This is a genomic window from Exiguobacterium sp. s143, assembly GCF_018618895.1.
GTDB classification, from domain to species: Bacteria; Bacillota; Bacilli; order Exiguobacteriales; family Exiguobacteriaceae; genus Exiguobacterium_A; species Exiguobacterium_A abrahamii.
In genome coordinates this window covers 230,562-288,232 of record NZ_JACSMX010000002.1, presented here as the reverse complement: position 1 = coordinate 288,232, position 57,671 = coordinate 230,562, and the positions used below count along the sequence as shown (strand labels likewise).

General features: G+C 48.7%; 57 protein-coding genes, 1 riboswitch and 2 other annotated features (1 of these 60 only partly in view). Of the genes, 14 read left to right on the top strand and 43 right to left on the bottom strand.

What is annotated here, in order from left to right:
* From KNQ03_RS09705 to KNQ03_RS09685, 5 genes are all read right to left on the bottom strand, one after another.
* Window positions 1–115, bottom strand: the 5' portion of a protein-coding gene (locus KNQ03_RS09705; RefSeq protein ID WP_041255311.1) for an amino acid ABC transporter ATP-binding protein. 608 nt of this gene lie to the left of the window's left edge; only the first 115 of its 723 coding nucleotides appear in the window; its start codon is at window positions 113–115; the stop codon falls past the left edge of the window.
* Between the two features lie 13 nt (window positions 116–128).
* Window positions 129–788: an amino acid ABC transporter permease gene (locus KNQ03_RS09700; RefSeq protein ID WP_041255309.1), complete on the bottom strand. Its 660-nt coding sequence runs from the start codon at window positions 786–788 to the stop codon at window positions 129–131.
* A gap of 57 nt (window positions 789–845) precedes the next feature.
* On the bottom strand, window positions 846–1,619 hold the full coding sequence (locus KNQ03_RS09695; protein ID WP_023467617.1) for a transporter substrate-binding domain-containing protein: 774 nt from the start codon (window positions 1,617–1,619) through the stop codon (window positions 846–848).
* A 287-nt stretch (window positions 1,620–1,906) separates the two neighbouring features.
* Window positions 1,907–2,332 (bottom strand): BrxA/BrxB family bacilliredoxin, encoded by a 426-nt coding sequence (locus tag KNQ03_RS09690; protein WP_023467616.1) that lies wholly within the window; start codon window positions 2,330–2,332, stop codon window positions 1,907–1,909.
* 30 nt (window positions 2,333–2,362) lie between these two features.
* Window positions 2,363–3,547 (bottom strand): class I SAM-dependent methyltransferase, encoded by a 1,185-nt coding sequence (locus KNQ03_RS09685; RefSeq protein WP_214724495.1) that lies wholly within the window; start codon window positions 3,545–3,547, stop codon window positions 2,363–2,365.
* A 110-nt stretch (window positions 3,548–3,657) separates the two neighbouring features.
* Between KNQ03_RS09685 and KNQ03_RS09680 the strand changes: the two genes are divergently transcribed.
* On the top strand, window positions 3,658–4,431 hold the full coding sequence (locus KNQ03_RS09680; RefSeq protein WP_058705388.1) for a sporulation protein: 774 nt from the start codon (window positions 3,658–3,660) through the stop codon (window positions 4,429–4,431).
* Between the two features lie 208 nt (window positions 4,432–4,639).
* Window positions 4,640–6,556, top strand: coding sequence for a glycoside hydrolase family 3 protein (locus tag KNQ03_RS09675; RefSeq protein ID WP_214724493.1), 1,917 nt, complete (start codon window positions 4,640–4,642; stop codon window positions 6,554–6,556).
* A 30-nt stretch (window positions 6,557–6,586) separates the two neighbouring features.
* Here the strand turns inward: KNQ03_RS09675 and KNQ03_RS09670 are convergent, their stop codons facing one another.
* Complete coding sequence (locus KNQ03_RS09670) at window positions 6,587–6,883, bottom strand: hypothetical protein (RefSeq protein ID WP_149426985.1); 297 nt, start codon at window positions 6,881–6,883, stop codon at window positions 6,587–6,589.
* Window positions 6,884–6,934: 51 nt separating this feature from the next.
* Window positions 6,935–7,630 (bottom strand): thiaminase II, encoded by a 696-nt coding sequence (gene tenA / locus KNQ03_RS09665; RefSeq protein ID WP_214724491.1) that lies wholly within the window; start codon window positions 7,628–7,630, stop codon window positions 6,935–6,937.
* 74 nt (window positions 7,631–7,704) lie between these two features.
* Window positions 7,705–7,811: riboswitch (TPP riboswitch) on the bottom strand.
* A gap of 193 nt (window positions 7,812–8,004) precedes the next feature.
* On the opposite strand from tenA, the gene KNQ03_RS09660 reads away from it, so the two are divergent.
* The 7 genes from KNQ03_RS09660 (at window position 8,005) to KNQ03_RS09630 (ending at window position 17,193) form a co-directional block, all read left to right on the top strand.
* Window positions 8,005–8,886 (top strand): DUF1002 domain-containing protein, encoded by an 882-nt coding sequence (locus KNQ03_RS09660; protein WP_023467610.1) that lies wholly within the window; start codon window positions 8,005–8,007, stop codon window positions 8,884–8,886.
* Window positions 8,887–9,162: 276 nt separating this feature from the next.
* The gene (abc-f, locus tag KNQ03_RS09655; protein ID WP_149426983.1) at window positions 9,163–10,962 is read left to right on the top strand and encodes a ribosomal protection-like ABC-F family protein; all 1,800 of its coding nucleotides are present in this window, start codon (window positions 9,163–9,165) and stop codon (window positions 10,960–10,962) included.
* Window positions 10,963–11,158: 196 nt separating this feature from the next.
* On the top strand, window positions 11,159–12,622 hold the full coding sequence (locus tag KNQ03_RS09650; RefSeq protein WP_214724489.1) for an alanine/glycine:cation symporter family protein: 1,464 nt from the start codon (window positions 11,159–11,161) through the stop codon (window positions 12,620–12,622).
* A gap of 137 nt (window positions 12,623–12,759) precedes the next feature.
* Complete coding sequence (locus KNQ03_RS09645) at window positions 12,760–13,653, top strand: diacylglycerol/lipid kinase family protein (protein WP_023467607.1); 894 nt, start codon at window positions 12,760–12,762, stop codon at window positions 13,651–13,653.
* Between the two features lie 246 nt (window positions 13,654–13,899).
* Window positions 13,900–14,616, top strand: a complete 717-nt coding sequence (locus KNQ03_RS09640) for a M23 family metallopeptidase (RefSeq protein ID WP_149426982.1) — start codon at window positions 13,900–13,902, stop codon at window positions 14,614–14,616.
* A gap of 116 nt (window positions 14,617–14,732) precedes the next feature.
* A complete protein-coding gene (locus KNQ03_RS09635) occupies window positions 14,733–16,706 on the top strand; it encodes a penicillin-binding transpeptidase domain-containing protein (RefSeq protein WP_214724486.1) in 1,974 nt (657 codons plus the stop codon).
* On the top strand, window positions 16,663–17,193 hold the full coding sequence (locus KNQ03_RS09630; RefSeq protein ID WP_251140279.1) for a GNAT family N-acetyltransferase: 531 nt from the start codon (window positions 16,663–16,665) through the stop codon (window positions 17,191–17,193). Before KNQ03_RS09635 ends, KNQ03_RS09630 begins: the two co-directional genes overlap by 44 nt.
* 261 nt (window positions 17,194–17,454) lie before the next feature.
* On the opposite strand, the gene trpA is transcribed toward KNQ03_RS09630, so the two are convergent.
* The 15 genes from trpA to KNQ03_RS09555 form a co-directional block, all read right to left on the bottom strand.
* Window positions 17,455–18,237 (bottom strand): tryptophan synthase subunit alpha, encoded by a 783-nt coding sequence (trpA, locus tag KNQ03_RS09625; RefSeq protein ID WP_047390833.1) that lies wholly within the window; start codon window positions 18,235–18,237, stop codon window positions 17,455–17,457.
* The gene (trpB, locus tag KNQ03_RS09620; RefSeq protein WP_023467602.1) at window positions 18,237–19,433 is read right to left on the bottom strand and encodes a tryptophan synthase subunit beta; all 1,197 of its coding nucleotides are present in this window, start codon (window positions 19,431–19,433) and stop codon (window positions 18,237–18,239) included. Before trpB ends, trpA begins: the two co-directional genes overlap by 1 nt.
* A complete protein-coding gene (locus KNQ03_RS09615) occupies window positions 19,430–19,999 on the bottom strand; it encodes a phosphoribosylanthranilate isomerase (protein WP_035398273.1) in 570 nt (189 codons plus the stop codon). The genes trpB and KNQ03_RS09615 overlap by 4 nt, the downstream gene beginning before the upstream one ends.
* Window positions 19,996–20,763 (bottom strand): indole-3-glycerol phosphate synthase TrpC, encoded by a 768-nt coding sequence (gene trpC / locus KNQ03_RS09610; RefSeq protein ID WP_058713633.1) that lies wholly within the window; start codon window positions 20,761–20,763, stop codon window positions 19,996–19,998. Before trpC ends, KNQ03_RS09615 begins: the two co-directional genes overlap by 4 nt.
* Window positions 20,760–21,776, bottom strand: coding sequence for an anthranilate phosphoribosyltransferase (gene trpD, locus KNQ03_RS09605; RefSeq protein ID WP_035398277.1), 1,017 nt, complete (start codon window positions 21,774–21,776; stop codon window positions 20,760–20,762). The genes trpC and trpD overlap by 4 nt, the downstream gene beginning before the upstream one ends.
* Window positions 21,777–21,782: 6 nt before the next feature.
* The gene (locus tag KNQ03_RS09600; protein ID WP_214724482.1) at window positions 21,783–22,349 is read right to left on the bottom strand and encodes an anthranilate synthase component II; all 567 of its coding nucleotides are present in this window, start codon (window positions 22,347–22,349) and stop codon (window positions 21,783–21,785) included.
* Entirely contained in the window at window positions 22,346–23,740 is a 1,395-nt protein-coding gene (gene trpE / locus KNQ03_RS09595) for an anthranilate synthase component I (protein WP_023467599.1), read from the bottom strand. The genes KNQ03_RS09600 and trpE overlap by 4 nt, the downstream gene beginning before the upstream one ends.
* Before the next feature lie 51 nt (window positions 23,741–23,791).
* Window positions 23,792–24,040, bottom strand: a binding site (T-box leader).
* Window positions 24,041–24,088: 48 nt separating this feature from the next.
* Window positions 24,089–24,340 (bottom strand) — a binding site (T-box leader).
* Between the two features lie 56 nt (window positions 24,341–24,396).
* The gene (locus tag KNQ03_RS09590) at window positions 24,397–25,665 is read right to left on the bottom strand and encodes a dihydrolipoamide acetyltransferase family protein (protein WP_075642029.1); all 1,269 of its coding nucleotides are present in this window, start codon (window positions 25,663–25,665) and stop codon (window positions 24,397–24,399) included.
* Between the two features lie 14 nt (window positions 25,666–25,679).
* Window positions 25,680–26,663 carry an alpha-ketoacid dehydrogenase subunit beta gene (locus tag KNQ03_RS09585; RefSeq protein ID WP_023467596.1) on the bottom strand — a complete coding sequence of 328 codons (984 nt, stop codon included), beginning with the start codon at window positions 26,661–26,663 and terminating at the stop codon, window positions 25,680–25,682.
* Complete coding sequence (locus KNQ03_RS09580) at window positions 26,660–27,673, bottom strand: thiamine pyrophosphate-dependent dehydrogenase E1 component subunit alpha (protein WP_023467595.1); 1,014 nt, start codon at window positions 27,671–27,673, stop codon at window positions 26,660–26,662. The genes KNQ03_RS09585 and KNQ03_RS09580 overlap by 4 nt, the downstream gene beginning before the upstream one ends.
* 13 nt (window positions 27,674–27,686) lie before the next feature.
* Window positions 27,687–29,108 carry a dihydrolipoyl dehydrogenase gene (lpdA, locus tag KNQ03_RS09575; RefSeq protein WP_214724480.1) on the bottom strand — a complete coding sequence of 474 codons (1,422 nt, stop codon included), beginning with the start codon at window positions 29,106–29,108 and terminating at the stop codon, window positions 27,687–27,689.
* Window positions 29,078–30,181: a butyrate kinase gene (buk, locus tag KNQ03_RS09570; RefSeq protein WP_214724478.1), complete on the bottom strand. Its 1,104-nt coding sequence runs from the start codon at window positions 30,179–30,181 to the stop codon at window positions 29,078–29,080. The genes lpdA and buk overlap by 31 nt, the downstream gene beginning before the upstream one ends.
* Window positions 30,182–30,197: 16 nt before the next feature.
* Window positions 30,198–31,322, bottom strand: a complete 1,125-nt coding sequence (locus KNQ03_RS09565) for a Leu/Phe/Val dehydrogenase (protein WP_023467593.1) — start codon at window positions 31,320–31,322, stop codon at window positions 30,198–30,200.
* Window positions 31,323–31,335: 13 nt separating this feature from the next.
* Window positions 31,336–32,256: a phosphate butyryltransferase gene (yqiS, locus tag KNQ03_RS09560; RefSeq protein WP_214724475.1), complete on the bottom strand. Its 921-nt coding sequence runs from the start codon at window positions 32,254–32,256 to the stop codon at window positions 31,336–31,338.
* Between the two features lie 144 nt (window positions 32,257–32,400).
* Window positions 32,401–34,056, bottom strand: a complete 1,656-nt coding sequence (locus KNQ03_RS09555; RefSeq protein WP_058704307.1) for a sigma 54-interacting transcriptional regulator — start codon at window positions 34,054–34,056, stop codon at window positions 32,401–32,403.
* Between the two features lie 122 nt (window positions 34,057–34,178).
* On the opposite strand from KNQ03_RS09555, the gene KNQ03_RS09550 reads away from it, so the two are divergent.
* Together KNQ03_RS09550 and KNQ03_RS09545 are read left to right on the top strand one after the other, a co-directional pair.
* A complete protein-coding gene (locus tag KNQ03_RS09550; protein ID WP_058265115.1) occupies window positions 34,179–34,433 on the top strand; it encodes a DUF2627 family protein in 255 nt (84 codons plus the stop codon).
* A 675-nt stretch (window positions 34,434–35,108) separates the two neighbouring features.
* The gene (locus KNQ03_RS09545) at window positions 35,109–35,687 is read left to right on the top strand and encodes a dihydrofolate reductase family protein (protein WP_214724473.1); all 579 of its coding nucleotides are present in this window, start codon (window positions 35,109–35,111) and stop codon (window positions 35,685–35,687) included.
* A gap of 36 nt (window positions 35,688–35,723) precedes the next feature.
* Here KNQ03_RS09545 and spo0A read toward each other — a convergent pair whose 3' ends face one another.
* The 15 genes from spo0A to aroQ all read right to left on the bottom strand — a co-directional run bounded on the left by spo0A (window position 35,724) and on the right by aroQ (window position 49,525).
* Window positions 35,724–36,446 (bottom strand): sporulation transcription factor Spo0A, encoded by a 723-nt coding sequence (gene spo0A, locus KNQ03_RS09540; RefSeq protein ID WP_074668437.1) that lies wholly within the window; start codon window positions 36,444–36,446, stop codon window positions 35,724–35,726.
* A gap of 3 nt (window positions 36,447–36,449) precedes the next feature.
* Window positions 36,450–38,156 carry a DNA repair protein RecN gene (recN, locus tag KNQ03_RS09535; protein WP_023467587.1) on the bottom strand — a complete coding sequence of 569 codons (1,707 nt, stop codon included), beginning with the start codon at window positions 38,154–38,156 and terminating at the stop codon, window positions 36,450–36,452.
* A 12-nt stretch (window positions 38,157–38,168) separates the two neighbouring features.
* Window positions 38,169–38,618, bottom strand: coding sequence for a transcriptional regulator AhrC/ArgR (gene ahrC, locus KNQ03_RS09530; RefSeq protein WP_023467586.1), 450 nt, complete (start codon window positions 38,616–38,618; stop codon window positions 38,169–38,171).
* 154 nt (window positions 38,619–38,772) lie between these two features.
* Complete coding sequence (locus KNQ03_RS09525) at window positions 38,773–39,579, bottom strand: TlyA family RNA methyltransferase (RefSeq protein ID WP_029341099.1); 807 nt, start codon at window positions 39,577–39,579, stop codon at window positions 38,773–38,775.
* Between the two features lie 6 nt (window positions 39,580–39,585).
* Complete coding sequence (dxs, locus tag KNQ03_RS09520) at window positions 39,586–41,472, bottom strand: 1-deoxy-D-xylulose-5-phosphate synthase (protein ID WP_023467585.1); 1,887 nt, start codon at window positions 41,470–41,472, stop codon at window positions 39,586–39,588.
* Window positions 41,473–41,589: 117 nt separating this feature from the next.
* A complete protein-coding gene (locus KNQ03_RS09515) occupies window positions 41,590–42,459 on the bottom strand; it encodes a polyprenyl synthetase family protein (RefSeq protein ID WP_214724471.1) in 870 nt (289 codons plus the stop codon).
* Complete coding sequence (xseB, locus tag KNQ03_RS09510) at window positions 42,456–42,677, bottom strand: exodeoxyribonuclease VII small subunit (protein WP_023467583.1); 222 nt, start codon at window positions 42,675–42,677, stop codon at window positions 42,456–42,458. The genes KNQ03_RS09515 and xseB overlap by 4 nt, the downstream gene beginning before the upstream one ends.
* Window positions 42,678–42,679: 2 nt before the next feature.
* The gene (gene xseA, locus KNQ03_RS09505) at window positions 42,680–44,002 is read right to left on the bottom strand and encodes an exodeoxyribonuclease VII large subunit (protein WP_214724469.1); all 1,323 of its coding nucleotides are present in this window, start codon (window positions 44,000–44,002) and stop codon (window positions 42,680–42,682) included.
* Complete coding sequence (gene folD, locus KNQ03_RS09500) at window positions 43,999–44,832, bottom strand: bifunctional methylenetetrahydrofolate dehydrogenase/methenyltetrahydrofolate cyclohydrolase FolD (RefSeq protein WP_082627410.1); 834 nt, start codon at window positions 44,830–44,832, stop codon at window positions 43,999–44,001. Before folD ends, xseA begins: the two co-directional genes overlap by 4 nt.
* Before the next feature lie 72 nt (window positions 44,833–44,904).
* Window positions 44,905–45,309 (bottom strand): transcription antitermination factor NusB, encoded by a 405-nt coding sequence (gene nusB / locus KNQ03_RS09495; RefSeq protein WP_023467580.1) that lies wholly within the window; start codon window positions 45,307–45,309, stop codon window positions 44,905–44,907.
* A gap of 120 nt (window positions 45,310–45,429) precedes the next feature.
* Complete coding sequence (accC, locus tag KNQ03_RS09490; RefSeq protein ID WP_035409099.1) at window positions 45,430–46,782, bottom strand: acetyl-CoA carboxylase biotin carboxylase subunit; 1,353 nt, start codon at window positions 46,780–46,782, stop codon at window positions 45,430–45,432.
* A 15-nt stretch (window positions 46,783–46,797) separates the two neighbouring features.
* On the bottom strand, window positions 46,798–47,247 hold the full coding sequence (accB, locus tag KNQ03_RS09485) for an acetyl-CoA carboxylase biotin carboxyl carrier protein (RefSeq protein WP_058704313.1): 450 nt from the start codon (window positions 47,245–47,247) through the stop codon (window positions 46,798–46,800).
* 168 nt (window positions 47,248–47,415) lie between these two features.
* Window positions 47,416–47,982 (bottom strand): elongation factor P, encoded by a 567-nt coding sequence (gene efp / locus KNQ03_RS09480; RefSeq protein WP_023467577.1) that lies wholly within the window; start codon window positions 47,980–47,982, stop codon window positions 47,416–47,418.
* A gap of 35 nt (window positions 47,983–48,017) precedes the next feature.
* Window positions 48,018–49,082: a M24 family metallopeptidase gene (locus KNQ03_RS09475; protein ID WP_023467576.1), complete on the bottom strand. Its 1,065-nt coding sequence runs from the start codon at window positions 49,080–49,082 to the stop codon at window positions 48,018–48,020.
* Window positions 49,079–49,525: a type II 3-dehydroquinate dehydratase gene (aroQ, locus tag KNQ03_RS09470; protein WP_023467575.1), complete on the bottom strand. Its 447-nt coding sequence runs from the start codon at window positions 49,523–49,525 to the stop codon at window positions 49,079–49,081. Before aroQ ends, KNQ03_RS09475 begins: the two co-directional genes overlap by 4 nt.
* Before the next feature lie 156 nt (window positions 49,526–49,681).
* Here aroQ and KNQ03_RS09465 point away from each other — a divergent pair, with 156 nt between their 5' ends.
* On the top strand, window positions 49,682–50,614 hold the full coding sequence (locus KNQ03_RS09465; RefSeq protein WP_133207977.1) for a DUF1385 domain-containing protein: 933 nt from the start codon (window positions 49,682–49,684) through the stop codon (window positions 50,612–50,614).
* A 20-nt stretch (window positions 50,615–50,634) separates the two neighbouring features.
* Window positions 50,635–51,036: an SA1362 family protein gene (locus tag KNQ03_RS09460; protein ID WP_023467573.1), complete on the top strand. Its 402-nt coding sequence runs from the start codon at window positions 50,635–50,637 to the stop codon at window positions 51,034–51,036.
* Between the two features lie 57 nt (window positions 51,037–51,093).
* Here KNQ03_RS09460 and hpt read toward each other — a convergent pair whose 3' ends face one another.
* The 3 genes from hpt to KNQ03_RS09445 form a co-directional block, all read right to left on the bottom strand.
* Window positions 51,094–51,621, bottom strand: a complete 528-nt coding sequence (gene hpt, locus KNQ03_RS09455; RefSeq protein WP_064300287.1) for a hypoxanthine phosphoribosyltransferase — start codon at window positions 51,619–51,621, stop codon at window positions 51,094–51,096.
* A 148-nt stretch (window positions 51,622–51,769) separates the two neighbouring features.
* On the bottom strand, window positions 51,770–52,192 hold the full coding sequence (mntR, locus tag KNQ03_RS09450; RefSeq protein ID WP_035398709.1) for a transcriptional regulator MntR: 423 nt from the start codon (window positions 52,190–52,192) through the stop codon (window positions 51,770–51,772).
* Window positions 52,193–52,216: 24 nt separating this feature from the next.
* Window positions 52,217–53,047, bottom strand: a complete 831-nt coding sequence (locus tag KNQ03_RS09445; protein ID WP_023467570.1) for a lipoate--protein ligase family protein — start codon at window positions 53,045–53,047, stop codon at window positions 52,217–52,219.
* 138 nt (window positions 53,048–53,185) lie between these two features.
* Between KNQ03_RS09445 and KNQ03_RS09440 the strand changes: the two genes are divergently transcribed.
* The gene (locus KNQ03_RS09440; protein WP_023467569.1) at window positions 53,186–53,566 is read left to right on the top strand and encodes a rhodanese-like domain-containing protein; all 381 of its coding nucleotides are present in this window, start codon (window positions 53,186–53,188) and stop codon (window positions 53,564–53,566) included.
* A gap of 66 nt (window positions 53,567–53,632) precedes the next feature.
* Here KNQ03_RS09440 and gcvPB read toward each other — a convergent pair whose 3' ends face one another.
* From gcvPB to gcvT, 3 genes are read right to left on the bottom strand one after another with little or no spacing between them, the layout of a single operon-like run.
* Window positions 53,633–55,102 (bottom strand): aminomethyl-transferring glycine dehydrogenase subunit GcvPB, encoded by a 1,470-nt coding sequence (gcvPB, locus tag KNQ03_RS09435; protein ID WP_029341085.1) that lies wholly within the window; start codon window positions 55,100–55,102, stop codon window positions 53,633–53,635.
* Window positions 55,095–56,441 (bottom strand): aminomethyl-transferring glycine dehydrogenase subunit GcvPA, encoded by a 1,347-nt coding sequence (gcvPA, locus tag KNQ03_RS09430; protein WP_023467567.1) that lies wholly within the window; start codon window positions 56,439–56,441, stop codon window positions 55,095–55,097. The genes gcvPB and gcvPA overlap by 8 nt, the downstream gene beginning before the upstream one ends.
* A gap of 13 nt (window positions 56,442–56,454) precedes the next feature.
* Window positions 56,455–57,537 carry a glycine cleavage system aminomethyltransferase GcvT gene (gene gcvT / locus KNQ03_RS09425; protein ID WP_214724467.1) on the bottom strand — a complete coding sequence of 361 codons (1,083 nt, stop codon included), beginning with the start codon at window positions 57,535–57,537 and terminating at the stop codon, window positions 56,455–56,457.
* Between the last annotated feature and the right edge of the window lie 134 nt (window positions 57,538–57,671).

The window sequence follows — 57,671 nt, the reverse complement described above, 5'->3', positions numbered from 1 at the left end:
CGGATCCCGACGGTCCGATGACAGCGACGACTTCACCGCGTGTGACTGTCGTCGAGATACCTTTTAATACTTCTAATTTTCCGAACTGCTTATGCAAATCGGTGACTTGGATCATAGGTTCCATCTGATTACCCACTCTTTCTCATAGCTTTTTCGACTTGTTGGCCTATCAAGCTCAATCCCATGACGAGAACAAAATATACGAATCCGGCAAACAACAACGGTTCGAAATAAATCGCCTTTTCTCCTCCAACGATTTGCGCACGACGCATGACGTCGAGCACACCGACTGTCGAGACGAGTGCCGATTCCTTCGTCAACGTGATCAATTCGTTCATGATCGCCGGAAGGATATTTTTAAAGGCTTGTGGCAAAATGATCGAACGGAGTTGTTTGAAATACGAAATACCGAGCGCATCTGCCGCTTCCCACTGTCCGCGATCAACAGCCTGAATCCCTGCCCGAATGATTTCCGAGATATACGCTCCGGAGTTCAAGGAGAAGGCGATGATTGCCGATTGGTATCCTGTCGTCACATACCCTGTCAACTGTGGTAATCCAAAGTGGACGATCGCCAGTTGCAAAATCAATGGTGTCCCCCGGAAGATCGCTGTGTAAGCATGACCAATGAAACGGAGGAAACGGCTCTTCGTGATTTTCAGTGCCGCGACGACGATTCCGATCAGCATCCCGGCAATGGCCGCCACGATGACGACTTGGAACAGGACCGGAATCCCCTCAAGAATATATGGAATTGAATCTTGAATCTTTGTAAAGTCTATCATAATCAATCTCCTAACGTCGCACAAAAGGGATGAGGTTACCCCCACCCCCATGCACTTGACTTATTTTGCTTCTTTTTGGAACCATTCTTCTGCCAATTTATCGATTTCACCACTGTCGATCATCTTCTTCAACTCTTTGTTGAAATCGTCACGCATCTTATCCCCTTTTTTGAAGGCGATCGCTGATCCAGCTGGACCATCTTCTTTAATCTGGTACGTTTTTAGGGATGCATCTTGATCCATGTATTTGACGGCAACTGCATCCTCGATGATGAGGGCATCAATCCGACCTGTATTCAATTCTTGAATGATTTCTGGGATTTTGTTTAAAGGAACTGCTTCGCTATCTTTGAAGCGATCTTTTGCGAGTCCCTCTTGGATCGAACCAAGCTGGACACCGATTTTTTTGCCTTTGAGTTCGTCTTCCGAACTAATCGCTTTATCCTTCGTCATGACTAAGTTTTTTGATTCGAAGTAGATGTCCGTGAAGTCAGCGTTTTTCTTACGCTCTTCTGTCGGTGTCATGCCCGCCATGACGAAATCGACACGACCTGAGCTGAGGGCACCGAGTAGGCTTCCGAATTCCATGTCTTCGATTTTTAAGTCATACCCGAGATTTTTCGTGACTTCCTTGGCGATCGCAACGTCGAACCCGACGATGTCCTCTCCTTTTTTCGTATCGATGTATTCAAACGGGAAGTAATCCGCTGACGTTCCCATCGTCAATACTTTATCGCTTTTGCTTGATCCACCTGTTGATTCTTCCGACGCGCCACATGCTGCCATCGTGACTGCCAGAATGCCTGCCATTGCCGTTGCTAATAATTTTTTCATTCGAGTTTTCCCCTTCCAACGCTCAATTGTCAGAACTTTAACAATAGTATGACTTATGTGTATGTCCAATTCAATACCGAAAAGCCTGACCTGTTCTATTGCTTTTAGGATATACGAATATTTATTCACTGTAAAGCATAAATATATAAATTTTTTTGACTTTCTATTCATAAATCATGCATAAATGACTTTTTATACATTTTTGCAAACGCTTTCAATTTTAAAATTTATTATCTTAATCTCATGAATGCGTAAAAAAAGACCCCTTTATCAGGAGTCTTCTTTGCTTATGCATAGATTTCAATCAATGATTCAAGTTTCTCGACGACCTCTTCTGCCGTGAACGATTCGATGTCGAACCGCTCGACCATCGAGAGGATGTTTCCATCTTGCATTAATGCAAATGACGGAGATGAAGGTGGATAACCTTCGAAGTATTCACGCGCACGGTCTGTCGCTTCGCGATCTTGTCCAGCGAATACCGTGACGAAATGATCGGGCTTGATGCCCTCTTTCCGATTAACGTACGCTGCAGCAGGACGGGCGATCCCGCCAGCACATCCACACACCGAATTGACAAGGACAAGTGTTAGCCCTTCGCGTTTCATTGCTTCATCCACGCTCTCTGGAGTCGTTAATTCTTCAAATCCAGCAGCTTGCGCTTCTTTGCGGGCTGTTTGGACGACATCTTCAAAATACATTTGGAAATCCATCGTATTGCCTCCTTTGATTCGTTCTCCTTCTTATTGTACGAGTTTCGGTGAAATCTGTCCAAGTCTGCCGCTTAATTCAGTTTCTAAAAATGGTCGGGCATGCAACAAATCACGGAACGCGATGTAACGATCGATTTTCTCTTCCGTTGGTCGCTTGTTTTGTTTGTATGCTCGAATCAAGATGTTCTTCGGTGTGTGCTCGAGATCAATGAATTCGAGCAACTGCGCTTCGTATCCGACGAGCGTCAGCAACTCGGCACGAATCGAGTCAGTCGCCAGTGATGCGAATTTTTCTTTAATCAGTCCGTGCTGGAGCATGACATCGAGTGGCGAACAGTCCAGTTGACGGTTCAATTCCTTTTGACAGCACGGTACACTCAGGATGACCGATGCATTCCAGTCAACAGCTCGCGCGAGTGCGACGTCGGTCGCGACATCACAAGCGTGAAGTGTCACCATCAGGTCAACTTCCGTCTCCCCTGTGTAATCATGAACGTCTCCGACACGGAATGTCAGATCGGTATAATCCAGATCACGCGCAATTTGTGTACATTCTTCGATGACTTCTTTCTTTAAATCAAGACCTGTCACTTCGAGGTCGAATCCTTTGACGACTTTTAGATAATGATAGAGAGCAAACGTCAAATACGATTTTCCGCATCCGAAGTCCAAGATCCGGAGTTTTTTTCCTTTTGGCAAGGCAGCAATGCTATCCTCGACAAATTCAAGAAAGCGATTGATTTGTTTAAACTTATCGTACTTCTGTTTTTTGACTTGACCCGCTTCCGTCATGACGCCTAAGCGAATCAGAAACGGAACCGGCACACCGTCTTCTAATAGATAGGTTTTTTGGCGGTCATGCGACAAGAGAGCTTTCATCGGCTCCTTTTTGGATGTCTTGAGCGCGACTTTCAGCTTTTTCGAGAGCTGGAATTGCCATTCCTCTTCTTCAAAACGGAATAAGAATTGGCGGAATTCCGTGAACCAGTCATCGAGTCGCCCGACGAAATCGTCAATTAAAATATTTTCATGCTTCATAACGCGTTCAAATTGAAACTCTACCTGCATCATCACCGTATCTCTTAATAGAATCGGTTTTACCTTGATTCGTCGGAGATCATTTGATTTTTGACGCGGATTACTTATCGTTGCATGGATCAGTGTTCCTTGCGTGATTTGCGAGGCAAGACTCGCTTTTAATTCATGTAGTTCCACTAGTCGTCCCGTCCTTTTCTGATGTTCTTTCGAAACTGTAGCAAATTCGTACCTGTTCGACAAGTTTACACGCTTCATCATTCGTACGTAATCAAAAGGAGGAATTCATCATGTTCAAAAAAATTCTATCGCAAATCGGAATTGGTGCTGCTACGGTCGATACACGCTTGACGGATGACCGCTGTGAACCAGGCGGTCAAATTCACGGTGTCGTCCATATCAAAGGCGGAAACGTCGATCAAGAAATTGATCGAATTTATCTTGAATTCAACACGCAGTACAAACAAGAAGTCAATGATAGCACGACGTTTACGACCTTTACGCTCGACCGATTTGCCTTAAATGAAGCGAAGTTCACGATTGAAGCGGGTGTCGAGCGGGAAATTCCCTTTACATTACGCGTCCCGCTGAATACGCCACTCTCCGTCAGTCAATCGAAATCGTGGATCGAGACGGGACTCGACATCGCTCAAGCCGTCGATCCATCTGACCGTGACGCTGTCATCGTCGAAGCAAACCGCTACCAAGCAACAGTCTTAGATGCAATGGAGTCACTTGGCTTCCGATTGAAAAAAGCCGACACGGAAAAATTACCTGGACGATTCCGGAAAGATTTACCGATTGCTCAGGAGCTTGAATATTCAGCTCGCAATACACACTACGCTCATAAACTGGATGAGATTGAAATCATCATGCTTCAAGACGGGTCTGGGATTGATTTAATCGTCCAAGTCGATCGTCGTGCGCACAGTCTCGGATCATTGTTCAGTGAAATGGCTGGTGCGGATGAGTCAATGATCAAACTGCGTCTGTCCAATAGTGAATTGCAGGATCAATCGTTCGTCGAACGTCAGCTGACAAGCATCGTGGAACGCTATAGCTGATCAATCGATCGACTTTACTTGAAAGTGATTCCTCTTCAGGGGGAGTCACTTTTTTTCATTCAAGTCAGTCTGTCTAAAAACACGTTTGAAATTTATTTCAATTTGAAATCGTTTACAAATAAAATATTGTTTTAAAACAAACACCTTGCTATACTGTCCGTATTGAAAAGAATTCCAGTCACGGTTTGACTAAAGGAGGACGTACATCATGAAAAAAATCGGACAGTTCACGTTAACAGCCGGACTCGCAGCAGTACTCGTCTCAAGTAGTTTACCCGTCATGGCAGAGGCAGGATCTTCAGCCGATCGGATCAGTCACAAAATCGACACGATGACACTCGAACAAAAAATCGGGCAGATGATCATGCCGGACTTCCGACAGTGGAATGGCAGCAATCATACGTCGCTTGCCCCAGAAGTCGCGAACATCATCGATCGCTATGATTTAGGCGGCGTCATCTTGTTTGCTGAGAACGTCAGCGAAACCGAACAGACGACGAAACTCGTTCATGATCTGCAAGAAGTCGTCAAACAAGATGCTAGCAACGATATTCCGCTCTTCGTCACGATCGACCAAGAAGGTGGAATCGTTACTCGGCTCGGAACAGGTACGAACTTACCTGGCAACATGGCGTTAGGTGCGACCCGCAGTAGCACATATGCCAATGATGCCGGTCATATCATCGGTTCCGAACTGCGTGCGCTCGGCATCAATGTCAACTTTGGTCCGGTTCTCGACGTCAACAGCAATCCTGGAAATCCTGTCATTGGTGTCCGCTCGTTCTCGAGTGATCCGGAGCTCGTCGGCACACTCGGTTCCGCTCTAATGAAGGGAATTCAGTCTGAAGGTGTCGCGGCGACCGCCAAACACTTCCCGGGTCACGGCGATACGGCGACCGATTCCCACTATGGATTACCGGTCGTTGACCGATCCCTGCAGGAGCTAGAACAAGTCGAGCTCGTACCGTTCAAGCGAGCTATTGCTGAAGACATCGATATGATCATGACAGGACACATCGGGATGCCGCAAATCGAACCTGAAGTCGTCACGTCGACAAATGGTACCTTCCCTTTACCTGCGACGTTATCAGATGACGTCATCACGGGCGTACTGCGCGAAAAGCTCGGTTACGATGGCATCGTCATCACGGACGCGCTGAACATGCAGGCGATTGCCGACAACTTCACGGAATCAGAAGCCGTCTTAAAGACGTTTGACGCCGGTGTCGATATCGCGCTCATGCCGACGATCCTTCGTTCCGAGCAGGATGTCACAAAACTCGACCGGATTTTCAAGGATGTGATCGCAGCAGTCAAAGATGGTCGCCTCTCAGAGGAACGGATCGATCAATCGGTTGAGCGGATTCTGACACTGAAAGCAGAACGCGGAATTTGGAACGGTACGACTGACACGACATCCCTAGCTGAAAAAATCGCGCAATCGAACCAAATCGTCGGTAGTCCCGAGCATAAAGCAAAAGAACGTGCGATGACGGAAGCCGCGGTCACACTCGTGAAAAATGATCAGCGGACCTTACCATTCAAACCGAAAAAGAACGCAAATGTTCTTGTGATCGCTCCTGCGGCGGATCAAACGGACAGCATGAAAAAAACGATCGCTTCCCTACCGAAGAATCGGAACTGGCACGTGACGACAGCGAATTACTCGGCTACTACGCTACCGCTCGACCAAAACCCGACATTACGGGCGCAACTCGATGCAGCAGATTACATCATCGTCGGTTCCAACGTCAACACGAGTGCTAAACTACTACCTACTGCACTAGAACAAGCGATTCCGGCTTCGATCTTCCGCTATGCGAAACAAACGGATACACCATCCGTCCTGCTCAGTCTCCGTAACCCATACGATGTCGCCGTTCAACCGGACGCACCGGCACACGTCCTCGTCTATGGCTTCAAAGGCGATCCAAACGGTCCAGACTCCGAAGCAGGCAATCTAAAATCAGCGGGACCGAACCTGCCTGCAGGTATCCGAGCGATCTTCGGAACGTTCAAACCGCAAGGCACTTTACCGGTTGATGTGCCGGTCTTTCAGAACGGTGTCTTTACCGATCAACTGCATCTCGAATTCGGTGACGGCTTTAAAAACTGGAAAAAATGATGACGTGATACACCAAAAGACCGAAGCTCCTTAAAGGATGCCTCGGTCTTTTAATGATTGATACGGATATTCAGTTTCTTCTTTCGCACGATGGTAGACGCGGTATAACCAATAAGTCAGCAGTGCATAGACGACGATGACAAGAACAGCAGAAATATAGCTTCCCATGCTATACGCTACCTTGAAGTTTCGAGTCGATGCGGATATACCGGATAACACAATCAACGTTGGGATGATAAGTCCTACAAATCTTACTTTGACTTTACCAAGCATTCGTTGCATAGCATATGCCGCGAGGATCACGAGTGCGATGACTACGATTTCCATTCCAATCCCTACTTTCACCAGATGGTATTCCTAATTCTACCATCTACTGGTTTAAGAAGATACCGGGCGTGCTGGAATCTTTTCGTAGACCGACGTGAACGTCTCTTCCGTCCACCCCATGTGCCAGAAGAGTAACTCATAGTAACAACTTGTCACGAAATGACGTTTCATCCGCTCGCGTTCCGTCGGGCTCGCTTGTTCCGCCAGTGCATCAAGCCGTGCAATCTGTTCAAAGACGACCTTTTCAAACCATTCCGAGCTGTACGTGTCGATCCATTGCTGATAGATTTTTTCTTCCGGAGTACACGTCAGTAATTGCTGTCCGACTTCATAATACAACCAGTAACATGGCAAGATGGCAGCAATCGTCTCACCGAGCGTTCCTTCACTCGCGTGATGCATGTGGGAGACATACGCATATGCTGTCGGTGCCGGTTCAAATGCTTCAAGATTTGCTTCCGTAATACCGAGCGGCTCAAAAAATGATTGATGTAAGCTCAACTCTGCCTCGTAAGTCGAAGTAGCATGTTCGGCAAGTGTCGCGATCGTCGCGAAGTCGTCTGCTTTTGACGCTGCCTTCGCTTGAATCTTCGCAAAGTGTTTTAAGTAATAGGCATCCTGCATGACGTAATGCCGAAATTTCGAGAGCGGTAACGTCCCCTCCCCGATTCCTTGTACGAATGGGTGCGTAAAACTACTATCCCAGTACGCTTGTGCCGCTTGTTTGATTTCTTGTGTGAATGTCATGATCTCATCCTCCTCGTTTAGTTATGAAACGAAAAAACACCACCCCGAAACACACGGGCATGGCGCAAGAAGAACAAGACTTGACGCCACTTCCCTCCGTAAGTACGAACTTAATCAGGTTCAAAGGGTCCGAACGTCTTCGTTCGTCTCAGTCGGTCTACCGACTCCCCTAGTGGTCATTATTCGATTCCCATCCACTATAGCATGCTGAAAATGGAAGTCAAGTTGTCCTCTTTTCGCTATACTATGGAGTGTCAGAAGACGGATGCCGTCTCCATCTACAGACCGATTCCGAACTTCTTTCGTTCTCGTACACTAACTTTAGTACCTGATACTATAATTCATTCTGTTACTTACAATTGGAGGATTTCATTATGCATACACCAACAAAAATCATGGCGTCAGCCGTTATCGCTTCTGCTCTATTACTCCCGACAGCCGCATCTGCCGAACAAGTCGTCGATAAGACGATCGTCACACTCGGGGAGTCGCTCGGCGCAAAGGATAAAGCATGGGTGCTTTCCCGTCTCAATGCACCGGAAGGCATCACACCGATCATCGCCACTTCTGCTGACGAAGAAAAATATCTCGGGAAAAACATTCCACAGTCGCAAAAAGGTGGCAACATGTATTCGTCGGCTAAGATCGAACTGACGGAAAAAGGTGATGGACTTTCCGTCTCGACGGAGAACATCACATGGGTGACAAAGGATATGTATCTCAACGCTCTCGTCACAGCGGGTGTCAAAGATGCCGATATCACGATCACTTCTCCCTACAAGGTGACCGGGACATCGGCACTGACAGGAATCATGAAAGCGTACGATCAAACTTCCGCTGAGACTGGAATTAAGTTAAGTGACGAACGCAAGGATTTAGCACAGCAAGAATTATCGGTCACATCAGACGTCGGAAAAACGGTCGGCACGGATAAAGTCGCTGACTTGATGAATGAGATCAAGGCTGAGATCGCCAATCAAAAACCGGAAACCAAAGTCGAGATCGAAAACCTGATCGTCCAAGTCATTCAAAACAACAATATCCAGTTGTCTGACGCACAAATGGATCGGTTGACGAATCTATTCAATCAAATGGAGCAAGCGAACATCAACTGGGGACAAATCGAGAGTGGTTTGAAAAATGCGGGGCAAGACATCCACGCGTTCGCAACATCAGAAGAAACGAAAGGTTTCTTCGCTAAATTATTCGATGGACTCAGTGACTTCTTCAGTTCAATCGCTGGCGTGTTCAAATAATTCAGACTTCCGTAACTGACAAAAAAATAGTAAACTAGAGATATCTGAAACGAAAGGTGGTGTGAAAAGATGGACTTTGCCGCGTGCAAACACTGGTTGATGGAACAATTGTATCTGTTGCGCGCGATTTTTCATGGAATGGCGTTCTAAGGCACCCGTCTGCCCTTTTTTAGAACTTCATGATTGAAAAATACAGCAAAGCGCATCTTTCACACGTGATGGAGAGTGCTATTTGCGCTCTCCTTTTTTTGATGCGCGCGAAAGGATCAATTGATTATGATGATTTGCGACATTCAACACCTAACCAAACAATTCGGAGGCGAAACGATCTTAACGGATGTTTCCCTCTTCTTAAACGAACACGACCGTGTCGGTCTAATTGGACGAAACGGGAGTGGCAAGACGACATTACTCCGCTTGCTTGCTCGCCTTGAGCAACCGGACGGTGGTGTCATCTATCAAAAGAGCGGTTTGACGATCGGCTATTTGGAACAACTTCCTGTATATAGTGAGACGATGACCGGACTCGACGTCCTTTGGACAGCGTTTGAAGACATCCTCGCGATCCGTTCTCGGATGCAACAGTTGGAGCAAATGATGGCGACAGCACCAGAGAATCTGGATGCGTTACTCGCACGATATGCGGAAGCGACGAATGCGTTCGAACAAAAGGATGGCTATCTACTCGACTCGAAAATCGAGCGCATGGTGAACGGGTTACACCTTCGTCCGTTACTCACTCGTCCTTTCCACCAGTTGAGCGGTGGTGAACAGACGAAGATTTGTCTCGGTCGCATGTTACTCATGGAGCCAAATCTGCTCATTCTTGACGAACCGACGAACCATCTTGATTTAGCTGCCGTGGAATGGCTAGAGCAGTTCTTACGGGACTACACAGGAACCATCCTGCTCGTCTCTCACGACCGGGTCTTCTTAGACGCCGTCGTCACCTCGATCGTTGAACTCGAGGACGGTGAACTGACAACCTATATAGGGAATTACAGCGCGTTCGTCGTCGAACGAGAACGTCGCTTGATGGAACAGTTCCACGCCTACCAAGAGCAACAGAAAAAAATAAAGAAAATGAAGGAAGCGATTCGTCGACTCCGGCAATGGGCAAACGAAGCGTCTCCACCGAGTGAGAAATTATTCCGTAAAGCAAAATCAATGGAACGAGCACTCGAGCGGATCGAACGGATTAAACGACCACAACTCGAAGCCAAAACCGCTGATGTCTCCTTCTCTTCCACTGATCACACGAGCCAAGTCGTCTTTCGCGCTGAAGAACTCTCGTTTGCTTACGGAATTCGCCACATTTTTGATGACGTCTCGTTCGAGATCATGGCACAGGATCGGATCGCGATCGTCGGAACGAATGGGAGTGGGAAATCGACGTTGCTCTCACTGCTGCTTGACGAATTATCACCAGAGGCAGGCACACTCACGCGTGGACCATCGAATCGGATCGGTTACCTGTCCCAGCATGCCCATTTCGAGGAGGACGCGCGGTTAATCGACTGGTTTAGAGACCGGATTGCCGTTCCAGAAGCGGAAGCCCGCCATATCCTAGCCCGGTTCCTGTTCTTTGGACCAACTGTCTTTCGGTCCATTTTGTCACTGAGCGGAGGCGAACGTGTGCGATTGCAACTCGCCGTCCTCGTTCATTCGTCGGTCAATGTATTAATTCTCGACGAGCCGACGAACCATCTCGATATTGAATCAAGAGAGACACTCGAAGAAGCACTCGAGAATTTTTCTGGTACATTGATTGCCGTCTCACACGACCGCTATTTCTTAAATCGGCTTTTTCCGCAGATCCTGTGGCTCGAAAATGGTCTGACGCGTTATCATGGTACGTATACGTATGCTCAACAGAAGCGTACTGAGTTCGCTACGTCTTCCTCACTCCACGTAACCCCTCAAAAACCAAAACGCTTGTCACAACATGAGTTAGAAGTGCAGATCGAGCGGCTTGAACAGAAATTAGCAAAACGTGAAAAACCGACCGATACCGTTTCTAAAAGCATCCAACAGCAACTCGATGACCTATACGAACAATTGCTACAGTTTGGATGATTTAGCTTTACTTGCCTGTCACTCTCGATACCGAGAGTGGCAGTTTTTTCGTTCACCTACAATGTTTTTAACTCCTAACATTTAGCTAACTTTATTAAGTTTTAAAATTTTATTTTATTTTGTTGTTGCTTATTGTCTGAAAATTCGTATAATTTAGCGTATAGCTTTTATTATTCTTTGGGAGGAATACACCATCATGAACGCCATTCAGCAAGTCATTCAAGGAAGTGTCGATTACGCCAACAACATTTTATGGTCGTATGTATTAATCGCTGTATTGATCGGCGGCGGGATCTACTTCACGATCCGAACTGGCTTCATCCAATTCACTTACTTAAAAGAGATGTTCCGCGTCACGCTCGATAAAAGTGAACAAACAACAGACGATAAAGGAGAAAGCATCACTTCTCTCCAGTCATTCTTCATCGGTGCGGCGACACGGATCGGTACGGGTAACCTTGCCGGTGTCACGATTGCCGTCACACTCGGCGGACCAGGTGCCGTCTTCTGGATGTGGATGGTCGCTCTCTTAGGGGGCGCGACGGCTCTCATCGAAAGTACACTGGCTCAAGTCTATAAAGTACGCGATACGAAATCGAACGCATACCGTGGTGGTCCTGCCTACTACATCGAAAAAGGCTTGAAGAACCGAGCTCTCGGAATCGTCTTTGCAATCTTGATTGCTGTGACGTTCGGCCTTATCTTCAACTCCGTTCAATCAAACACGATTGCCGCTGCCTTTGACAATGCGTTCGGTATCAACACAGCTGTCGTCGGCGCAGCACTCGTCGTCTTGACGGGACTCGTCATCTTTGGTGGTGTCCACCGTGTCGCGAAGTTCTCTGCAATCATCGTTCCTATCATGGCAGGTCTCTACTTGATTGCTGCTCTTTATGTCGTCGTTACGAACCTGACGGAACTTCCTGGTGTGTTCGCAATGATTTTCAAAAGTGCCTTCGGAATCGAGCAAGCATTCGGTGGCTCGGTCGGTGCTGCAATCTCACTCGGTGTCAAACGCGGATTGTTCTCAAACGAAGCGGGAATGGGGTCTGCTCCGAACGCTGCGGCGGCGGCTGAAGTCTCTCACCCAGCAAAACAAGGTTTCTTACAAACACTTGGTGTATTCCTTGATACGTTGATCGTCTGTACAGCGACAGCAACGATTATTCTCCTCAGTGATAGTTATGCTGCTGGAAAGGGCGAAGGAATCGGCATGTTGCAAAACGCGCTCTCCGAAGAATTTGGTGCAATTGCCCCACCATTCATCGCACTCAGCGTCTTCTTGTTTGCTTTTAGTTCGATCGTTGGTAGTTACTACTACGGTGAGACGAACATCGAGTTCATCAAACAAAGTCCAGCAGCCGTCTTCGGTTTCCGGATTGCGACAATGGGCTTCGTCTTCATCGGATCTGTTCTCAGCCTCGGTATGGTATGGAGTTTTGCCGATCTCTTCATGGCAGGCATGACATTAATCAATATGACAGCGATCCTCCTCTTGAGCGGCATCGCTCTCAAAGTCATCAAAGATTATCAGGAACAACGGAAACAGGGACTCGATCCTGTCTTCTCAGCAAAAGCACTCGGGATTGAAAATACGGAGTGTTGGGACGTTGAAGAAGAAGCTCGTCCTGCTGCTGGTGAAGTGCCGCCATCACAATAATTTAACTCTGAGTTCAAACTTCAACACCGAGGAAGCCATGCGCCTACTCGGTGTTTTTATTTGTAAAAAAGAATTTGGATTATGTTTTCATCGGACAGGGAAAAAGTCAACAGATTGTCCCGAAGGAGGAATTCATCTTGTCTCAAGCCATGTTGATCATCAACCCGTCTTCTGGTAAAGAACTCGGAAAAAAACACGCGACGCTCGCTGAAGAGACGCTTGCTACTCGCTTTGAAACCGTCGACGTTCGGTTCACGGAAAAAGAACACGATGCGACGGAATTTGCGCGTCATGCTGCCCAGTCTAATTACGATGCTGTCATCGCCATGGGAGGTGACGGAACGGTCAATGAAGTCATCACCGGAATTGCCGAACAACCGCATCGCCCAACACTCGGGATCGTGCCACTCGGAACGGTCAATGACTTATCGCGCGCATTACACATTCCGACGGATCCCGAAGAGGCGATTCAGATTCTAGCTGACGCCCCTGCCCGACCGCTCGATATCGGTAAATATGATGACCATTACTTCATGAACGTCATCGCTGTTGGTCTGATTGCAGAAGCCGTCGAGGAGGTCAGTGTCGAACAAAAAACGTCACTCGGATCGGTCGCTTATTTCATTGAAGGTCTAAAAGCTTTCAAGGATCATAGCCCCTATCCGATTGAAATTGATTCTGCTGAGAAACAATTCGATGGAGAAGCGCACTTGTTGATTATCGCCTTGACGAATTCCGTCGGAGGGTTCGAATCCTTTGCAGAAGACGCAAAAGTCGATGATGGACTGCTGCATGGGTTCATCATTACGAAGCTTGGATTCTTTGATGCGCTACAGGCATTACCCAAACTCATCACGGGTGGATTATCAAAAGCCGATCAAATCGAACACTTCACGACGACACGTGTCGAAATTCGCTCGAAAGAAGAATTACCGATTAATGCCGATGGGGACACAGCAGGTCATGTTCCTGTGACTGTCGAAGTGCTCCCGCAACATTTAACTGTGTTTTCACCCTCTTCTGCTGAATAACAGTATAGGTTCATCGAAAAAAGAACTGACTCTTTGTCAGTTCTTTTTTTACTTATTAATCCATTACAATATATGTTAACAAAGCGTAATTTTGAAACATATTTGAAATATTTTCGTGTTATTGACGATGCTATAATCATCTCAGGCGAAAAATCATTCTTTAAAATAAATAAATATACATAAATTCTTACAATTTTGTAATGATTCGTTCTGTCGCTTCAGATTTTTAAGGAGGAAAAACACTCAATGAAACGTTTACTTACAACAATGACAATGACAGCTTTGGTAGTTTCAGGTTTTGCAACAACGAGTGCTTCGAAAGTTGAAGCTGCAACGACATATAAGGTAAAGGTCACAGCAGACGGGCTTCGTGTCCGTACAGGTCCATCAACAGCTTATAAAATCGTCGGTAGCGTCAATACAGGACAGACATTCAATTATCTCGGTGTTTCCGGTTCATGGACAAAAATTTCATACGGTGGCGCATCACGCTACGTTTCTTCTACATACGTAAAAAAATACAGCACAACGACTTCAACAAAAGCAACGACTGGCTTCTCGCGTCCAGCAAGCGGTCCAATCACGCAAGGATATGGTGCTGCAAGTGGCGTTTACGGTTATACGTTCCATAACGGCATCGATATCGGTGCTCCAACAGGCACACCTGTCTATGCATCAGCCGCTGGTAAAGTCATCACATCCCGTTATTACGGCGCATACGGAAATCACGTCATGATGACGCATACCGTCAATGGCATTCAATATACGACGGTGTATGCACACTTAAACAGTCGCTCTGTCTCAGTCGGACAAACGATTGCTAAAGGATCGAAAATCGGTACGATTGGTGCGACAGGTAACGCATTCGGTGCGCACCTCCACTTCGAAATGCATCGCGGTCCTTACGTCTACAGCGGAACGTCTGCTGCAAACAGTGTCAATCCACTCAATTACTTCAACTAAGCTTGATTCACCGGACTTCTCCCCATGAGAAGTCCGGTTTTGTGTTTCAGATGAAATCTCCTGACAGGAGTGGTACGGTATGATTATGAGTCTAATCCACAACGGAGGCGAAACACATGAAACGAACGATCCCCTTTCTTTTATCAGCGACGTTTGGTGTGACGTTACTTGCCGGATGTCAAGATCAGCCGACACCCGAAGAACGTCTTGATGCCTACATCAAACTTTGGGAAAAACAAGATTACGATAAGATGTATACGTACGCGAGTACGGCTACTAAAAAGGAATACGGAAAAAAAGAATTCATCGACCGGACAAAACAGTTGTCGAAATCGCTTGATATCAAAAAGTTATCCGTCGAACGGAAGAAAGCAAAGGAAGCAACGGATGACGAAAAAGCGTCCCTTCCCGTACGAATCTCCTTCGATACGGTTGCAGGATCTGTCGCTTATGATAAACAAGTCCCGTTAACATTCGAGAAACAAGGAGAAACAGAAAACTGGTTCATTGACTGGGACTCTTCGTTTGTTCTAAAAGACTTTAAGAAAGAAGACAAGGTTCAGTTAGAAACCGTAGAAGGCAAACGTGGTGATTTACTCGACGCGAACGATAAACCGCTCGCGACCTCCGGTAAAGGGTATGCTGTCGGCGCCACTGCAGGACAACTTAAAGATGTCGACCAAGTTGCCGAGTTGCTCGACCGCCCGACCTCATCGGTCGAAGATTCCTTAAAAGCAAGTTGGGTCAAGGATGGACAATTCGTTCCGCTCAAAACACTGACCGACGAAGCAACGGTTGAAAAATTGCGTGACATTCCTGGAATCAGCGTCAAAGAGACAGAAGTCCGAACGTATCCACTTGGTAAAGCAGCCTCTCATTTAATTGGATATATCGGTTCGGCAACAGCAGACGAGATTAAAGAATCGAAAAATAAAATCCAAGCTGGCGAACAAGTCGGGAAACGGGGTCTTGAACAAGTCCTTGATGATCGGTTACGCGGTAAAGCCGGTGCCTCGATCATTCTACAAAAGAAAGACGGATCAAGCGTTACCGTTGCTGAAACGAAACCGACGGATGGTGAGGATATTCCGTTGACGATTGATGCTACGCTCCAGAAAAAGACGTACGACACGATGCAGGAGGATCCAGGAACGGCATCGGCAATCGATCCGCGAACTGGTGAGACGCGTGTCTTACTTAGCTCCCCTGGCTTTGATCCTTCTGAATTCATGTCAGGGATCTCGCAAGCGCGACTCGATGAACTGACGCAAGATCCGGATCAACCATTGTTGAACCGATTCACGAGTGCCTTCGCACCCGGTTCGACCCAAAAACCCCTGACGGCCGCCGTTGGCTTAAAAAGTGGAACACTTGACCCGGAAAAAGCCTATACGATCAATGGACTGAAAAATAAGATCGATGGATTTAACGTCACGCGGATTCACGAGACGCCAGCACCCGTTAATCTGCACAATGCGCTCGTTTATTCAGATAACATCTATTTCGCCCGTTCAACACTCGAACAGGTCGGAACGAAGGCGTTCACGTCTGGACTTGAAGCACTCGGCTACGGAGAGAAGCTACCGTTTACGTATCCGTTACGCGCTTCTCAGATCTCAAACGACGGGACGATCGCTTCAGATGGACAGCTGATGGATACGTCCTACGGACAAGGACAGATGCTGACGAACATTCTCCATCTAACGTCGATGTATGAAATTTTCTTGACCGATGGAACAATCTATCGTCCGACTCTTTTACAAGAGGAAAAAACGAAGCAAGTCTTCAAAAAGGATCTGCTGGATGCGAAAGATGCGAATATGATTCGTGATGATCTCTATGACGTTGTCCATAACGGCTACACGCTCCCGGCCGATATCAAGGAAGTCGATGTTGCCGGTAAGACCGGTACGGCAGAATTGAAAAAGGCAGGCGAAACCGATGGAAAAGAGAATGGCTTCTTCGTCGGTTACGACAACGACAAAAAAGATCTTCTTGTTGCCATCATGATTGAATCGGTCGAAAAAGAAGATCGTGGTAGTCCGTATGTATCGGGTCTTGTTGCCGAAGTACTCAAACAAAATCGATGATTGGAGTGATTGCTTGATGATCCGCACGAGCCGTACTTCAGACCTCCCTGCCCTGCTTGCACTGACGGCAGAGACCTTCTTGCACCATCAACGATTATCGCCTCACTTTCATTCAGATGTAACGACACCGTACACGCTGGAGTCTTTAAGTCAGATGGTGGAAGCTGAACAACACCTCTGTCTGACAGCGCTTGACGGAGATACACTCGTTGGTTACTTGTTCGGCAAGTGGACTGCGCCAGCATCCGATCGATTTACACCAGTCCGGATCTTGAACATCACTGACGTCGGTGTCACCTCATCCCATCGTTCATTCGGAATTGGTCGCCAGTTAATGCAGGCTGCAGAAGAACTCGCACTCGAGCGAAAGGTCGATGCTGTTCGCTTAAACGTTTGGGCGGTCAACGACCGTGCCACCACGTTTTATGAGGAACTTGGATTCGAACCGCTGTATACCAACTTGCAGAAGTCGCTCGTTCAACAGTGACATCTATACGAAAAAGGGGCTGACTCAAAAAAAGAATGACGCGTCTTTTCACGCCCTTTCCTCAGGCGAGACACAAGCCAGTTTTCCTGCTTCGTAGCAGGAAAGCGGGTCTTGTTCGTCTCTAACAGCGCATAAATGCGCCTGTTCCTGTAAGAGTTGCGTGTGACGCGTCATTCTTTTTGTTACGAGATAAGGGTGACAGATCATCATTCTGCCACCCTTATGTTTGTAGAGACTGTCCTTTGAGTCAGGTCCTTTTTATTAATGCGACGGCGTCGCCGCAAGACGTGCTGCCATCAACTGTTGAATTGTTTCTCGATCGTTCTGATGCAGTAAATCGACGATTTTACTGCCGACGATGACACCCGAGACTGGGCGGCTCAATTGTTTGACGTGTTCCGGTGTACTGATCCCAAACCCGGCAAGGACTGGTACTGGACTGTTTGCTGCGACGTTCGCTAAGTGGTCTTCAAGCGCCGTATCAAACGTCGTCTGTCCACCTGTCGTTCCGTTGACCGTGACCGCATAGAGGAATCCTTCACTTTTATCGGCAATCTTTTGAATCCGCTCCATCGGACTCGTCAAGGAGACGAGCTGGACGAGCGCGATGTCCGATTTGTCCTCTTGCTCGAAAAACTGTTCGCTCTGCTCAAGCGGCAAATCAGGAATAATCAGTCCATCGACCCCGACTTCGCGACATGTCGCTAGAAACGCCGTTAATCCGTAGCGGAAAATCGGATTTAAGTACGTCATCAAGACGACCGGAACATCGACGGTCTGACGAGCAACGCGAACTGCCTCGAGGACATCCTTCAGTCCAACGTTCGCTTCTAGTGCCCGAAGTCCCGCTTCTTGAATGACCGGACCATCAGCGACAGGATCCGAAAACGGGACACCGACTTCAATCGCTGTCGCTCCGGATTCAGCGAGAAACGACAGGATTTCCGGGAGTTGATCGATTCCTCCGTCTCCCCCCATGACGTACGGAATGAAAGCTTTCTCCCCTTTGCTCGTAACGGTACGAATGGCTGTTTCTAATCGCATCACGCTTCCCCCTTTAGTGCGTTTCTGACAGTGACGACGTCTTTGTCGCCCCGTCCTGATAAACAGATGACGAGAATTTCTTCCTTGTCCATCTCTGCAGCCAGTTGTGTCGCATAGGCAATCGCGTGTGCCGACTCAAGTGCCGGGATGATTCCCTCCTTGCGGCTCAACAGCTGAAGTGCTTCGAGTGCTTGTTCATCGGTCACCGCTTCATATTGGACGCGACCGATATCTTTTAGCAAGCTATGCTCCGGTCCAACACCCGGGTAATCGAGTCCAGCTGAGATCGAGTGCGCTTCTTGTACTTGACCGTGTGCATCCTGTAAGAGATACATCATCGAGCCATGCAAGACACCGACCTCTCCTTTTGTCATCGTCGCTGCGTGTTTCTCTGTGTCGATTCCACTGCCTGCTGCTTCAATGCCATACAATTTTACATCTGTATCATCGATGAAAGGATGGAACATCCCGATCGCGTTACTGCCACCGCCAACACAAGCGACGATCGCCTCTGGCAGACGCCCTTCTTTTTCGATGATTTGACGTCGTGTCTCTTTTCCGATGACTGCTTGGAAATCACGGACAAGTTGTGGGAATGGGTGTGGTCCGAGAACAGAACCCATCAAGTAATGCGTATCTTCGACATGTTTGACCCAGTAACGGAGTGCTTCATTGACGGCATCTTTGAGTGTCCGACTGCCTTGTGTGACCGGGATGACGGTTGCTCCAAGTAACTCCATCCGGAAGACGTTCAATTCTTGACGGCGCACGTCCTCTTCTCCCATGAAGATGACACACTCGAGATCGAGTAAGGCACAGACCGTCGCTGTCGCGACACCGTGTTGTCCTGCCCCTGTCTCAGCAACGATTTTTCGTTTCCCCATCCGTTCAGCCAATAACGCTTGACCGATCGTATTGTTGATTTTATGGGCACCGGTATGGTTCAAGTCTTCTCGTTTCAAGTAGATCTTTGCGCCACCGATCGTTTGCGTCAAATGTTCGGCAAAATAAAGTGGTGTTTCACGTCCGACGTATTCTTTCAATAATTCGTCCATCCGCGCTTGAAACGCTGGATCTTCTTTTACGGTTGCGTAAGCTTCTTCGAGTTCGATCACTGCGTGCATCAATGTTTCCGGGATGTAGCGTCCTCCGTATTTACCGTATTGTCCTAGTGTATCCGGTTGTGCGTAGCTCATACTTCTCTCTCCTTTACGGCATCTGCGAATGCCTGCATTTTGATGGGATCTTTCCGTCCATCCGTCTCGATGCCACTTGAGACATCGACGGCGAACGGGTGATATCGTTTGATTGCTTCTCCGACGTTTCCTGCTGTCAAGCCACCGGCAATGAACAGTGGTCGATCGGCTTGAATGTCTCGTGACCAGTCGAATGTCTCGCCACTTCCAGCAACCGGTGCGTCAACGAGCAAATAATCCGTCTGTTGCTCTACTTGTCCGATGTCCGTCACCGGAATCGCTTGAATGACGGGAACTGGTAACTCTCCGTCCGGAATGACACCATGAATTTGGACGAGATCTAGCGCGACTTGTTCGACCGCGTCGGTCACCTGCTGGTAAGTCGGGGAGACGAAGACACCGACGACTTGGACCGTTTTTGGAATGTCGCGTCTGAGACGAGCCGCCTCTTCCAGCGTGACCTGTCGTTTACTTTTAGCAAAGATAAAGCCGATGTAGTCCGCTAAGCGAACTGCCGCTTCGACATGTTCTCTTTCCCGGAGACCACAGAACTTAATCCGTGTCATACGCGAACGCCACTCACTTCTCGGATGAAGACTTGCGGATCGTCTGCCCGCATCAACGTCTCGCCGACGAGGATCCCGTCTGCACCGGCAGCGTGTAATCGCTGTGCTTCCTCGACCGTCTTGATGCCACTCTCACTGATATACCGGACGTCCGGTTGTTTTTGTTCGAGTAATCCGACCGATGTCTGTAAATCAACTTCGAACTTTTTCAAGTTCCGGTTGTTGATGCCAATGATTTGCGCACCAATCGCCTCTGCTCGGCGTAACTCCTCTTCGTCATGGACTTCGACCAAGACCTCAAGTCCTTCTGCGTAAGCATACGCATACAAGTCAGCAAGCGTCTCCTGCTCGAGAGCGGCGACGATTAAGAGAATCAACCGTGCCCCATGTGCTTTTGCCCGGTCGATTTGAATCCGATCAATCATGAAATCCTTACAAAGCACCGGGATGTCGACTGCTGCAGCGACTGCCGCTAAATCGTCCATCGACCCTTTGAAGTACGTCTCGTCCGTCAAGACGGAGATGACGGTCGCCCCACTCGCTTCATATTGTTTTGCCTGAGCGACGACATCGACGTCGAGTGCGATTGCCCCTTTTGATGGCGACGCTCGTTTGATTTCCGCGATGACGGATAAATCCGCTCCCGCTAGTCGTTGCTTAATCGACGGCTTCAATGCCTCCCGACTGATCCGTTCGACCCCGTTTAATTTTAATTGCAGGACTTCTGCTCGTTTCGTTTCGATGATGCGATCTAAGATATTCATCCGATTGCTTCCTCCCGTGTCATTTGTCGTAATTGGTTCAATCGTTCCATCGCCCGTCCTGAGTCGATGCTATCTGCTGCTAAGGCGATTCCTTCTTCGATCGTCTTCGCCCGATTTGCTGCAAAGAGAGCAATTCCCGCATTGAGTAGAACCGTGTCGCGATAAGCACCATGCTCTCCACCAAGAACACGGAGTAAAATCGCCGCATTCTCTTGTGCACTACCTCCGCGAATTGCTTCAAGCGGTGCGGTCTTCAGTCCGACTTCCTCCGGGTGAAGACTGAAGCGGATCAGCTCGCCTTCGTCGAGTAAGACGAGTTGGTTCGTTCCGGCAAGGGATGCTTCATCCATTCCATTCGCACCGTGTAAGACGATTGCCCGCTTCCGTCCGAGTCGGTGCAATGTCAACGCCATCGTCTCAAGCATATCCTCCCGGTAAATTCCTAATAGTTGTGTCTTGAGCGGAACCGGGTTCGTCAATGGACCGATCAAGTTAAAGATCGTTGGAATCCGCAGATCGCGTCGGACCTTCATGATTTGCTTGACGCGTGGGTGCATCCGTTGCGCAAACAAGAAGGCGATTCCGTTCGACTCGAGCTGTTCTGCTAAACGTTCCGGTGTCGCATCGAGCGAAACCCCGAGTGCTTCGAGCACATCAGCGCTGCCCGTTTTACTCGAGACACTCCGATTCCCGTGCTTCGCGACTTTCATGCCGGCACCTGCCAGAACGAAGGCGGCTGTCGTACTGATGTTGAACGATTGTGAGCCGTCGCCTCCAGTGCCGCAGTTATCCATGAAATCGCCGGTGACCGGAATGTCGAGGGCGACCTCGCGCATGATCGAAGCGAGACCGGCTAATTCTTCTGCAGTCTCCCCTTTTGCTTTCAATGCGACGAGAAAAGCGGCAATTTCGCTATCGGTAACGTCTTCCGCAAATAGTTCGCGTGCTGCCTGTTGCATTTCTTCATATCGTAAATGTTTTGCTTCTGCTAATTTCAATAACGTCTCTTTCATCGTTCGTCACTCCTTTGTCAATTCAATGAATCGTTTAATCATCTGCTGTCCTTGTGGTGTTCCGACAGATTCAGGATGGAACTGGATTCCGAAGGTCGGATGCGTCCGGTGCTCGAGTGCCATGATCGTCCGGTCATCCGTTTCTGCTGTGATGACGAGCTCCGTCGGTAAGTCGTTGCGAGCGACGATCAGCGAATGATAGCGCATGACCTCTAACGTTTCCGTCATGTCGTCGAAGAGTTGTCCCGATTGTCGGATCATCGATGTCTTTCCGTGCATGATGATCGGTGCTTCGACGACGCGTCCTCCGAATGCTTCGCCGATTGCCTGATGTCCGAGACAGACACCGAGAATTGGTACTTGACCCGATAATTGACGAATGAGATCGATGCAGATGCCAGCGTCAGCCGGGCGACCGGGACCGGGTGAGAGGATGATGCCGTCTGGTTTCATCTCGCGTAGTTCTTCGATGCTGACCGCATCGTTTCGAATGACGTGAACGTCAGTATAAACGGATGCGTATTGGTATAGGTTATAGGTAAAAGAATCATAATTATCAATTAGGACGATCATTTCCAAACCTCCAGTAGTGATTTCGCTTTGTGTAACGTCTCCTGGTACTCGAGGCGTGGAATCGAGTCGTAGACGATGCCAGCTCCTGCTTGAACAGAAGCGACACCATCCTTGATCACCATCGTCCGGATAGCGAGGGCAAAATCCATATTCCCTCGAACATCGAAATAGCCGACAGCCCCGGCATATACTTCTCGTTTCACCTGCTCGTACTGGTCGATCAACTGCATCGCTCGGATTTTCGGAGCTCCCGTGACCGTCCCTGCCGGTAGACAAGAGACGAGTGCGTCTGCTCCAGTCTTCCCGTCTGCTAGCGTACCTTCAACGACCGAGACGAGATGCATAACGTTCTTGAATCGTTCGATTTGCATGAAGCGCGTCACCTCGACGGTACCAATCTGGCAAATCCGTCCTAAGTCGTTGCGTCCAAGATCGACAAGCATTCGATGTTCGGCTCGTTCCTTCTCGTCGTGCAGCAACTCTTCTGCTAACCGTCCATCTTCCTCTTTCGTCTTCCCCCGGCGCCGGGTGCCGGCAATCGGATTCGTCGTCACTCGATTCCCTTTGACTTGGACCAAACTTTCCGGGGAGGCCCCGAGTACGATTGCTTCGCCTAAGTCGATATAAAAGAGATAGGGACTCGGATTATCCTTACGAAGCTTCCGATAAAATTGGAACGGATCACCTGAGAACGTCGCATCAAGTCGTTGCGAGAGAACCAGTTGGAAGACGTCGCCTTGGCGGATGTGTCTCTTCGCTTGTTCGACGAGTCCTTCAAACGTCTCTTGATCCATTAACGGTTCATAGACGACATCCCGGAGTGGACGCTCGATGTCCGTTCGCTCCCGTGGTTGCTCAAGTTGCGCTTTCCGTTCTGCTAAACGTTGACGTAATTCATCACGATCGGTGATGCCACCGAGCGACGTCTGAATCAAATGAACACGATGTTCGAGATGATCGAACAGGATGATTTGGTCGTATACAGCGAGTAGCGCGTCCGGTAGTTGGCGCGTTCGCTCAGGAACCGCTCCGAGTGTTTCATAGGCGCGCATCATGTCGTAACCGACATATCCGATCCCACCCGCTAAAAACGGAAGGTCTTCTTCGACGCCACCCCGGAGGATCATCTGTTGCATCAGTCGTACTGGATCACCCGTTTCCTGCGTCAATCGACCTGTCGTCAACTGTTCCCGCGTCACGGTCCGTCCCTCTGCGCGAATCATCTCCACCGGATCAACACCGATGATCGAATACCGTCCTTGATCCGTATGCGCAGAACTTTCAAGTAAACATTTCTGTGTTCCGCTCAGTTGTTGAAAAATCATGATCGGCGTCATCTCGTCGCCGTTTAGTTCAAGTTGTTCGATGATAAGTGTGTCTGTCTGAACCATCCCTGTTCGCCTCCTGGAATATAAAAAAGTCCCCCACACAGCGTATGCTGCATGGAGGACGATTATCTCGCGGTGCCACCTCTCGATTGGAACGGTTCGACCGTTCCCACTCTGTCTGATGCGTCTAATAAGAGACATCATAGCCTACGATAACGGGGGCATCCGTCGCGACCTACTTCTTCGTTCAGCCACGCTCTCATGAGACCATTCACGAAACCTCGCCGTACGGAAGTCGCACCATTCTTCCGCTCTCTGAAACGCCGATGTTGTCTCGCTACTTAACTCACTCTACGATTTGTTCGATTCGATTGTATACGAAAAGGGTCTTCTCGCCCATTCATGTAGAACATGAAGGACGGGAAGACCCGCGGTACCACCTTCGTTGACGATGCTGACACCGTCCCCTTTGAAACGAACCGGACCGTTGTCCTGATTCGTCGACCCCGATAACGGGAGGAACCCGTCAGAGCCTACTACCCATTGAAGGGATTCGGTCTGAAGCTCAGAAGGCCATTCGCTTGTTGCCCGATACTGATTCGCACCACCCATCAGCTCTCTTGAATCGTTTCACAAGTTACTTCTCTTCGTCTTTGCTATCGTGTGTTGAATTGATTCTTATATTACGATGCTTCTTCTTCCCTGTCAACTGGAAAAACTCAGTACAAGGAAAGTTGGTTCGGATCAATCGATTCGAGCGCTTGTTTGACAGTTTGTAGGAACTGTCCGGCAACGAGTCCGTCGAGCACCCGGTGGTCGATCGACATACAGAGGTTGACCATGTCGCGTGCTGCAAACATGCCGTTCACCCAAACTGGACGTTTGACGATTGATTCAACGGATAGAATCGCCGCCTGCGGGAAGTTAAGGATCGGTGCTGATTGGATTGAACCGAATGAGCCCGTATTGTTGACCGTAAACGTCCCGCCTTGCATCTCTGCAGACGACAACGTGCCGGCTTGTGCCCGTTTCCCGAAGTCATCAATCGCGCGTGCGATCCCCTTGATGCTTAGTTCATCCGCATTCTTGACGACTGGTACGAACAGAGCGTCCTGCGTCGCGACAGCAAGTGATAGGTTGATCGCTTTCTTTTGAATGATCTTATCTCCCGCCCATGTCGAGTTCATGATTGGATGTTTCTTCAATCCTTCGACTGTCGCCTTCATGAAGAATGGTAAGAACGTCAATTTGACCCCTTCTTGTTTGAAGAACGCATCTTTATGACGATTACGTGCTTCGACCAAGTTCGTTACATCGACTTCGATCATCAACCAAGCATGTGGCGCTTCGTGTTTCGCGCGAACCATGTTCGAAGCGATCGCTTGACGCACACCGGCAGTCGGAATCTCGATGTCGCCCGTTTCCGTCGGTTGTGGTGCACTGACCGGACGTTTTGGTGCGGGTGGTGCTTCTGCCGGAGGCGCTACCGGAGCCGCTTGCGCTTCCGGTTTTGGTTCCGTTGCTTGTGGTGTCGGGATCGATCCAGACTCAATCAATTTCAAGAGATCTTTCCGGGTAATCCGGCCGCCCGCTCCTGTACCCGTCACTTGTTCAAGATCAATGCCGTGTTCGCCTGATAATTTCAAGACCGCTGGTGAATAGCGTTTTTTCATCGATGTATCAGCCGACGTCGTTTCTTCGACAGCCGGTACTTCTTGTTCGGTCGCCGCGACTTCCGTTGATCCGCCGCTGACTTGCATCGTGACGATCGCGTCACCGACTTGCAACGTATCGCCTTCTTCTGCAAGCAGTTTTTCAATCACACCATCAAACGAAGATGGGACTTCTGCCGTTACCTTATCGGTAATGACTTCTGCAATCGGATCATATTTTTTGACAGTATCGCCCGGTTTGACAAGCCACATCGAAATCGTTCCTTCAGTAACACTTTCCCCGAGTTGTGGCATCGTAAGTGTTTCAGTCTTCATCGGTCAGTTCCCCCTTAGTATGCGTGTAACGTCCGGATTTTATCTTCAATTTTCTCGCTTGAGATGTTGAAGAACTTCTCCATCGTCGGAGCGTATGGCATCGCTGGGACGTCTGGACCACAGAGTCGTTCGATTGGTGCATCGAGATCGAACAATGCTTCTTCTGCAATGATCGCCGACACTTCACTCATGACGCTACCTTCTTTATTGTCTTCTGTGACGAGCAAGACTTTCCCCGTCTTTTTCGCTGCTTCGACGACTGCTTCGCGGTCGATTGGATACACCGTCCGCAAGTCAAGGATGTGGACATCGATTCCGTCTTTTTCAAGGCGTGTTGCTGCCTCAAGTGCCATATGAACACATAGCCCATAAGTGATGATCGTCACGTCTTCGCCCTCACGCTTGACGTCCGCTTTACCGATTTCGACCGTATAGTCGCCTTCAGGAACATCCCCTTTTAACAGACGATAGCCTCGTTTGTGCTCAAAGAACAAGACCGGATCATTCGAACGAATCGCTGCCTTTAGCAATCCTTTTGCGTCATATGGATTCGATGGGATGACGATTTTCAGACCAGGCGTCGAGTTGAACATCGCTTCGACCGACTGAGAATGATAAAGTGCCCCGTGAATACCGCCGCCGAACGGTGCGCGGATGACGATCGGACACGTCCAGTCATTGTTCGAACGGTACCGAATCTTCGCTGCTTCACTGACGATTTGGTTGACCGCTGGCATGATGAAGTCAGCGAATTGCATTTCAGCAATCGGACGCATGCCGTACATCGCAGCTCCAATTCCGACACCGGCAATCGCACTCTCAGCGAGTGGTGCATCGATGACACGTTCTTCTCCGAATTGTTCGAGCAATCCTTGTGTCGCCCGGAAAACACCACCACGGACACCGACGTCTTCGCCGAGGATGAAGACGGACTCGTCGCGTTCCATCTCTTCTTTGATTGCACTATTGATCGCTTCGATTAAACTTAACGTCGTCATTTTGTTTCCTCCTCGTCGTACACGTAACGTAGTGCATTTTCTGGCGCATCGTAAGCTGCTGCTTCCGCATAAGCCGTTGCTTCGTCGACTTCTTTCTCCATCGCTTGTTCGATTTCAGTCGCTGATTCTTCCGTCAGGACGCCCATTTCAATCAAACGCGCACGGAAGAGTTTGATCCCGTCACGTGCTTTTAAGGCATCGAGTTCTTCAGCAGAACGGTACGATTTATCGTCATCATCGGATGAGTGTGGCACGAGGCGTTCGACTTCAACTTCGATCAAGGTCGGACCTTCTCCCCGTAATCCGCGCTCGCGTGCTTCCTTGACGACCTTATAGACAGCGAGTGGGTCAATGCCGTCCACCGTATAGCCTGGCATACCATAGCCGATCGCCCGATCAGCAACGTGTTTCGCCGACAGCTGTTTCGAGAGAGGTGTCGAAATCGCGTATTTATTGTTTTCACAGAACAAGATGACCGGGAGTTTATGAATTCCGGCGAAGTTCGCCCCTTCATGGAAGTCTCCTTGGTTTGAAGAGCCCTCTCCGAACGAGACGTAAGCAACGAGTGGTTCCTTACGCATCTTCGCAGCAAGTGCGATCCCGACAGCATGTGGGACTTGTGTCGTGACCGGACTTGAACCCGTGACGATATTCAAGGCACGTGAACCATAGTGTCCTGGCATTTGACGACCACCTGAGTTCGGATCTTCTGCCTTTGCGAATGCCGACAGCATGATATCGCGTGACGTTTGACCGAAGTGTAAGACGACGCCTAAATCACGGTAATACGGCAAAATGTAGTCCGTTCCTTTTTCAAGGGCGAACGCTGCACCGACTTGAGCCGCTTCTTGTCCTTGACATGAGACGAGGAAGGGAATTTTACCCGCTCGGTTCAACTTCCACATCCGTTCGTCGATCTTCCGCGCACGGACCATCGTTTCGAACATCTGAATCGCGTCCTGTTCCGTTAATCCGAGTTCTACTAATTCTTTGAATTCTATTTTTTCCATCCGTAATTCCTCCTTAGGCGTGAACCGCGAGTCCGTCGACTGCAAGTGCTGCTTCACCGAATGCTTCTGACAAGGCCGGGTGCGGATGCACGAGCTGTCCGACTTCCCATGCCGTTGCATTGAGTACGAGCGCTAATCCACCTTCACTGATCAGTTCCGTTGCTTTTGGTCCGACGATGTGAACGCCGACAAGATCATCTGTCTTCGCATCGGAAACGAGCTTGATGAAGCCTGCCGCCTCTCCTTCGATCCGCGCTTTCCCTAATCCGTTGAACGAGAAGCTTCCGACCTTAACGTCCATTCCGGCACGTTTCGCTTCGTCTTCCGTCAAACCGACCGATGCCGCTTCCGGTACGCTGTAGATACAACGTGGTACGAACGCATATTCAAGTGGTGTCGTCGTTCCGTGGACGATCGCCTCGACCGCTTTGACACCTTCTGCTGACGCGACGTGCGCCAGTTGTAAGCGACCGATGACATCTCCGATCGCATAGATATGTTGATCCTTCGTCCGGAAATGGTCATCTACTTGGATGAAGCCATTTTCGACGACGATATTCGTGTTTTCGATCCCGATGCCTTCGACGTTCGCCATTCGACCGATCGCGACAAGCAATTTATCCGCTTCAAGCGTCGTTTGTTCTCCGTTACGGTCGATCGCGATCGAGACACCGTCTTCTGACATCCGGAACGTTTCACTTTGTGCAGCTGCGCCGGTATGAATCTTGACGCCCCGCTTTTTCAATTGACGGGCGACTTCACGACTGACTGCCGCATCTTCCGTCGGTAAAATCCGGTCGCTGAATTCGACGACCGTTACTGCGACGTCAAAATCCGTCAACATCGATGCCCATTCGACACCGATGACGCCGCCACCGATGATGACGATCGACTTTGGCAAATCTGCCATATCGAGTGCATCATCCGAGCTGAGGACATACTCTGAATCAAAAGCGAGTCCGTTCAATGGACGTGGACGCGACCCTGTCGCGACGATCAATTGACGCGGAAGGATCAACTCGCCTTCGCCTTCTTCCGGCTCAACGCTGATCGTTCCCGGCATCGGTGAAAAGATACTTGGTCCAAGAATCGAACCCCGACCATGAAAGACTTCAATCTTTCCTTTTTTCATCAGATGCTGAATGCCTGCCTCTAATCCATCTACGATCTCTTGTTTCCGTTGTTTGACCTGTTCGAATCGTAAAAACGATTCCGGTACGTCCACGCCATATGTAGCAGCGTGTTTGACCGTCTGATAGACTGCTGCTGATTTCAAAAAGGCTTTAGATGGGATACAGCCACGATGTAAGCATGTCCCGCCTAATTTTCCTTGTTCCACGATTGCTACCGACTTCCCGGCTTGTGCCGCACGAATCGCGGCGACATATCCACCGGGTCCGCCACCTAGGACAACGACGTCGAATTCTCTAGCCATGTTGGTTCGCCTCCATATTCCTTAACTTCTTCTTCCCCACGTAAGACACGCAACACTCCTTCTGCGAGCGCCTGCAACTCATCTTCACCAGGACTACGTACGACTTGACCGAGGTGGACGATGCGTTCTTCGATCGCACGCGTCAATCGATCACTATAGGCAAGTCCGCCTGTTAGGATGATCGCGTCGATCTGCCCGAACAAGACGGCACTTTGACCAGCGATCTCTTTTGCGATCCGGTACGCCATCGCGTCATATAACAATGCCGCTTTTTCATCGCCTTCTTCAATCCGGCGCTCGATCTCGATCGCGTCAAACGTTCCCAAGTGCGCGACAAGTCCGCCTGACCCAACGACCAGACGCTTCATCTCTTCAAGTTTATACTTGGTACTATAACATAGTTCTACTAGTTGACCAACAGGTAGCGATCCGCTTCGTTCTGGCGAAAACGGTCCTTCTCCATCGAGTCCGTTATTGACATCGATGACACGCCCCTCTTGGTGCGCACCGACCGTAATCCCGCCGCCCATGTGTGCGATGATCAGGCGCAGTTCCTCATAGGGACGTCCGATTTCCTTCGCGTACCGCTTCGCGACAGCTTTTTGATTCAAAGCATGGAAAATACTCTTTCGTTCAAGTTCAGGTAAGCCTGTAATCCGCGCAATCGGCTCGAGTTCGTCAACGACGACTGGATCAACGATGAACGATGGGATGTCGAGTGTCCGAGCAATCTCATCCGCGAGGAGTCCACCGAGATTCGAGGCATGGACGCCAAAAATACCGCTGAGTAAGTCTTCTCGCATTTCCCGATTGACGGCGTACGTACCGCTGACGAGCGGTCGGAGTAGTCCTCCGCGTCCTACGACTGCAGTAAGCGCTTTCAAATTAATCTGTTCTTCAGCTAACACTTCGAGTAACACATGACGACGCATCTCCAGCTGCGCTGGAAGCGGTCCTCCGACCGCCTCCGCTGGATGGCGTAACGTCTTCGTGAACACCTGATTCGTCCCTTCGAAGATACCAATCTTCGTCGACGTCGAACCGGGATTGATCGTTAAAATACGTTCGCTCATGGATATCCTCCTCTGATCAGCCGCGTGATCCTAGAATGTTTTTATCACGACGCAGGAACTGGCTGCGGGCACTACGCATCGTCGCAATACGCTCTTCTGCCATTTTCTCAGCCGCCCGGTATGTCGGTAAATGATCGCGTTTTGCGATTTCGAACACTTTCGTGACTGCATCGTAGACGAGTTCAACTTTTTTCATAGCACGATCACGGTTGTATCCGTCGAGTTCATCGGCAACGTTGATGACACCACCGGCATTGATGACGAAGTCTGGTACGTATAAAATATCGCGTTCTTCAAGCATGTCACCGTGACGGTCTTCTTTGAGTTGGTTATTTGCCGCACCAGCGATGATCTTGACTTTCAATTGGGGAATCGTCTCGTCGTTTAATGTCGCACCGAGGGCACATGGCGCAAAGATATCCGCTTCGACACTGTAGATGTCTTCTGGTGCGACGATCAAGGCACCAAATGCTTCTTCTGCACGTTGAAGTGCTTCTTGGTTGATGTCCGTGACGATCAGTTTCGCCCCTTCTTCATGTAAATGACGGCATAGATTGAAGGCAACGTTACCGACACCTTGGATCGCAATCGTTTTTCCACCAAGTGAATCTGTTCCGTACACTTCTTTTGCCGCTGCTTTCATCCCACGATAGACACCGTATGCCGTAACCGGTGATGGGTTACCACTTGATCCGAATGCTGGGCTGACACCAGTAACGAAATCTGTCTCCATGTGGATGTAATCCATGTCTGCAACTGTCGTATTGACATCTTCTGCTGTGATGTAACGACCGTTCAGTGACTGGACGTAACGTCCGAATGCCCGGAAGAGTGCTTCTGACTTTTGTGTCTTCGCATCGCCGATGATGACCGCTTTACCACCACCAAGGTTTAATCCAGCAGCTGCGTTCTTATATGTCATCCCTTTTGATAAACGGAGCGCATCAATCAATGCCTCTTCGTCTGATGCATAGTTCCACATGCGAAGTCCACCGAGTGCCGGTCCGAGTGTCGTGTCATGAATCGCAATGATTGCTTTTAATCCAGATACTTTATCGTGGCAAAAAACGACTTGTTCGTAATCTTCCATCTCCATTGTTTCAAAGATGCTGAAGCGTGACTCTACGTTTGTTTCGACCATTTTAAGTTCCTCCTCAGATTGTTTGTTTTACTTTTTTCGTCTGTTGGGCATTTAATAGCGCAAAGGCTAGTGAGTACATTTTTGCTTCTGCTGTATCGGCACGGCTAGTCAAAACGACTGGCGCCCGCGCTCCGACGAGAATCGCCGCAACCGAGGCATGTGCGAAATACATGAGTGATTTGTAGATGACGTTTCCGACTTCGATTTGCGGAACGACGAGTAAATCCGCCTGACCTGCTACATCTCCCGTCAATCCTTTTTGCTGGGCAGCGACGAGATTTACGGCATTATCGAGTGCGAGTGGTCCGTCTACAAGGCAATCCTTGATTTGACCACGTCGGTTCATCTGTGTCAAAAGTGCGGCATCAATCGTCGCCTGCATCGTCGGATTGACGACTTCGACAGCTGCTAAGACTGCGACTTTCGGTAAGCCGTATCCGAGAGCACGTAAGGCGGAGACACCGTTTTCGATGATCTTCACTTTGTCTTCGAGTGTCGGTTGGATGTGAATCGCTGCATCGGTTAATCCGATCGCTGATTCACGCCCCGGTACTTCGAACAAGGCGACATGCGACAAGATATTCCCTGAACGCAAACCCGTTTCTTTGTTCAAGACAGCTTTCATGAACGTAGCTGTCGGAACAAGACCTTTCATCAAGACGCTCGCATCCCCCTTGCGAACGGCATGAGCAGCACGTTCTGCCGCTTCTTGCGATGTAGAAGTATGAGTGATCACGAACTGTGACTCTCGTAATGCTCGTTTTTGGATCATCTGCTGAATCCGTGTCGCATCCCCGAACAAATGAAAACGCGCTAAATCGTTCTCAATTGCTAATGCGACAGCATCCATCACTTCTTCGTCATCCGCAGCTGCAATCGCAACGACGGAATCTTCGAGTCGAGCTGCCTGCTCGACCATTTCACTGAATCTCACCGTATTCCCCCCTCACCTGTCATACATAAATAGTAATAGCAATTTTCGTGCCAATTCAAAAGAGACGGTAGGTTAAGCAAGAACGTCTTTAATTTTGCACGCTTTTGCATTTTTTGCAATATATTGCACGCAAAAATTTGCGCTTCATGAATAGATGTTAAATCGTTCCACTTTGTAATAAAGTGCCCGAAGAGAAATTCCGAGTTGTTTCGCCGCTTCTGTTTTGTTGCCATTAAAGGCAGTAAGCGCTTCCCGAATCAACCGTTCTTCGACGTGTGACATCTCGTCCGATAGATGCTTGATTTCCTTTTTCTGTCTCGTCGTGACTTTCGTTGTTTGTGGCACGACAAGCTGAAGATGACCTTTTCGCAAGACGGTTTCTGTTTTATCCGTAAAAATCAACGCGCGTCCGATGACATTTTCAAGCTCGCGGACATTTCCTTTCCACGGTTGCTTCTTCATTGCTTCAAGTACATCATCTGAGATCCGTCCGACCGATCGTCCGTAACTTTGATTCAATTTACGGAGTAAGTGTAAGGTCAATGGTGCGATATCATCCGGTCGCTCACGTAGTGCCGGTATGTGAATCGGTAACCGATTGATCCGGTAGTAGAGATCTTCTCGGAACTCATTCATGATGATCTTTTGCTCTAGGTTCGCATTCGTCGCCGCGATAATCCGGACATCGACTGGAATCGCCTTCGTCCCACCGACGCGAACGACTTCATTTTCCTGTAACACCCGTAATAGTTTGGCCTGGACGTCGAGTGGTAGTTCGCCAATCTCATCTAAGAATAGCGAACCTCCATGTGCTTCTTCGAAATATCCCCGCTTCCCACCACGTCGCGCTCCTGAGAACGCGCCTTCCTCGTAGCCGAATAGTTCACTTTCGAGTAACGTCGGTGCGATTGCCGCACAGTTGACGCGGACGAATTGTTCATATTTACGTTCGCTCGCTGCATGGATCGCATGTGCAAACAGTTCCTTGCCGGTTCCGGATTCACCGCGAATCAAGACGTTTACGGGCATCGTTGCCGCAAGCTTTGCTTGATCGACGACGAAGCGCATCGCTTCACTCTCAGCGATGATATCGTCAAAAGTATATTTGGCTTCGAGCGTCCGGATTTTTTGTCGCGCTGCCTTCAATTCTTTGGCGAGTGCCTTCATTTCTGAAATATCCCGAATGACCCCAACGGAACCGCGGACTTGTCCATCGACGATGACGGGTGCCGCATTGACGATGATATCACGTTGATCTTGCCCGATCTTCATACGAACATCCCGCACGTTCTCGCCCGTATTCAAGACTTTCAAATGAACGGATTCCTGCATTCCGATATCGGCACTTGCCGGTTTTCCGACGACGTCTCGCTCCGTGAAACCAGTCATACGCGTATATGCTGGATTGATCAGCATCGTCTGTCCGTCTTGATCGGCGACGGAAATCGCCTCGCTCGTACAATGAATGATTGCTTCGAGCATTTTCTCTTTTTCAGTCAATCGCTCAAGCAACACTCTGACGAATTCACCCGGTAAGACCGCCGCTCCCGGAAAATCATGAATCAATTGCTCAAGTACGCCAGTTTCTCCTGTAGCGTCAATGATGAAATCGACATCCGCCCCTTCGAAAGCTGACCAATTCGTTTCGATCCGAATGTCCGCACGCCGTGCAAGCGCCACCCCAGGCGCCTCCATGTTTGGATCGACGAGACCGATGACCGTTAATAATGGTGAACGTTGAAACGCATGTAGGACTTCTGTTCCCCCTTGACCAGCCCCGACGACGAGTAGATGATGCATATGAATTCCCCCTTTGAAACTGCTTACATTTCTATCGTACTCGGAATAAAATAGGGAAGCAAACCCGATTCGCAGAACGATCGATTTTTTGATACAATACGCTTGGAAAGGAGTGGCGTCCTATGCGTATCATTGGTTTGCTCTCATTATTAATCCCCGGCATCATCGGCGCGATTGGTATTAAGCTCATGCGTGATAGTGTTTTTCTAATTGCGCAAGTGCCGTTTAAATACTTAGGCGATGCGGCTTACGTATATGTACTGCAAGGTCTCGTTGGTTTGGTTCTTGCGATGGGTGGCATTGGATTTGTCGCAGGATATGTCTTTTATCGCGATCGAAAACGTGGAAAAGTCTCCGACCGCTATCAAAAAAAATGAACACAGAAAAAGGTCCCCATCTCTTGAACTCATTTCAAGCGCGGGACCTTTTACTCGTATAAAATTGGTTTCACTTACGGATGAACTCCTCTCATAGTTAGAACTATTCGTGTACTCCAAAACCTTAGGTGTTCCTCTTAATGAAGAGGTAGAAAGAAATCAGATCTGGCTATCGGGCTAACGATAGAATGGTGTTTCAGTTCCATCATCTGACTGTACTCGGGACCTAGGTGGAGCGTAATGTCATCCGCTTGAAGCAGTCAAACATTCGGTTGCTAACAATCACTGCTAGACAACACTCCTTTTCACGAACTGTACTTTTCATTTTAGACGATCCGTTACCTTCCACTTTTCCCTAGCTTCGAAATCATGGAAGCTCCCATTCATTCGAGATTTCCCATCTAGAATGAACAAGATACCTTGGTACGACTTCTACCAAGAGAATGTCGTCCGGCATTCTTGAGCCATTTACAGTTGGCGTTCTGAGATGATGTTCATCAACAGGATTTCCGGAGTCCTTGTCGACTCGACGTTCATCTGACGTCTTGCCAAATCATTTGGTACCTTTATTATAACAAACATTTCAGTTTATGCAATATTTATTTGCAAGCGCTTTTATATATTTTTAGCTTTACGGTATGCTATAAGCAGAACGTAATCGAAAGGAGATCTTTCATGCGAAAAATCATCGTATTCGAACATCTATCGTTAGACGGTGTCGTTCAAGCACCGAGCGGAAAGAATGAGGATGTGAGCAACGACTTCGAACAGGGTGGATGGACTGCTCCATTTCAGCATCCCGAGATCGGTCAGGTCATCCGTGGATGGATGCAAGAGGATTGCGCCCTGTTATTCGGTCGCGCGACTTACGAGCAATGGTCGAGTTACTGGCCACTCCATGCAGATATCTGGCCAGTTGCCGATCGTGCCATGAAGTATGTTGCTACGCGTCATACACCACCTATTCGTTGGCAGCCGACGACATATTTGAATCAACCGACTTCTGAACTAACACGCTTGAAACAACAGGACGGACCACCGCTTCACGTCTGGGGTAGTAGTCAACTCGTTCATACGCTTTATGAAGCTGATCTGATCGATGAACTTCGATTGATCCACTATCCAGTCATCGTCGGTTCTGGTAAACGTCTATTTCCCGACAACGGAATGACGCCCCTCACTTGGAACGTCACGAAACGACACACGTTCGATAACGGCGTGTTGATCGCTTACTATGAACGGGATCGGAACTAAAAACACACCGTCTATCATTCAGACGGTGTGTTTCCTTTAACCAGATTGTTCTTGATTCATATGACTCGAAACATACGAGATGAATTCCGAGTTCTTCGGACTTTTCTCTTGTTCGATCCGACCATTGAAGAGCTCGTGCTGTTGCATCCCTTCGTTCCAAGCGGACTTGATGGCGTGACGCATCGCTCGTTCGACGCGAGATGCCGTCGTTTGATGTTTTTTCGCAATCGTCGGATAGAGTTCCTTTGTGATCAATCCAAGTAAATCTTCCCGTTCTAGCACCATTAAGACAGCGTCCTTTAAATACGTGAAGCCTTTAATATGCGGAGCAATCCCCACTTCTCGCAGTGTCGTACCGACTCTTAAGTCAATTGTTTCGACGATCGGTGCTTGTCCTTGATGCGTCACGAGACGAATTTTTTGAACGAGCTGATCCATGCTGAACGGTTTAAGTAAGAAGTACGATGCTCCGAGAGTGACCGCCTGTTGTGAGACCTCATCCTTACCGAAAGCACTCAACATGATGACAGCAGGGTTCTTCTTTTTCTTCATCAATTCTTCGAGAACACCAAGCCCATCTAAATGAGGCATGATGATGTCGAGAAGCAATACATCCACTTCATGTTCTTTCATACGTTCGAGACAACTCTCGCCATTGTAGGCGACGCAAACGACTTCCATGTCTTCTTGCGCAGAGATATGCTGGCGAATCAGTTCGACCATTTCGCGATTATCATCTGCTATCCCGACTTTAATCAATCCTTACACCCCATTTTTAAGCGATTCTTTCATCGTCTTCGCCTGATCCATCAATTCCTCGGCATGGCGTAACGTCAAATCCGTCATATGTGCACCGGAAATCATCCGTCCTAGTTCGTTTCCTCGATCTGACTGAGACAAGACGTTGACCTGTGTCGTCGTACGATCCGTCTCCTCGATTTTCCGAATATAGAGATGTTGATCGGCCATCGAAGCGACTTGCGGTAAGTGCGTAATACAAAGCACTTGTCCGTCTACCGATAATCGATAGATTTTTTCAGCCATCGCTTGTGCGACACGACCCGATACTCCTGTATCGACTTCATCGAAAATGATCGAAGCAACTCCGACCGAGCGCGAGAAGATTGACTTCAATCCGAGCATGATACGAGATAACTCCCCGCCCGATGCAACTTTTCCGAGCGACTTGAATGGCTCTCCCGCATTCGTCATGATGAAGAACTCCACTTGGTCGATTCCGTTCTTGCGTAGCATCGGTGTCTTCCCGTCTTGAAGAAAACGAATTTCAAACCGTGCTTTTTCCATGTAGAGCTCACGCAACTCCAGATGAATCGCTTCGCTTAATTGAACGGCCGCTTTTCGACGCTGTTGCGACAGACGCCCACCTATCTCAAACAATTCGCCTTCGAGCTGTTCGACTTCGGCTTTTAAGCGTTCAATCCGTTCATCTCGATTCGTCATCGTATCGAGTTCAACACGAATCTTCTCCCCATACGCGATGACTTCCTCGATCGTCGCCCCGTATTTTCGTTTCAGTTGTTGAAAGACGGATAAACGTTGTTCGATCTCATCGAGTCGATTGGAATCGAACTCAAGTGTTTCGAGTTGATCTCGAATCGCATACCCGACTTCTTCGAGTCCATAAAAAGCGCTTGCGATCGCGTCACTCTGCTGCGAAAACTGTTCGTCGATGCTTGATGCTTGTTGTAATTCACGCATCGCGTCTCCAACAGAGTCGATGCCGCGCATCTCATCATGCAAAGCATCGTACGCTGTCTTTAACGACGCATATAGCTTCTCGAAATTCGCGAGACGATTTCGTTCGACGAGCAACTCGTCTTCCTCATGTGCTCGAAGTTTTGCGCCTTCAATCTCTTCCGTCTGGAACGATAGTAGATCAATCCGTTGAGCGAGTTCTTGCTCACTTTGCGCGAGCGATTGCAGCGCCGTCCGTTTTTCTTCATACGCTTGATAACCGGATTGATAGGCTTGAAGGAGCGGTGCAATCGTCTCTTGCGCGAAGTCATCGAGAATCGCTTGATGATACGTACTGTCCATTAAATGCTGATGTTCATGTTGCCCGTGCATGTCGACGAGGACACGCCCGAACTCCCGTAAGATCGTCAGTGTGACCAGCTTATTGTTGACGCGACAGACACTTTTCCCGGTCGCGAACAGATCACGTCGTAAGATGATCAATCCATCTTCGATATCGATACCATACTCTTCTGCGAGATCATAGACGAGATGGTCGTCTTCAATCAGAAACAATCCTTCTAGCTCCGCTCGATCTTCCCCGTATCGAACGAATTCCGCGGATCCACGTCCACCAATCAATAATCCGATCGCGTCGAGAACGATCGATTTACCGGCACCTGTTTCCCCAGTCAAGACGGTCATTCCTTTTTTAAAGTCGATCTGTAGCTCGTCAATGATCGCAAATTGTTTGATCGATAATTCAGCTAGCATCCTGTCAACTCCTTACAGCATTTCTAAAATTCGTTCCGTCACTTCTTTCGCTTGTTCCTCACTTCGTGCGATCAATAGGATCGTATCGTCCCCACACACCGTGCCAAGCAGTTCGTTCCAGCTCAAATGGTCCAGTAAGACAGCGACTGCATTCGCATTTCCCGGCAGGACATGCATGACAATCAGATTTTGAGCAGAATCAATCGAGATGAAGCTGTCCCCGAGCAGACGCCGCAATTTCCCGAGTGGGTTGAAGCGTTGGTCGGCAGGTAAGCTGTATTTATAACGTCCATCATTCAACGGGACCTTAACGAGGTGAAGTTCCTTGATATCTCGTGATACCGTTGCCTGTGTCACCTTATATCCTGCATTCCGTAATTCCTCTACCAATTCATCTTGGGTTTCTACTTCCGACTGGGTGATGATCTCCCGAATCTTAATCAACCGTTGCCCCTTTGTCATCCCTGCACCTCACAGTATTCTTCGATGTTACTATTGTAATCCAATAAATCATTAAAAGTCCACGTTTGCCATTTTATTATACGGTTTTCGTCGCTCCGAACAATAAGGAAGACGGACCCATGAACCGGATCCGTCCTCGTTTTCATCTGTTCGTTTAAAGACTAGCATGTGCTTGCTTGACTGTCTCTGTCGCATGGACAGATGGATCAAGTCCTGGTTGACCAAGGCGCGCATGCAATAAGAACTCGATGTTCCCCTCTCCACCGGTAATCGGCGAATAGTCGAGCTGTTTCACATAGAACCCTTGTTGAATGAAGAATTCAACCATCTCATCGAGGACGCGGACATGAATCCGTTCATCCCGCACGATGCCTTTTTTACCGATATCATCACGCCCCGCTTCGAATTGCGGTTTGACGAGCGCCATGACATCTCCTCCTTCGACGAGGATCGTCTTCAGGGGTGGAAGCATCAACCGTAACGAGATGAATGAGACATCAATCGTCGCAAACTGTGGCGCAACAGGGAACATATCTGGTGTTGCGTGCCGAAAGTTCGTTTTCTCCATCACCGTCACACGATCATCCGAACGAAGCTTCCAGTCCAGCTGATTGGAACCGACATCAAGCGCATACATATGCGCTGCTCCATTTTGTAAGGAGCAATCGGTAAAGCCACCCGTTGACGATCCGATATCGAGACCTGTTTTACCAGCGACATCGAAATCGAATACTTGAAGTGCCTTTTCCATCTTGAAGCCTCCACGACCGACATAAGGCATCAACTGACCTTTAACATGCAGGTCGATGTCCGACTTGACCTTCTCACCAGCCTTCTCTAATCGTTCCGTTCCGCTAAAGACAAGTCCAGCCATGATTGATCGTTTCGCTTTTTCACGCGTTTCAAACAAACCGCGCTCGACGAGAAGAACGTCGAGGCGGATTTTTTTTACATTTTCCATGAATCGTCACACACTCTGTTTCTTTCCTTGATTGACGAAAGCGCGTACTTCTTCTGCGATTTGTCCAGGTAATAATCCGATTTCTTCCAGTAATTCGTTCACACCGCCGTGCTCGATATACCAATCCGGAATACCGAAGCGTTTGACGCGTGGGAATGCTTCCTGCTCGTTCGCATGCTCAAGGACAGCTGATCCGAATCCACCTTTTAAGACGGCTTCTTCGAGCGTCACGAGTGGAATGCCTTCTGCGTAAAGGGCATTCAGCATCTTCTCATCAAGCGGTTTGATCGTCCGAGCATTGATGACACGAACCGACAGTTCGTCTGCTAGGAGATCCGCGATTTTGAGCGCATCTTGTACTTGTGGTCCAAACGCAAGGATCGCGACGTCCGTTCCTTCACGTTCGACTTCCCATGTATCAAGCGAAATTTCATGCAGTGTCTCGTCCATTGGTACACCGATACCTTCTCCACGTGGGAAACGAACGGCGATTGGTCCTTCATATTTGACGGCCGAATAGAGCAAGTGTTGCAGTTCGTTCTCATCCTTCGCCATGACGATCCGGATGTTCGGTACGTGACGCATGAAGGCAATATCGAAGACGCCTTGGTGTGTTTCACCATCTGCGCCAACGAGACCTGATCGGTCAATCGTAAACGTCACATCTAGATTTTGACGCGCCACGTCGTGAACAAGCTGATCGTATGCACGTTGGAAGAAGGTCGAGTAGATCGATACGACAGGTTTCATGCCTTGCGTCGCCTGACCAGCTGCAAATGTCACAGCATGTTGTTCTGCAATCCCAACGTCAAACATCCGCTCTGGGAATTCTTTTTCAAAACAATCGAGTTTTGAACCGACGCTCATCGCTGGCGTGATCAACGTCAGCTTTTCATCATCGCGTGCCATCTTCGTCAAAGTATCCGCTACCGTAAAGGAGTAACTAGGTGCTTTTGATTTCCCTTTGATGACTTCGCCAGACTCCATCTTGTACGGTCCAAGACCATGCCATGTGCCGACACCATCGAACTCTGCCGGACGATAGCCTTTCCCTTTTTTCGTGATGACATGAAGCAGGACAGGACCTTCTTCTTTTTTCACGTAATTGAGCTGTTCGATTAAATCATCAAGATCGTGCCCATCGACTGGACCATAATAGTTGAAGCCGAGCTCTTCGAAGAACATGCCAGGAACAAGTGCGCCTTTAACGGCTTCCTTCAACTTCTCGCTTCCTTTTTCAAGGCGTCCGCCAATGACCGGAATCTTTTTGATCAACGTTTCAAGCTCGTCTTGGGCAAAACGCACTTTACGTGACGAACGAATTCTTCCAAGCATTTGATGCATCGCCCCAACGTTTGGTGCAATCGACATCTCGTTATCGTTCAAGATGACGATGACGTTTTGTTGTTCTGCTCCAATATGATTCAATGCTTCGAGTGCCATCCCACCTGTCAACGCACCATCACCGATGATTGCGACTGCACGATCACTCTTACCGCTCAGTTCATTCGAGACAGCAATCCCCATTGCTGCTGACAAGGACGTCGAGCTGTGTCCTGTCTCCCAAACGTCATGCACACTCTCATTACGTTTCGGGAACCCACAGAGTCCTTTGTGTTGACGGAGCGTATCAAACTGGCTCGCGCGTCCTGTCAAAATCTTATGCACGTATGCTTGGTGCCCGACATCCCAGACGAACTTGTCATTCGGACTGTCGAATTCACGATGCAACGCAAGTGTCAACTCAACGACACCGAGGTTCGGTGCCAAGTGTCCACCTGTCGTCGCTAATTCTTCAATCAAAAAGCGTCGAATATCGCCTGCGAGTACTTCGAGTTCGGAGACCGACATACGCTTTAAAAATGACGGATCCTGTATTTCTGTCAATTTCATACCTTACCGCCTCTTTTCCTTACAATCTTATAGGGTTTGTACCCTACATTGTACTAGAACAATCTATCGAGCGCCATTATCAGCATAGAAAAAGACGACGCAGATGCGTCGTCCTGCTTAATGGTCGCGCTTGACCACGAAGTCGAGCAGTTCCTTAAGTGTCGTCGCTTCGACTGATAATGCATCAATCGCTTGTTCCGCTGCTTCCACCTGAGCTGTCAGTGCGCGTTTCGCTCCTTCAAGACCCAGTAATTTTGGATACGTTGCTTTTTCGTTCCCTTCGTCGCTACCAACCGGTTTGCCGATTTTTTCAGCATCTCCCGTCACGTCCAAGATGTCATCTTGGATTTGGAATGCGATTCCGAGATGGCGACCGTATTGCTTCAAGTGCTCAAGATCCGTCGAGCTGACCGAGGCAAGCAAACCACCCGCTTCGACTGCAAAGACGAGGAGTGCTCCTGTTTTCCGACGGTGAATCGACTCAAGCTCCGCTACGTCATTGATGCCGCCACGCTCACCGAGCATATCGTCGAGCTGACCACCGACCATACCCGTAGCACCAGCCGCTGCTGCTAACCGTTCGACAAGTGCAAGCTTCACTTCTGGCGAAGCTGGTGTCTCAAGAAGACAGCTGAAGGCGTTCGTGAGCAAGGCATCTCCTGCTAAAATCGCTGTCGCTTCATCAAAAGCGATATGATTAGTCGGACGCCCTCGACGCAAATCATCATCGTCCATTGCGGGAAGGTCATCGTGAATCAGTGAGTATGTATGAATCATCTCAAGTGCCGCAGCAGTCGCGTCACCTTTTGAACGATCGACGGAAAAAGCATCGAGTACCGCATAAATCAAGGCTGGGCGAATTCGTTTCCCACCCGCATCGAGTGAATACCGCATCGAATCGCGTAAACGATCCGGTGCGTCGAGTCGCTCCATGAACTCTTCCATTTTGTTTTCGACTTGTGTCTTCCACTCATTCAAAGCAATCATTGCGCTCCTCCTTTTTCCCGAAGCGTACCATCTTGCTCCAGGATTTGATCGAGTTTTTTCTCAGCAACGGATAACTTTCCTTGGCAAAGAGCCGTCAGTTTGACGCCTTCTTCATATAGAGCCATCGCTTGTTCAAGAGGAGCTTCGCCCTCTTCGAGTAACGTGACGATTTCTTCTAATCGTTCCAGTGCTTCTTCAAAAGATTGTTCCGTCTCCATTCTTACTCCCCATCCTCTCGTTTAGCACGAATCGTTCCATCATGGAATCGGATATCGAACGAAGACGCTGTCAATGCCTTCGCGGAACGGACGATTTGTCCATCCTGTTCGACATACGTATAGCCGCGCATCAGAACATGCGTCGGACTGACGGAGTCGAGTCGCGCGAGCACATGACGCACCTGTTGTTGCTTCGATTGTAAAAGTCGACGAACGATTTCGAGTCGACGTCGTGATTGTTCAATCGTCGCCCGTTGTTGCACGAAGCGATCCCGCATCGGCACACGCATTAAGCGTGTTTCAAGACGCTCCACCTGTTGCTGGTGTTGCGCTACTACTTGCTTGATCTCCTTTTGGAGTGACATCTCTGCTCGGTCCAATTGTTCCTGCTTCAGTCCGAGTAGGACGCGTGGTGATTTCAGACCGTAGCTCGCAGCAAGCCGTGTCACTTGCTCTTGCTTACTTTTGAGAAGTTGTGCATACGTTCGTTCTAAACGACGCTCCACATCCTGCACCCGTCGAGATAGTGCCTCTGCTTTCGGAGTGACGAGTTCTGCCGCTGCCGTTGGTGTAGCAGCACGAACGTCGGCGACGAAATCACTGATCGTAAAATCCGTTTCGTGACCGACGGCAGAGACGATCGGAATGCGTGATTCAAACACGGCTGTCACGACAGACATCTCATTGAATGCCCACAGCTCCTCGATCGAACCACCACCACGACCAATGATCAACACATCACAGGCATCATGCTCATTCATCAGCTGAATGGCACGACTGATTTGTGGTGCCGCGTCCGCTCCCTGTACAAGGACCGGGGCGAAGACGATGGCCGCTTGCGGATAACGGCGCCGGAGTGTCGTTGCGATATCATGAAGCGCTGCTCCTTTTGGCGACGTGATGATCCCGATTCGCTCGGGAAAAGCTGGCAACGATTGTTTGATGGCTGGATCAAACCAGCCACGCTCTTCAAGATCCACCTTCAAGCGTGAGAACGCCTCATATAACGCTCCTACACCGTCTTCCGTCATCCGTTCGACATAGAGTTGCATCTCCCCAGAAGAGACATAGACGGATAAGCGCGCGGTGACGACGACTCGCATCCCATCGCGAACGTCTGCTTTGACTCGACTCGCATCCCGGGCAAACATGACGGCTTTCATCCGTGACTGCTCGTCCTTCAACGTAAAATAAAGGTGACCGGAAGAGTGTCGTTTAAAGTTCGACACTTCTCCCACCACCTGGACTTGTTGCAGAAGGGCGTCGCCTTCTAGTTCACGTTTGACATAGTGGACTAAATCGGAAACGTGAAGAGGTTCGCTCATCGCGCAGCCTCGATCGTGTTATGCAGTAGCATCGTGATCGTCATCGGACCAACGCCACCCGGAACAGGTGTAATCATCGATGCAACGTCTTGTACCGTATCAAACTCGACATCACCGACGAGTTTGCCATCGACACGGTTGACACCAACGTCAATGACGACAGCATCCGGTTTCACCATATCCGCCGTAATCAGCTTCGGTACGCCGACTGCGACGATCAAGATATCCGCTTGACGCGTCATCGCACCGAGATCTTTTGTCTTGGAATGACAATAGGAAACGGTAGCCGATTCATTCAAGAACAACATACCAACGGGTTTACCGACGATTTGGCTACGACCGACGACAACGACGTGTTGACCAGCAATCGGTACGTTCATCTCTTTGACGAGATGAAGAATGCCGTTTGGTGTACACGGTAAAAATGTCGGTTCACCAATCATCATTTTCCCGACAGAGACAGGATGAAAACCATCGACGTCCTTTTCAGGAGAAATCGCAAAAATGACCTTACTCTCATCAATGTGGTCAGGCAACGGCAATTGGACGAGAATCCCATGGACACTCGCATCAACGTTCAGACGGTCGATCAAGTGAAGAAGCTCTGATTCCGTTGTTTCTGCCGGAAGTCGGATTAACTCCGAATCCATGCCGATTTCCTTCGCCGCCTTTTCTTTACCACGTACATAGGACTGACTAGCAGGATCTTCGCCAATCAGGATGACAGTCAATTGCGGTTGAATCCGCTGTTCTTTCAGACGTGCGACTTCTTCTTTCAGCTTCATACGATATGAATGGGCTACCTGTTTTCCATCGATTACTACTGCCATGATTTGTCCACTCCCCCAAAAAGTTCGATTCACTCTTCTGTCTGTTTGTCTCTATTCGTCGGTTTTACAAGTTTATGAATTTTCTTTAACGACGCCTTGTGCGACCTTACCGAGAACACCGTTCACGATTTTTGTCGCTTCTTCGTCAGCGAACGCCTTCGTCAATTCAATCGCTTCGTTGATCGTCACTCGAACCGGAATGTTCGTTTCGAACAATAATTCGTAGACGGCTAAGCGAAGAATCGTCCGCTCGATGTTTCCGAGTCGTTCGAATGACCAGTTGACCAGTGCTTCTCGGATGTGTTGGTCAATCGTTGCTTTGTTCGTTTCGACGCCGTTCACCAATTGCTCGACGAATGTGTCATATTCCTTACCTTCTACCGCGAATTCAATGGCCTCTTGTGCAGTCAGATCCGAAAGCTCCATTTGGAACAAAGATTGGACTGCGAGTTCGCGTGCCATGTGTCGTTTCATCATGATTTTGCGTGCTCCTTTTTTTGTCGTTCTCAATCAGTTAGTTTAGCACATTCCTCTTTTAAAAAACATAGAGAACGCCAAAAAAAGACGGGAGTTCGTCGCACAAACTCCCGTCCCGATTCAGTTAACGATCGTACCTTTTAGCTCACGCTCTGCGAATTTCGTCGTGAACGTCCCACGCCGGAATACCGGGTGACTGAGAACACGTTCGTGGAACGGGATCGTCGTTTTGACACCTTCGATCCAAAATTCAGCCAGTGCACGTTCCATCTTCGCACATGCTTCTTCCCGTGTTTCCGCATGGACGATCAATTTCGCGACCATCGAGTCATAGTACGGTGGAATCATGTACCCCGGATAGACTGCGCTATCGATACGTACGCCCATTCCGCCTGGTGTCACGTATTGTGTGACGCGTCCAGCAGACGGACGGAAATCATGATCTGGATCCTCGGCATTGATTCGGCATTCGATCGAATGACCGTGGAACTTGATATCCTTTTGTTTAACGGCAAGCGGATGATCGAGCGCGACTTGCAATTGCGCTTGAACGAGGTCGAATCCAGTGATCATCTCCGTTACCGGGTGTTCGACTTGAATGCGCGTGTTCATCTCCATGAAGAAGAACTCTTCCGTCTCTTCGACGAAGATGAATTCGATCGTTCCAGCTCCCGTGTACTGAATCGCTTTTGCGGCTTTTACGGCAGCCTCGCCCATTTTTAATCGTGTCGCTTCACTGACCGCAGGTGATGGCGCTTCCTCGATCAGTTTCTGCATCCGGCGCTGGACGGTACAATCCCGTTCACCGAGGTGAATGACATTCCCGTGACGGTCAGCGAGGACCTGTACCTCGACATGGCGGAATTCTTCGATGAAACGTTCTAAATAGACATCCCCGTTTCCGAAAGCTTGTTTTGCTTCACGGCGTGTCTCACTTAGCCCGTTGATCAGCTCTTCTTCCGAACGAGCGACCCGAATCCCTTTACCTCCACCACCTGCTGTTGCTTTGATGATGACCGGATAACCAATTTCTTGCGCCAGTGCGACCGCTTCTTCGTCCGTGACCGTTCCATCTGAACCAGGTACGACAGGCACACCACACTCGATCATCGTTTTCTTCGCAACGTCCTTGATTCCCATCTGACGGATCGCATCCGACGTCGGACCAACGAACTTGATCCCGCATGCTTCACACATCTCAGCAAAATCGACGTTCTCGGCTAAGAAACCATAACCCGGATGGATCATCGTCACTTGACGGTTCGTTGCGATCGCAAGGATATTCGTAACGTTTAAGTAGGATGAAGCAGAACTCGCCTCACCGATGCAGTACGCCTCATCGGCTAAACGAACGTGTAAGGCTTCCTTATCCGCCGTCGAGTAGACAGCAACGGTCTGTATTCCAAGTTCCTTTGCCGCTCGAATGATACGGACGGCGATTTCTCCACGGTTGGCAATCAATAATTTTTCCATGCTGTTCACCCCCGTTTACGGACGGATCCGGAAGAGTGGTTGACCGAATTCAACGAGATCTCCATCGGCGACAAGAATCTCGACGACTGTTCCAGATACTTCCGAGTTTAAGTTATTGAAGAGTTTCATTGCTTCAAGGACACAAACGATTTGACCTACTTCAATCTGATCACCGACTTTGACGTATGCCGGTTTATCTGGATTCGGACGCGAATAGAACGTTCCGACCATCAAGGCATTGATCGTGACCGTATCATCCGTAGTCGCCTCTTCCTCGACTGGTGCTGCCGCTTGCTTCACAGGAGCAGGTGCCGCCACTGGAGCAGCAGGTGCTTGGTGCGAGACTGTCACTGTTTCTCCTTGTTTCTTCAACTTTAATTTATACGTATCCGTCTCGAGTGAGAGTTCATTTACACTCGACTGATCGAGCATTTCGAGTACTTGTTTCAACTGATCGATTTTCATCTGTCATTCTTCCCCCATCTATGCTGTATTCACAATTATTATACCAGGTGCTAATGCCTACTCAAATACTTATATTAACTGGTCATACCATTGGATGCAAGTCAAGCTGAATGAAAAAAGACGTCTCTCGACCTGATAGAAGGTGAGAGACGTCTTGTCGTTTCAATATTATCCGTTGTAACGACCTGTGAAATCACCTGTACGTGTATCAACCGTTACTTTTTCGCCTGCTTCGATGAAGAGTGGTACTTGAATGATATGACCTGTCTCCACTGTCGCATTTTTCTTGACGTTCGAAGCTGTATCACCCTTAACGCCAGGCTCTGCTTCAACGATCGTCATGACGACTGTGTTCGGCAATTCAAGACCGAGGATTTCGCCGTTGTAAACCGCGATTTGAACTTCCATGTTTTCAAGCAAGTATGGAAGAGCTGCTTCGACTTGTGCCGTCGTCAATTCCAATTGCTCATACGATTCTGTGTCCATGAAGACGTAAGTCTCGCCCATTGGGTAAAGGTATTGCATCTTGTTACGCTCGATGTGTGCACGCTCGACACGCTCACCACCACGGAATGTCATCTCTTGGATGTTTCCGTTACGGATGTTACGCATTTTCGTCCGAACGAAAGCTGCCCCTTTACCTGGTTTAACATGTTGGAATTCAAGTACTTGCCAAATCATACCGTCTGAAGTCTTAATCGTTAATCCTGTTTTTAAATCGTTTACTGATACCATGAATGGTTCCTCCTAAAATGTCCCGTCACTCTGAATTAGAGAGTGATCAGTTCTTTTGGTGAAGACGAAAGAATTTCTCGACCTGTTTCCGTGATCAAGACGTCATCTTCAATCCGGCATCCGCCAACTTGCGGCACGTAGATACCTGGTTCGACCGTAACGATCATGCCTGGTTCAAGTTTCGTCTCAGAGCGGAACGACAAGCCAGGTCCTTCATGTACTTCTAGACCAATACCGTGTCCCGTCGAGTGACCGAAGTACTCACCGTAACCTGCTTCTTTGATGATATCACGTGTCAACGCGTCCGCTTCGATCCCAGTGATGCCTGGTTTTAAGCCGTCGACACCCGCTAGTTGCGCTTGTAAGACCGTATCGTAGATTTTCTGCAACTCGGCATTGATCGGACCGACTGCGACAGTCCGTGTGATATCTGAAACATAACCGTTCAAGAGCGCTCCGAAATCAAGCGTGACGAGTTCACCTGTCGCAATGACCTTCGAGCTGGCAACACCGTGCGGCAAGGCAGAACGATAGCCCGATGCCACGATCGTATCGAAAGAAGAAGACGTCGCTCCATGCTTACGCATGAAGAATTCTAGTTCATTTGATACTTCAAGTTCCGTTCGTCCTGGTTGAATGTACGTCAAGATGTGTTGGAAGGTCGCGTCTGCGAGCTCCACCGCTTCCTTAATCATCTTAATCTCTGACGAATCCTTAATCAAGCGTAGGTTTTCAATGATTCCTGTCGTCGGAACAAGCTCGATTGCCGAAGCTTGATCGTATGCTTCAAAAGCACCAAGTGTCATCGCATCCTTTTCGACACCAACCGCGCGAACACGCGCTCCTGCCATCAATTCGCCCATCGTCTCTGGAATCGACCGTTCGATTTGGACGATCTCCATTCCTTTAACTTGGTCTGCCGCTTGCTCCGTGTAACGGAAATCCGTCACGAAGTACGCTTGCTCTTCTGTTACGAGACATGCACCACTTGAGCCAGTGAAGCCGGAAATGTAACGAATATTCTCTGCCTTCGTGACGAGTAATCCTGGAAGGTCCCGTTCCTTTAAAGCTGCTTGTAACGCCTCGATCCGTTGTTTCATGATTGATTTCCCCCTTGTTCCGATTGTTGTAAAGCTTGGAGTGCCTCCGTTGCCAGACGATATCCCGTCATGCCAAGTCCAGCGATGACACCTTGGCAGACGGGTGCGATCATCGAATGATGCCGGAAGGATTCACGTGCATGGACATTCGATAGATGGACCTCGATGACGGGCGCTTCGATTGCAGCAATCGCGTCACGTAACGCGATACTCGTATGCGTGTAGGCAGCCGCATTGAAGACGATGCCGTCCGCTCCCCGTTCCTCGTGAAGAACATCAATCAGTCGTCCTTCATGGTTCGATTGTTCAAACCGAAACTGAATGTTCGGAAAATATGTGCGAAGATCGTGTTCTAAGTCGGCTAATGTCGCCGTTCCATATGTATCCGGTTCGCGTGTTCCGAGTAAATTCAAGTTTGGTCCGTTTAATATCAAGACACGCAAAAAAACACCTCCTCAAATTCCTTTTCATTGTATCATAACCCGATTTCCGACTCCTAAAGATTACCTCGTTTTGACGAGTCGAACATAGTTTTTTTGTCGTAAATCAAGTACACTGACGATACACCTAATTTTAATGAAGACGGGATGCGTTCTATTATGAAAACGACTAATCCGCCGGTCGGTGGTCAAGCCATCGTCGAAGGCGTCATGTTCCAAAATGCGACCCATGCGGTCTCAGCGATTCGTCGAAATGATGAATCGATCGAGACGTTCGCCCAACAAAAGCCGGTTCGACCACGAATCGCTAAAGGTAAAAAAATCCCACTTCTGCGTGGCTTGTTTGCTTTAATGGAGTCCTCAGCGAATGGCGCCAGTCATATGAACTTCGCAAGTGACCGATACGGTGTCAAACCTGGTGAAGAAGAGCCGGAAGAAACGACTGCCAGCCCCTTGACGAAATGGCTCGGCGTAGCTGTAGTCGGGATCCTATCATTCTTTTTCGGTAAATTACTCTTTACGTTACTACCTGCTTTCCTTGCATCATTATTCGATGTGATCCCTGCTTTATCGGGACATGTCATTCAAAATGTCATCGAAGCAACAATCAAATTAACGCTTTTGTTCAGTTACCTCTACGTGATTTCATTGACTCCGCTCGTCAAACGACTCTTTCAATATCACGGTGCAGAGCATAAGGTCATCAACTGCGTCGAATCAGGACGCCCACTCACGGTCGAAAACGTTCGCGTCAGCAGTCGTCTTCATTACCGTTGCGGCTCGAGTTTCTTGATCTTCACCGTCATCGTCGGATTTTTCGTCTATCTGATCGTGCCAACGGATCCGCTTTGGTTGCGTCTCGTCTGCCGGATCGCCTTATTACCGGTCGTCATCGGTCTTTCATTTGAAGTGTTACAGCTGACGAATAAAGCGCAGCACATCAAAGGACTTCGCGTCATCGCCTTGCCTGGCCTATGGTTACAATACTTGACGACGAAAGAACCGGACGATGCACAGATCGAGGTTGCGATTTATGCGTTTGAAGCATTGGAAAAACAGGAACATAACCTACATGAGAATGCACTGGGTTAATCGATAACAGGGGTGATATTATGATCAGACAACGCATTGGTTCTACATTTGCACTCGTCGTGTTACTGTTCGCTTTTGTCGGCTTCGGATATAAACTCGTCAATAATCCAAGTAGTCTGTTTTCACAATTGCTGTTCTTCGGGATTACCGCCGGGATCATCTTCTTGCTCTTTAAGTTCCTGACTCGTAATCGAAGCGTCGGAACGGGCGCAAATGCTCAGTACCGAAAATCCGTCGCTCAATCAAAAAAAATGCATGGCTCTTCGAATTCTGTTCGCCGGACAGACTTTAAGAAAAAACCGGTCAAGTCCTCAAAAGCGCCGGCATCGAATAAAGTCAGACCGTTGCGCGATCGTTCAAAAGCGCCTCATCTGACAGTTATCGAAGGAAAAAAAGGCAAAAAGAAAAAACGTGCTTTTTAATTTCAGAAGTACATTAAAAAGGAGATTCGTCATGCGACGAACCTCCTTTTTTCGTGTTCAATCCGTTTCGACCCAACCGATATACGGTAGATTGCGATATTCCTCCGCACAATCGATTCCGTACCCAACAACGAAGTAATCCGGAATCTCGAAACCGACATAGTCTGCGTCGAGTTTTACTTCACGACGTGCCGGTTTATCAAGCAATGTACATACTTTGAGAACTCCGGGTTGATGCAATTTCATGTGATCACATAAGAAATGGAGCGTCCGCCCTGTGTCGATGATATCTTCGATGACGACGACATATTTCCCTTGAACATCAAGATCGAGATCTTTCTTCAACTGAACACGCCCGGAAGAGACGGTCTTTGTTCCGTAAGAAGAGCACGCGACTGTATCAATTTGAACGCTTCCTTTGATTTCGCGCATCAAATCCGCAGCAAAGACCATCGACCCTTTCAACACGACGACGAGAACGATTTGACGCCCAGCCGCATCCACTTCGATCTGTTGTGCTAATTCACGAACCTTTTCTTTCAGTTGTGACTCCGACACTAATTTTTCTTTAATCGTGATTTCCATGACAAGGTGCGAACACCCGCCACCCCCTTCGTCCATTTTCAGGCTCAGTATAGCATATCTAACTTAAAATGCGCACTTTATCATAAAAATGTAATGGATCGTTCGTGTTTGAGAACTTTTTTAGCAAGGAACTATAAAAAAACAAGCCTCAATCCTCTGGATGGGCTTGTTGATAGCGATGCAGTTCCTCTTTCAAACCAGGACGTTCCGCAAAGAACTGAATCATTCCGTTAATCTTATCCAACGCTTCGATACTAATATGATGCTCGATTCCTTCGACATCCTTATAAATCAGTTCTTCATCCACACCAACGAGACGAAGAAAATCTTCAAGTAAGGCGTGTCGTTCCACGAGACGCTTTCCGATTTTGCGTCCTTTAGGTGTCAGCATGAGACCCCGATACTTTTCGTAAACAAGGTACGTCTCCCGGTCGAGTTTTTGAACCATCTTCGTTACCGATGACGGGTGAACTCCTAACGACTCCGCTATATCCGATACGCGGGCATATCCCTTATCTTCAATCAGTTTATAAATTTGTTCCAAATAATCTTCCATACTCGGAGTTGGCACGACATCACCTTCCCATTTCATTCATTAGCGTTTCCAGTTCCACTCATCACTACGGTATTTCTCGGCAAGACGCTCAATCTCCTGCCACTGCTCACTCGTGAACGTCAACGGAACGAACGACAAATCAAGCGCCTCTTCGAAGCCTTTCGTGAACGCTTCTCGTACCTCGTCAAATGCGACAGCGCGACCTGCTAGCTCATTCAAAGCGACAGCTTTTCCTGAAAAACGCGCTTTCATCCGCTCGCGCGTCGACTCATCATCATACAAGAAACAATCAAACAATTCACCTTCATCGACAGAGAGTGGGACCGAACCGTGCTGTAAGACAACGCCTTGATGGCGGACTTGTGCACTTCCTGCGACTTTCCGTTTTCCTACAGCGAGTTCATAATACGATGCTGCATCAAAACAGACGGCTGATTTCGGCTTCCGTAATTCTTCTTTTTCCTCTTCCGTCAACGGAACGGAAAATTCGACCGGAATGCCGAGGTGATGGTATCCTTTGCGAATCCCTTCCGTCAACATCCGATAACTTTCGATGACCGTGCGTGGTAAACCTTCTGTATCTTCCGGGATGACGACACTGTATGTCAACTCGTCTGCATGCAAGACAGCGCGCCCTCCTGTCATCCGACGCACGATCGGAATCCCGAGCTCTGCAATCCGCTCTCGATCGATATCACGGGTTGCCCGTTGAAAATGACCAACACTTAATCCACGTGGTTCCCATGAGTAAAAACGAAGCGTCGGTGCGATCTCCCCCCGCCCGACGAACTGAATCAATGCTTCATCGATTGCCATGTTCATTGCCGGCTCCATCGCCGGCGTCGTCAACACTTGCCACTCTCTGTTCACTTGAGCACCCCCAAAACGTTTCCGTCTTAGTGTATCAAACCCATTCTCGGTCGCGCAATCACGAGTCGATTGCCGAAATCGATTTCGTTGACTATAATGAAACAGAGGTTAAACGAACGAAGGGGTTGGAAGTCGAATATGGAAACTGGAACTATCATTACGATCGTATTATGGGTCGCGCTGATCGCCTACATCGCTTGGCGTTTCATGCCGGTCAAAGGCATCACGAAATTGTCGCAAGAAGAATTCCGTGCGAACTACCGTAAAGCACAAATCGTCGATGTTCGCGAAACACAGGAATTCAAAGGTGGACACATCGTAGGTGCCCGTAACATCCCGGTCAGCCAAATGAAGATGCGCTCGAAGGAATTACGAAAAGACATGCCGATTTACTTGTATTGTCAAGGTAGCATGCGTTCTTCACAGGCTGCAAAAGTCTTGAAAAAAGCAGGCTATACGAATCTGTATCAGTTAAAAGGCGGATTCAAGCAGTGGTCAGGAAAAATCAAACGGAGCTAATGCTTCGTTCATCGCAAAAAGAGGATCTCTCCTTCGTCGGAGAGGTCCTCTTTTTTATGAAACAGCTTATGCGTGTACTTCTTGTTTTGGTTCGTAGCGTAAGACTGGTTTTCGAGCAGCAAGTGTCTCGTCCATCCGTTTGACGACCGTCGTGTGTGGTGCGTTCAAGACGACATCCGGTGTCTCTTCGACCTCTTTTGCAATCTGGAGCATCGCATCACAGAAGGCATCGAGTGTTTCTTTCGACTCTGTTTCCGTCGGTTCGATCATGATACACTCCTCGACGTTCAACGGGAAGTAGATCGTTGGTGGATGGTATCCAAAGTCAAGCAGCCGTTTAGCGATGTCAAGCGTCCGGACACCTAGTGCTTTTTGACGTTTACCCGACAAGACGAATTCGTGCTTGCAATAGACGTCGTATGGCGCGTCATACGCACCTTTGAGACGAGCCAACATATAGTTCGCATTCAAGACCGCTTCTTTCGAGACGCGAGCAAGACCTGCTCCACCCATCGTCCGAATATAGCTATAGGCACGAACATTGATGCCGAAGTTACCGTAGAATGGTTTGACACGACCGATTGCTTCCGGACGATCGTAGTCGAGGACATAACGCTCTTCCTCTTTGCGGACGATTGGTTTCGGTAAATACGGAATCAAATCTTGTTTGACCCCTACTGGACCCGATCCTGGTCCGCCGCCACCGTGCGGTCCTGTGAACGTCTTATGCAAGTTCAAGTGAACGACATCAAAGCCCATGTCCCCTGGTCGAGCGATGCCCATGATCGCATTCGAGTTCGCACCATCATAGTACAGTTTTCCGCCTGCCTCATGAACCGCTTTGGCGATTTCGACGATATCCGACTCAAATAAACCGAGCGTGTTTGGATTCGTCAACATGAGTGCCGCTGTATCGTCACCGACTTTTTTCTTTAAGTCCGCTAAATCAACGAGACCACGTTCATCCGATAAGACCGTCACGGTATCAAATCCAGCGACAGATGCCGATGCGGGGTTCGTTCCGTGTGCCGAGTCCGGTACGAGGACTTTCGTCCGTTTAAAGTCACCACGTGCATGATGGTAGGCCTTAATCAACATCAAGCCTGTCCATTCACCGTGTGCTCCCGCCGCCGGCTGAAGCGTCACTTCATCCATTCCTGTGATGACTGCGAGTTTTTCTTGCAGATCATACATCAAACCGAGTGCCCCTTGGACACTTTCGACTGGTTGAAGCGGGTGAATGTGTGCAAATCCAGGGAGGCGTGCCATATCTTCATTGATTTTCGGATTGTATTTCATTGTACATGACCCGAGTGGATAGAATCCAGAATCCACACCATGGTTACGGTTCGAGAGTGCCGTGTAGTGACGGACGAGATCCAGTTCAGATACTTCCGGTAGCGCCACGTCTTCCTTCCGTAACATCGAGGTCGGTAACAATTCTTCTACTGCCACCTCATCGACAGTCGGTAACGGTAAGCTATAGGCGATACGACCCGGTTTAGAAATTTCAAAGATCAATGTTTGCTCATTCATGTGTGAGTCCCCCTAACGCTGTCACGAATTGATCCAACTCTTCATTCGTCCGTAATTCCGTTGCACAAACAAGCATTTCATTTTGACGCGCTGCGTCATACGATCCTAACGGTAAACCGCCGATGATTCCGTGATCGAGCAATTGTTGACTCGCACGTGTCGCGTCGATTGGTAGCGTAACGACGAATTCATTGAAGCTCGGTCCATCGTCAACGATCGTAAAGCCAGCCTGTTTCAGCTTTTGTTTTAATGCATGTGCCGTTTGCAAGTTACGTGTCGCGAGTTCCCGGATACCCCGTTTTCCGAGTGCACTCATCGCGATCGAAGCAGCGAGTGCATTTAACGCTTGGTTCGAACAGATGTTAGATGTCGCCTTGTCACGGCGAATGTGTTGTTCACGTGCTTGTAACGTCAGAACGAAACCGCGTTTCCCATTCTCATCGACGGTCTGTCCAACGAGACGTCCCGGAATCTTACGCATCAACGCTTTTGTCGTCGTGAAATAACCACATGTCGGTCCACCAAAGCTTTGTGGAATTCCGAACGGTTGGCAATCTCCGATCGTAATGTCAGCGCCAAGTTTACCTGGCGCTTCTAAGATACCGAGTGCCAGTGGATTCGCAGAGACGATGAAGAGCGCACCACGTGCATGTGTCGCATCGGCCAATGCTTGTAGTTCTTCGACACGACCGTAGAAGTTCGGATACTGCACGATGACACAGGCGACGTCTTCGATGGCATCGAGTTGATCGATCCGTGTGACACCTTGCTCAAGCGATAATGTCTCGACGTTTAGTCCTGGACCGTTCGCATACGTCCGAACGACATCGTGTGCTTCCGGGTGAACGCCGTCTGAAAGAACGATCGTCTTTTTCTTCGTATGGGCACACGCAAGCATGGCCGCTTCCGCTAACGCCGTGATCCCGTCATACATCGAAGAATTCGCGACATCCATCCCTGTCAATTCACAAATCATCGATTGGAATTCAAAAATCGCTTGTAGCTCACCTTGCGAAATCTCTGGCTGATATGGTGTATAGGCAGTGTAAAACTCTGAGCGCAGTAACATATGGTTGACGACAGCAGGTGCATAGTGATCATAGATGCCTGCGCCAAGGAACGATGGATATTGTTTCGTATTCATGTTTTGGTCGGCAAGCTTCGATAGCGTCCGAATCAAGTCCGTTTCCGGAAGTGGCACACCGACTTCTTCCAATGTACCGTTATCACGGACGGATGCCGGGATATCAGCGAGTAAATCTTCGATCGATGCTGCACCGATCGTCTGTAACATCGCCTGCTCATCTTCTGCTGTCATTGGTAAATAACGAAAATCCATAGAAATATCCCCCTTATTTCGTGCGACGATAAAACGGTGTCGCTGTTCGTTTCGCTGCTAAACGTTTTCCGCGTACTTCCACTTCAAATTGCTCTTGTTCCGCTACTTCTGCAGGAACGAGTGCCCAAGCAATCGCTTTTCCGACTGTCGGCGGCAACGTACCTGTCGTCACCACACCAACGACTTCCCCGTCATGCCAAACCGGTGCATCTTGACGCGCAATCCCTTTATCGAGTAATTCAAGACCGATCAAGCGACGCGGTGCTCCTTGTTCTTTCTGTTGCAACAAGACCTCTGAACCGACGAACGGTTTGACTTGTGGTTTGACCGCAAAGCCCATTCCCGCTTCGATTGGTGAAATCGTTGCTGATAATTCATGTCCGTAAAGTGGCAGACATGCCTCAAACCGTAATGTGTCACGTGCCCCGAGACCGCATGGTACGACACCTTGCTCAAGCAATGCTTGCCAGACAGCAGGTGCGTCACCAGCTGCCATGTAGAGTTCGAATCCATCTTCCCCTGTGTACCCACTGCGTGAGACGATCATTTCCACTCCTGCAACCGTCCCCCGTTGGAACTTGAAAAATCCGATCTCTGATAAAGCAAGTGGTGTCATGCCGGAAAGGATGGCTTCCGCACGTGGTCCTTGGACCGCAATTTGACCATATTGTTCCGATTGATTCTCAAGCGTGACGTCCCCTGTTAGATAGTGACGTAAATGTTGTTCGTCTTTTTCAATGTTCGAAGCATTGACGACGAGAAGATAGTCCGTTTCTGCCAAACGATAGACGAGTAAATCATCCACTGTCCCACCGTCTTCTTGGCATAAGACGTTATATTGCGCTTGCCCCACCGCAATCTTCGAAATATCGTTCGATAATGTAGCTTGTAAAAACGTCAGAGCATCCGGTCCGCTGACGAACAGTTCTCCCATATGCGAGACATCGAACATGCCGACATTCTCCCTTACTGCAACGTGTTCTTCTTTAATCGAGGAAAACAAAACTGGCATTTCAAATCCCGCAAAATCCACCATCTTACCGGTTTGCGAAACCGTTTCGAATAACGGTGTTCTTTTCAATGTCGTTTGACTCATACAAATCCCCCTATTCACGAACGTTTTTACTCTCTCTTCTCTTTAATGTTCCATTTTCAAATCCATCTTACCAATTAAAATCATAATTATCTAGTATTATTCGGAAAAAGGAACATACGAAAAAGAGAGAAAGG

Excerpts from the sequence above, each read along its gene's own strand:
- lpdA (WP_214724480.1), bottom strand. The coding sequence starts at position 29,108 with ATGGCTAGAGAATTCGACGTCGTTGTCCTAGGTGGCGGACCCGGTGGA.
- recN (WP_023467587.1), bottom strand. The coding sequence starts at position 38,156 with ATGCTAGCTGAATTATCGATCAAACAATTTGCGATCATTGACGAGCTA.
- folD (WP_082627410.1), bottom strand. The coding sequence starts at position 44,832 with ATGGCAGTAGTAATCGATGGAAAACAGGTAGCCCATTCATATCGTATG.
- KNQ03_RS09630 (WP_251140279.1), top strand. The coding sequence starts at position 16,663 with ATGTATCGGGTCTTGTTGCCGAAGTACTCAAACAAAATCGATGATTGG.
- accC (WP_035409099.1), bottom strand. The coding sequence starts at position 46,782 with ATGGAAAAATTATTGATTGCCAACCGTGGAGAAATCGCCGTCCGTATC.
- trpC (WP_058713633.1), bottom strand. The coding sequence starts at position 20,763 with ATGAATATCTTAGATCGCATCATCGAAACGAAACGAGCAGAAGTCCTG.
- KNQ03_RS09565 (WP_023467593.1), bottom strand. The coding sequence starts at position 31,322 with ATGGTCGAAACAAACGTAGAGTCACGCTTCAGCATCTTTGAAACAATG.
- KNQ03_RS09465 (WP_133207977.1), top strand. The coding sequence starts at position 49,682 with ATGAAAACGACTAATCCGCCGGTCGGTGGTCAAGCCATCGTCGAAGGC.
- KNQ03_RS09515 (WP_214724471.1), bottom strand. The coding sequence starts at position 42,459 with ATGATTGCTTTGAATGAGTGGAAGACACAAGTCGAAAACAAAATGGAA.
- tenA (WP_214724491.1), bottom strand. The coding sequence starts at position 7,630 with ATGACATTCACACAAGAAATCAAACAAGCGGCACAAGCGTACTGGGAT.
- KNQ03_RS09580 (WP_023467595.1), bottom strand. The coding sequence starts at position 27,673 with ATGGAAAAAATAGAATTCAAAGAATTAGTAGAACTCGGATTAACGGAA.
- KNQ03_RS09475 (WP_023467576.1), bottom strand. The coding sequence starts at position 49,082 with ATGAAACAACGGATCGAGGCGTTACAAGCAGCTTTAAAGGAACGGGAC.
- KNQ03_RS09590 (WP_075642029.1), bottom strand. The coding sequence starts at position 25,665 with ATGAAGACTGAAACACTTACGATGCCACAACTCGGGGAAAGTGTTACT.
- trpA (WP_047390833.1), bottom strand. The coding sequence starts at position 18,237 with ATGCGATTAGAAACAGCCATTCGTACCGTTACGAGCAAAGGGGAGAAA.
- KNQ03_RS09695 (WP_023467617.1), bottom strand. The coding sequence starts at position 1,619 with ATGAAAAAATTATTAGCAACGGCAATGGCAGGCATTCTGGCAGTCACG.
- gcvPA (WP_023467567.1), bottom strand. The coding sequence starts at position 56,441 with ATGGATTTTCGTTATTTACCAATGACAGCAGAAGATGAGCAGGCGATG.
- KNQ03_RS09600 (WP_214724482.1), bottom strand. The coding sequence starts at position 22,349 with ATGATCGTCCTAATTGATAATTATGATTCTTTTACCTATAACCTATAC.
- xseA (WP_214724469.1), bottom strand. The coding sequence starts at position 44,002 with ATGAGCGAACCTCTTCACGTTTCCGATTTAGTCCACTATGTCAAACGT.
- gcvT (WP_214724467.1), bottom strand. The coding sequence starts at position 57,537 with ATGAGTCAAACGACATTGAAAAGAACACCGTTATTCGAAACGGTTTCG.
- gcvPB (WP_029341085.1), bottom strand. The coding sequence starts at position 55,102 with ATGAATGAGCAAACATTGATCTTTGAAATTTCTAAACCGGGTCGTATC.
- accB (WP_058704313.1), bottom strand. The coding sequence starts at position 47,247 with ATGAAAATCGATCAGTTGAAACAAGTACTCGAAATGCTCGATCAGTCG.
- abc-f (WP_149426983.1), top strand. The coding sequence starts at position 9,163 with ATGATGATTTGCGACATTCAACACCTAACCAAACAATTCGGAGGCGAA.
- trpD (WP_035398277.1), bottom strand. The coding sequence starts at position 21,776 with ATGAAAGAGACGTTATTGAAATTAGCAGAAGCAAAACATTTACGATAT.
- KNQ03_RS09675 (WP_214724493.1), top strand. The coding sequence starts at position 4,640 with ATGAAAAAAATCGGACAGTTCACGTTAACAGCCGGACTCGCAGCAGTA.
- KNQ03_RS09640 (WP_149426982.1), top strand. The coding sequence starts at position 13,900 with ATGAAACGTTTACTTACAACAATGACAATGACAGCTTTGGTAGTTTCA.
- KNQ03_RS09670 (WP_149426985.1), bottom strand. The coding sequence starts at position 6,883 with ATGGAAATCGTAGTCATCGCACTCGTGATCCTCGCGGCATATGCTATG.
- ahrC (WP_023467586.1), bottom strand. The coding sequence starts at position 38,618 with ATGACAAAGGGGCAACGGTTGATTAAGATTCGGGAGATCATCACCCAG.
- KNQ03_RS09525 (WP_029341099.1), bottom strand. The coding sequence starts at position 39,579 with ATGGAAAATGTAAAAAAAATCCGCCTCGACGTTCTTCTCGTCGAGCGC.
- nusB (WP_023467580.1), bottom strand. The coding sequence starts at position 45,309 with ATGATGAAACGACACATGGCACGCGAACTCGCAGTCCAATCTTTGTTC.
- KNQ03_RS09555 (WP_058704307.1), bottom strand. The coding sequence starts at position 34,056 with ATGCATCATCTACTCGTCGTCGGGGCTGGTCAAGGGGGAACAGAAGTC.
- xseB (WP_023467583.1), bottom strand. The coding sequence starts at position 42,677 with ATGGAGACGGAACAATCTTTTGAAGAAGCACTGGAACGATTAGAAGAA.
- KNQ03_RS09680 (WP_058705388.1), top strand. The coding sequence starts at position 3,658 with ATGTTCAAAAAAATTCTATCGCAAATCGGAATTGGTGCTGCTACGGTC.
- KNQ03_RS09550 (WP_058265115.1), top strand. The coding sequence starts at position 34,179 with ATGCGTATCATTGGTTTGCTCTCATTATTAATCCCCGGCATCATCGGC.
- hpt (WP_064300287.1), bottom strand. The coding sequence starts at position 51,621 with ATGGAAATCACGATTAAAGAAAAATTAGTGTCGGAGTCACAACTGAAA.
- KNQ03_RS09460 (WP_023467573.1), top strand. The coding sequence starts at position 50,635 with ATGATCAGACAACGCATTGGTTCTACATTTGCACTCGTCGTGTTACTG.
- efp (WP_023467577.1), bottom strand. The coding sequence starts at position 47,982 with ATGGTATCAGTAAACGATTTAAAAACAGGATTAACGATTAAGACTTCA.
- KNQ03_RS09690 (WP_023467616.1), bottom strand. The coding sequence starts at position 2,332 with ATGGATTTCCAAATGTATTTTGAAGATGTCGTCCAAACAGCCCGCAAA.
- KNQ03_RS09585 (WP_023467596.1), bottom strand. The coding sequence starts at position 26,663 with ATGACGACGTTAAGTTTAATCGAAGCGATCAATAGTGCAATCAAAGAA.
- buk (WP_214724478.1), bottom strand. The coding sequence starts at position 30,181 with ATGAGCGAACGTATTTTAACGATCAATCCCGGTTCGACGTCGACGAAG.
- KNQ03_RS09650 (WP_214724489.1), top strand. The coding sequence starts at position 11,159 with ATGAACGCCATTCAGCAAGTCATTCAAGGAAGTGTCGATTACGCCAAC.
- KNQ03_RS09545 (WP_214724473.1), top strand. The coding sequence starts at position 35,109 with ATGCGAAAAATCATCGTATTCGAACATCTATCGTTAGACGGTGTCGTT.
- KNQ03_RS09440 (WP_023467569.1), top strand. The coding sequence starts at position 53,186 with ATGGAAACTGGAACTATCATTACGATCGTATTATGGGTCGCGCTGATC.
- dxs (WP_023467585.1), bottom strand. The coding sequence starts at position 41,472 with ATGAAATTGACAGAAATACAGGATCCGTCATTTTTAAAGCGTATGTCG.
- KNQ03_RS09615 (WP_035398273.1), bottom strand. The coding sequence starts at position 19,999 with ATGACACGGATTAAGTTCTGTGGTCTCCGGGAAAGAGAACATGTCGAA.
- KNQ03_RS09660 (WP_023467610.1), top strand. The coding sequence starts at position 8,005 with ATGCATACACCAACAAAAATCATGGCGTCAGCCGTTATCGCTTCTGCT.
- trpE (WP_023467599.1), bottom strand. The coding sequence starts at position 23,740 with ATGGTTCAGACAGACACACTTATCATCGAACAACTTGAACTAAACGGC.
- trpB (WP_023467602.1), bottom strand. The coding sequence starts at position 19,433 with ATGAGCTACGCACAACCGGATACACTAGGACAATACGGTAAATACGGA.
- KNQ03_RS09635 (WP_214724486.1), top strand. The coding sequence starts at position 14,733 with ATGAAACGAACGATCCCCTTTCTTTTATCAGCGACGTTTGGTGTGACG.